Consider the following 55,910-nt stretch of genomic DNA (forward strand, 5'->3'; position numbering starts at 1 on the left):
CCACGGTGGGCGACAACTTGAAGCCATGGCCCGAAAACCCGAAGCCCACGATCAAGCCCGCCACGCCGGGCACGCGGCCCAAGACGGGATTCCAGTCCGGCGTCACGTCGTACACGCCGGTCCAGGATGACGCCAGGCCGGCGGTCTCGTAGGCCGGGAAGCGCGCGGCCACCTGCTCGCCGACTTCCGCCACGTAGTCCAGCGGGATGTCGCCCTGTTCGGCGTCGCTCTTTTGCAGCGCCTCGCCCACGATGCCCTCGCTGACCAGCATCTGGTTGCCGCCGTAACTGCGGCAATACAGCATGCCCGGGGACGCCAGGTCCTTGTAGACCGGCATCGAATAGGTGTAGGGCGCGGCTTCGCATTCCAGCGCCAGCACCGCGTGGCGTTCCGGCACCACGGGCATGGACACGCCGGTCCAGGCGGCCAGCTCCGATGTCCAGATATTTTGCGTGCTGATCACCAACGGGCTGGCGTAATCGCCTTCGGACGTGGACACCCCGACCACGCGGCCGCCCTCGACCCGCAGGCCAAGGACGTCGACGTTTTCGCGGATGGTCACGCCGCGGCGACGCGCCCCGCGCGCAAAGCTGGTGGCCACCAGATACGCGTCGGCAAAGCCGGCTTCGGGCTCGAAGCCGATCAGCGCCGCGTCGTCGAACGAGGCAATGGGCAGCAATTCACGCGCCTGGGCGGCGGTCAGCAGTTCCAGCGCAATGCCCTGCGCGCGCTGCTGCGCAAGCGCGCCGCGCAAGGGCTCCAGCTTGTCGTTGTCGGCCGCGCTGATCAGATAGCCGCACTTGACCAGGCCGCAAGAGGCCTCGTCGTCGCCCACGTAGCCGGCGAAATCGTTGAACACCTTCCAGGACCGCTGGGCCAACTCCACGTTCTCGCGCACCGAATAATGCGTGCGCAGAATGCCGGACGACTGCGAGGTCGTGCCGGCGCCGATGGTGGCCCGGTCCAGCACCAGCACATTCTTTGCGCCCAGCTCGGCCAGATGGAAGGCTACCGAGCTGCCGATCACGCCGGCACCAATCACGATCACGTCAAAACTTTTCACGGACAAGGCTCCAAGGACAAGTGGCGCGAGTGTGAACCTGCCGTTTGCCCGCCGCCGCAATATAAGCAGCGCGAATACTTAATAAAGCCGCCGATGAAATGCCGCCCGCCGCGGCGGATTGCTTAAGCACGACGAATTTTGACCATCGCCGCTCCTTATATTCACGCCGCCGCGCAGCGTCCGGGTGACAGTCTGCCCTGCCGCGCCCCAGCGTGCCGGCGACATGACATCTATCGGTCAATCTACATTTCAGTAGGGGAAAAATATGAACATGACTCGCCGCGCCATGCTGGTGCGCACCGCAGCTTTGGCGGGCGCCAGCGCCCTGGGCTTTCCCATGGTCGGCCGCGCCGCCAACGCGTCGTATACCTACGGCGGTTCGGCCTGGCTGGGCCACTATTCGGCCTACATCGCGTTGAAAACGGGCCTGTTCGCCAAGCAGGGGCTGGATATCAAGTGGCAGAGCTTTGCCACGTCGTCGGACCGCATGAGCGCCGTGATGGCCGGTAACATCGATTTGGCCGGCACCGGCGTCGTGTCGTCGTTGGCGCTGATGGCGGCAGGCGCGCGTCAGTTCCAGGTGATCGCCACGCCTAACAACTTCGGCCGCGCCGAAGGCGTGCTGGTGCGCGACGACGTGAAGTCCGTGGCCGACCTGAAGGGCAAGAAGATTGGCGTGACCTACGCGTCCAGCGCGCATGTGCTGCTGCTGGATGTGTTGCGCCAAGCCGGCCTGAACCCCGATCGCGACGTCGCCATCATCAATCTTCCCGCCACCAACCTGCTGTCCGCCTACCAGGGCAAGCAGATCGACGCGGCAGTAGCCTGGACGCCGGCGTTCGACCGTATCAAGGCCGTGCCGGGCACCCACGTGCTGTTGGACGACACTGCATTCTCGCTCTACAAGCAGTACGCCATCACGCCCGGGCCAGACGTATTGCTGACCCATGCCAAACTGGGGCGCGAGAACCCGGAAGCGGTGAAGAAATTCCTGCACGCCGTCTTTCAGGCCAACGCCATGCTGACCGGCCAACCCGAGGAGGCCGCCGGCGTGCTACTGGAACTGACGGGACTGTCCAAGGATGACCAACTGGCCGTCATCAAGCAGACGCAGTGGTATTCCGCCGCGGACCAGAAGGGACTGATGGTGGACCCGGGCAATTTCGTCGCCGGCATGCAGCAACTGGCCGAGATGCTGGTGACGCTCAAGCAGATCGACAAGGCGCCCCAGGTCAAGGACTGGGTCCAGGCCTCGTACCTGTAAGCGGGACATTCCCTATGTCCTCGCGTTCGTCTTCAAGGGAAACACGGCTGCTCTGGGTCAGCGTGCTTTCGCTTCTTGGTTTCCTGTTGCTGTGGGAAGGCTTGTGCCGCGCCGGCGCGGTCGATCCCATCTTCCTGCCCGCGCCGTCCCAGGTCCTGGCGCGGGCCTTGTCGCTATCCGACCAGGGCACGCTGTTCTACAACGTGCTGGCCTCGACCCGCCGCGTGATGGTGGGTTTTCTGGCCGCGGTCATCGTCGCCATCCCGCTGGGCATCCTGCTGGGCACGTCGAAGGTGGCGCGCGCGGTATTCGACCCCATCATCTCGTTCCTGCGGCCGTTGCCCTCCATGAGCTGGATTCCGCTGTCGCTACTGTGGTTCGGCATCACCGAAACGCAGAAATACAGCATCGTGTTCATGGGGTCGTTCGTGCCGGCGCTGCTGTATGTGATGGAGGCGTCGCGCAGCATCGACCCGGTGCTGGTGCGGGCGGCGCGCAACCTGGGCGCCAACCGCTGGCAAGTCATGCGCGAAGTGCTGTTCCCCGGTTGCCTGCCGCAGATTCTGTCGGGCATGAAGATCATCCTGGGCCTGTCCTGGACCTGTGTGATTTCGGCGGAACTGGTGGCGTCCAAGGAAGGCCTGGGGTTCATGATCATGAACGGCAAGGAATTCTTCCAGACCGACACCGTGGTGCTGGGCATGGTGCTGATCAGCTTCACCGTGCTGGTGACCGATCTGTGTTTGCGGCTTCTTGAACGGTGGGTGCTGGCATGGCAACGATGAACGACACGATGATCCAGCTGAAAGGCGTCTCGAAGTCCTATGGCGACGTGGCCGTGCTGGACCACGTGGACCTGGAGGTCAAGCGCGGCGAATTCCTGGTACTGCTGGGCGCGTCCGGCTGCGGCAAGTCCACCTTGCTGAACCTGATGGCGGGCTTCATCACGCCCAACACCGGCACCGTCGCCATCAACGGCCGCATCGTCACCGACGTGACCGCCGCCTGCGGCATGGTGTTCCAGCAGTACGCGTTGTTTCCGTGGCGCACCGTGCAGGAAAACGTGGAATTCGGCTTGAAGATGCGCGGGATGTCCAGGCAGGAACGCGCGCCCATTGCCCGCAAATACATCGAGATGGTGGGGTTGAAAGCGGCGGCCGACAAGTATCCGCACGCGCTATCCGGCGGCATGAAGCAACGCGTATCGATTGCGCGGGTGCTGGCCAACGATCCGGACGTGATGCTGTTCGACGAGCCGTTCGCGGCGCTGGACGCGATGACGCGGCAGGTGTTGCAGGACCAGCTGCTGTCCATCTATGAGCAAAGCGGCAAGACGATTGTCTTCATCACGCATTCGATCGACGAGGCGCTGACGCTGTCCACCCGCATGGCGGTGATGGGCTCAAAACCTGGCCGGATCGTGCAAGACATCCATAACGACCTGCCGCACCCGCGCAGCGCGGACGTGCAGTTGTCGCCGCGTTTCGTGGAACTGAAGCGTTCGATCTGGGAACGCGTGCAGGAAGAAGTTACGCGCAGCATGGAACTGGCGACGTAGGATGGGTGAAGCGCGGGAGGCCCTGCGCAAGAAACCCGACGTCCAGCGCGCGTAACCCATCAAGCAGCGGCGGGTTCTTGGCGGCTGCAGCCACAGCGCTACGGCTGCTCGATGGGTTACGCGCGCTGGGAGGCCGAGTTCTTGCGCAGGGCCTCCCGCGCTTCACCCATCCTACGGCCCGTTACGGCAGCTCGCGATAGACGGCGACGGTGATATTGAAGTACGGGATCTTCTGCCACTGCTCCCGAAGATAGCTAGGCGTCTCTACGCCCATGCCGACCGAGACGGTCGGCCCGTCCGACGGGTAGCGGGTGGAATAAGGCCGTGAGCCCCAACCGCAACAGACGAACTCCAGCCGCGGCATACCGAAGACCTTGTGCAGATGATCTTCCACGCGTACCGCCGCCGCGCCACTTACGCGGTAGCTGGCGGTCAAGGGTTTCATCTGCATGTCGTCCCCGCGTTCGCAACCCAGGTACTCGACGTAATCCGGCTTTTGACCCATCGCCAGCAGGAAATCCTGGCATCGCGTGTCGGGCCGCGCCAGCCCTTCGGCTCGGCCGTGGGCTTCCCAGTCCGCCAAGGCCGCAGCGGAAATCGGCGCCGACGCGTCTTCCGCCCGGGCCGTGCTTCCCGCCACGACGGCCACTCCCCAGCACAGCATGGCCGCAAGCCGGATCGGGACAACGGTATTTCTGAGTCGGTTCATCGCACCTGTTCCTGCCACACGCCCATGCTGCGCCCTTCTTCGGCCAGGAATTCCACCAGCGCCGGCAGCGAGGCGTCCATCGGCCGGTTGGCTTGCAAGCGCATCACGTAGCCCCACGAGCCAGGCATGCGCAGTTGGGGCATCAACGCCACCAAGCGTCCGCTGGCCAGATCTTCGTCAATCAGCGGCGCGCGGCCCAGCGCGATGCCGACGCCGGCGGCGGCCGCTGCGACGATGGTGCTCAGCCCGCTCAGCACCATCGGGGCCTGCCGGTCGGAATCGGCCAGGCCCAGCCGGTGGCTCCAAGTTCGCCAATCGGTTTCGGGGCTGTCGATGTGCTTTTCTTCCAGCCATCGATGGCGCAGGAAGACGCGGGGATCGTTGCGGTCGGCTTCGGCGATCAGCGCGGGGCTGCATACCGGCACGACGGTTTCGGTCATGAGCGGGATGTCGCCCGGTTCGGCCAGATGCGGCCCCTGGGCCCGCACGTGCAGGAACGCCAGATCGATGTCTTGGCTCTTCCAGGCCGGGTCCTGGCTGGCGTGCAAGTAAACCTGCACCCCGATGTCGGGGTGCAGCGCGATGAAGCGGCCGATGCGCGGCGCCAGCCATAATGCGGCCAGCGACGGATTGGCCGACACGTTCAGCGTATAGCGCCGGCGGTCGCGCGCCGTGGCCCGCGCATTGCGGCACGCGGTATCCAGAAGGGTCAAGGCCTGTTGTACGGAAGCCAGCAAATCGGCGCCGGCTTCGGTGGTTTCGGCGCGACGCACAGTGCCCCCGCGCCGCAGCAGCGGCACGCCCAGGTCGGTTTCCAATGCGCGCAGCTGATGGCTGACGGCGCTCTTGGTGACGTGCAATTCCGCAGCGGCGCGGCTCAGGCTGCCCAGCCGGGCAACGGCTTCAAAGGCGCGCAGGGCGGCCAGCGGCGGCGTGTGGGTGGGAAGGTCGGCCATGGGTTGAGTTTATCTCAACCCATGATTGAAAAACTATCGCTTTCGCGCGCCCATCGGATCAGTGACCATGCAAGCTCTGGATGGAGCATTGATATGTATTTCGACTCTCGATTGTGGCAATTGACCGCGGGCCTGCGCGCCAGCATGGCCGGCGGGATCTTCCTGGGCCTGCTGGCGTTGGCGGCGGGTATTGCCCGCTACGTGTTCCTGGGCCAATTGCTGGCGCGCGTGTTCGACGGCGCGCCCTGGCAGGACTGGGTCACGCCCGCCTTGTGCGTGGGCGCGATGGTGCTGCTGCGCGCCGGCTTCGACCATTTGCGCACGGTGCAGGCCAACCGCACATCCGCCGCGATCCAACAGACGCTGCGTGGCAAACTTTATGACCGCATCGTCGCGCTGGGGCCGGCCTGGTTCGCCAACCAGCGCACGGGCGGCGTCATGCTGACGGTGGTGGACGGCGTCGAACAGTTGCAGACGTTCTTTGGCCAGTACCTGCCGCAAGTCGCCATCGCGGCGGCCGCGCCCTTTGCCATCTTTGCCGTGATCGCGTTCTGGGACGTGCCCACCGCGCTGGTCTTCCTGGCCGCGGCGCTGTTCGCCCTGTTCGGCCCGATGGCGGTCCATATGCTGGACCGCCGCGCCAGCCAGGCGCGCACCCGTGCCCTGAATGCCTTCGGCGAAGACTTCCTGGACGCGGTGCAGGGTTTGCCTACCCTGAAATCGTATGGCCAAGGCAAGGCATGGGGCCAGCGGCTGGCCACCCGCGCGCGCAGCCTGTCGGACAACACCTTCTGGGTATTGTCGGTCAGCCTGCTGACACGCGGCATCAGCGACCTGGGCGTGGCGTTGGGCGCGGCGCTGGCCCTGACGCTGGGCGCCTGGCGCGTCGCCGCCGGCGACATGAGCGTCGAAGCCCTGCTGATCGTGCTGATGGCGGGTACCGAGATCTTCCGCCCCTTGCGCGACCTGCGATCGGTCTTGCACCGCGGCATGCTGGGCCAATCCGCCGCCGTCAGCATCCACGCGCTGATGGATGCGAAGCCGTTGACGCCGGTGCCGGACACCCGCGCCGCAAGCGCCGCGCCCGCCCGGCTGACGCCCACCATCGAATTCGATAATGTGGCGTTCTCGTACACGCCCGAACGCCCCGCCCACCAAGGGCTGGCGTTTCGCATCGCGGCCGGTGAACGCGTGGGCATCGTCGGACCCAGCGGCGCCGGCAAGTCCACCATCGTGCGCCTGCTGCTGCGCGAATGCGTACCCCAGTCGGGCTGCATCCGCGTGGGCGGCCATGACGTGAACACGCTGGACACGCAGACGCTCCTGTCGCACATCGCGCTGGTCAGCCAGGACATCACGCTGTTCCACGGCACCATCGATGACAACCTGCGGCTGGGGCGTCCCGACGCCACCCATGAACAGGTGCGCGCGGCAGCCCGCGCCGCCAATATCGACGACTTCATCATGGCGCTGCCAGACGGCTACGCCACCCGCATCGGCGAGCGCGGCCTGCAACTGTCGGGCGGCCAGCGCCAGCGCGTGGCGATCGCCCGCGCGCTGCTGCGCGACGCGCCCATCCTGATCCTGGACGAAGCGCTGTCGTCGGTGGACACCGAAAACGAAGCCCTGATCCAGCAGGCGCTGGACCGCTTGATGGCGGGCCGCACCACGCTGATCCTGGCCCACCGCCTGGCCAGCGTGATCGGCGCCGACCGCAGTCTGGTGCTGGACCAGGGCCGCGTCGTGGAAGCCGGCCCGCATGCGGAACTCATGGCTCGGCGCGGGCTGTACTACCGCCTGATGCACGAGCAGGCGGCCGCGCACCAGAACCCGTCGGCCGGCTTGCCGTCCGCCAGCGGCAACCCGATTTCCGACGCGCAACCGGCGGCCGCGCCCGACGCCGACCTGGACGACAAGCAAGGCCCCGCCCTGCGCTCGCTGGACGAGGACGCGGAACACGTTGGCTGGCGCGCCACGCTGGGCACGCTGCTGTCGGTGGTGCGCCCCTGGCGCGGCACGCTCATCGCCACCATCCTGCTGGGCGTGGCGCGCGTGGCGGCGTTCATTGGCGTGGGCGTGTTCAGCGCGTTGATCGTGGCCGCCATCCGTGACGGCCGAGAAACTGCCGGGCTGATCGTCGGACTATTGATCGCCGCGCCGCTGGCCGCGTTGTTCCACTGGCTGGAATCGTGGCTGGCACACGCCATGGCGTATCAACTGCTGGCCGACATGCGGGTCAAGCTTTACGACAAGCTGGAACGCCTGGCGCCTGCCTACCTGCTGCAACGCCGCTCCGGCGATCTGGTGGCGCTGGCGACGCAAGACGTCGAAATGGTCGAGTACTTCTACGCGCACACCATTGCGCCCGCCATCGTATCGGTGTTGGTGCCGCTGTCGGTGCTGGGCTTTCTGGGCGTATACAGCTGGCCGGTGGCGTTGGCGCTGCTGCCCTTCCTGGCCTATGCCCTGGTATCACCGGTGCGCGGCCGCCGCCACATCGATGCGTTGGGCGACAAAGCCCGCCATGCCCTGGGCGAAATGAGCGCCCACACTACCGACACCATCCAGGGCCTGGCCGACCTGACCGCCTTCCAGGCCACGGGCCGCCGGCGCGACCAGTTCCTGAAAGTCGCCGACCACTACCGCATCCGCCGCCTGGACATCCTGCGCGACCTGTCGCGTCAGACCGCGTGGTTTGAAGTGGCGATGGGCCTGGGCGGCCTGGCGGTGGCCGTCGTCGGCGCCTTGCAGGTATCGGCCGGGGCGCTGTCGGCCAGCATGCTGCCCCTGTTGGTGCTGATCGCGCTGGCGACCTTCCTGCCCGTGTCGGAAATCTCGCAGGTCAGCCGGCAACTGGCCGACACCATCGCCGCCACGCGCCGCCTGCACGTGGTCGCCAACGAAGCGGAACCCGTCACCGACGGTCCGCTTGCGCCGCCGGTGGCGACGCACGGCCTGTCGCTGACGTTCGAACATGTCAGCTTCGCCTATCCCGGCAAGCAGGAAGACACGCTGAAAGACTTGAGCTTCAAAGCGCCCGCCGGCGCCACGGTCGCGGTGGTGGGCGCATCCGGCGCGGGCAAAAGCACGGTTGCCAGCCTGCTGCTGCGCTTCTGGGACCCGCGCCAGGGCGTCGTGAAGCTGGACGGCGTGGACGTGCGCCACCTGCAACTGGACGGCCTGCGCGAACGCGTGGCGCTGGTCACCCAGGACACCTATCTGTTCAACGACACGCTAGAGGGCAATATCCGGCTGGCCCGACCCGAAGCGACGCCCGAGGACCTGGCCCGCGCGCTGGACCAGGCGGCGCTGACGGACTTCGTGCGGGCGTTGCCCGACGGCCTGGCCACCCCCGTGGGAGAACGCGGCGTGCAGTTGTCGGGCGGCCAACGCCAGCGCATCTCGATCGCCCGGGCCTTCCTGAAGAACGCGCCGGTCCTGATCCTGGACGAGGCCACTTCGCATCTGGACACCTTGTCCGAGATGCAGGTGCGCGGCGCGCTGGACACCCTCATGCGCCATCGCACGACATTGGTGATCGCGCACCGGCTGTCCACGATCCGCGACGCCGACCTGATTCTGGTGCTGGATCGCGGCACCCTGGCGGAAGCCGGCACGCACGACCAATTGCTGCGAAAGCAAGGGGCCTATGCGCGCCTGGCCAGCCACCAGGGCGGCTACGCGGTCAATAACGCAGCGTCTCTACCGACTTAGCGTTGGCGCGTACCTCTGCGTCGGTGAACCAGACGCGCTTGTGGCCAAAGCGGTTGTACAGGTCGAACTGGTCCCCGGCGTGGACGGACGGCGTGCCGTCCGGGGCGACGAAACCGCTTTGTCCCGGCGCGACGACGTCCACGGCGCGCACGCCCCGGCCGTCGAACACCGTCATGTTGTTTTCGGTGCCGCGGTTCTGGGTGGCCGGATAACTCAGCACCGCCTTGCTGTCCGCCTGCGGCACGCCCAGGAAGTTCTTGGGCGCGAACACCATCGGCGGCGCGGGAATGCGCCACGCGGCGGGGTCCTGGCCGTAAGCCTTTTGCAAGACGGCCACGGCCTCGTCCAAGGCGGCCAGACTGACGGCTTCCGGCCGGCGGCCGTTGAAAAAGTCGTATTGCTGCGGCACTCCGGCGCTTGGGCCCGCCAGCGCGTTGAACAGCACCTTGACGCCGACGGTCAGGTTGACCGAGCCGGTCGCGGGCGCGGCCGGTGTCGGGTAGCCCGTGGCGCTATACCACTTGAAGAAGTCGGCCGGCATCTCGTCGGCCAGCGTCGCCTTCAACATGGCGCGCAGCCACGCGTCCATCACCGCCGGGCCGGCATTGTCATAAAACCCCGGCTGCTTGTCGCTGGTGCCCATCCCGTCCCAGGATTGCAGGCCCGCGACCAGCTTCGCCCGAGCGTCATCCGCGGGCAGCCCCGCTACCGCCTGCTGCAGGAATGGCAGGAAATGGCGCCGATTGACGTCGGCATAGCTGGTCGTGCGGATCAGGTCCCACATCTGCTGCGGGCTGACTTTTCCGCCGTTGGCGGTCATGGCTTTCAGGCGCGTCTCGATCTCGGCGTAGCGGTCGGCCTGGCCCCAGACGATTGCGAACAGGTCGGTGGAGGGATAGCCGCGCATGGGCTGGTTGTTCCAGTTGGCGATAAAGCCCTGGCGCGGGTTGTAGACCTGCGGGTTGGTCCCGAACGGCAGCATGCCGTCCCAGTCCATTTCCCCCGTGCCGGGCACGGGCAGGCGCGGATCATGCCCGGGCTTGCGCTTGGGATAGAAGCCCGTGTGTGCGTAGCCAATGTTGCCGCGGTCGTCCGCGTAATACCAGTTGATGGTCAGCGCATGGCGCGCGGCCTGCTGCTTCCATTGGTCCCAGTTGCGCGATTGCGCCTTGTGCGTCCAGGCCATCAGCGATTGCAGTTCGTAGCCCTCCCAGGCGCGCGCCTTGGCATAGGCCACATGCTGCGTGTCGTCGAACTTGGTGACAATGCCGTGCACGGTGCGGTAGACGTCCATCAGGACCGGCTCACCGCCCTTCACCGCAATCAGCTCGGTACGCTTTTCCATCGCCTTCCACTGGCCATTGTGAAAGTACCGCGTGCGGTCGTCCGGATCGAGCTTTTCCGCATAGATGTCCACGTCGTCGCCAAAGCCCGCCGTCGACCCCCAAGTGACGTGCGCGTTGTGGCCGAACAAGATACTGGGATAGGCGAACGGCGTATTGCCCACCACATCGAAACCCGCGCCATGCAGGCCGATACCATAGGTGTAGGCGGGATTCCACCAGCCGAACTGCGGGCCGTTCAAGAGGATCGAACGCGCGTCCTTGGCGTGGTCGCGGCCCACGATCCACATGTTGCTGGTGGTGGGAAAGCCGGCGATACCGGGCTGGCCCGATTCCGCGAACTGCGCCAGCACGCGCGCTTGGGCATCGGCGGGCGCCTCGTCCAGCACGCCACGCGTTTGCGGGTCGCGCGCCACGCGTTCCAGCATCGGCGGCGTGCCGTCATAGCGCGGCAACGCGTAGGACAGTTTTGCGGGACCGCGCGCAGCAGCGTCCGTGCCGGGCTGGTACACGCCCTCTTCCTCGGGCACCGTCGTCGGTGCCCGGCTGTCGGTCATCCAGCGCAGCTGGTTGAATATCTGCATGGCGCGCGCGTCCCCATGCTTGTCCTTCAGCGCGGTCAGCAGCGCCAGGTTATCGACCTCGCTGTTGGCGTCCGAAAACCGGTTGGCCATGGTGCCCACGAAGACCATCGCCACATCGTAAGGCGTCCAGTCGGACGGCTGGAATTGCAAGTCGTTGAATTCCTTAGGCATCAGGCTGCCGGGCCTGTCGCGTATTTGCGCGATCCAGGCATTCATACCCGCTGCGTAGCCGTCCAGGATCTGGCGTTCGGAGGCCGGCAGCGCGGCCAACTGGCGCTGGATGCGTTCAGGCGAGAAATTGCCTCGGATCGACTTGTCGAATGCCACCATCTTTTCGCCCAGCACTTCGGCCACTTGGCCCTGCGTACTGCGGCGTGCCATCTCCATCTGGAACAGGCGGTCCTGCGCGACGGCGTAGCCATAACCGTAAAAGAGGCCGTACACGGTGCCGGCATAAACGTGGGGCATGCCGTATTCGTCGCGCCGGATCGTGACCTGTCCGCTGGCCGCGCGCGGTGCGCGGACCTCTTCGCGGGCCGGTACGGCGGGTGCGGCGGAGTTGGGTTGGGGTTGGGCCTGGGCGGCGCCCGCGCCGGCGCAGGCCGCCAGGATGGCGGCCGACAACAAGTGCTGCTTCATGTGAATCTGTCTCCGTTTCTATAGGCCGCGCCGCGTTGCGAGTCCCGGGCGCGGGGCGCGGCGCCTCTTGCGGGCACCGTCTACGGACCATGATACGAAGCGCCAAACTATAATTCCAATGCATTTATTTCATAGCTTTCATGCGCTTTAAACATGGACCTTCAGAAACTCAAGCACCTGCTGGCCGTCGTCGAGCACGGCACGTTTTCGCGCGCGGCGGAAAAAGTGAACCTGTCGCAGCCAGCGCTCAGCCGCAGCATCCAGGCGCTGGAGGCCGAACTTGGCCTGCCATTGCTGGACCGCGGCACGCGTCAGGTTCGCCTGACACCCTATGGCGCCTGCGTGGCCGAACGCGCCCGGCGCATGCGCTTCGAAGAAGCCGAGCTGCAACGGGAATTGAAAACGCTGCACAGCGGCGAATCAGGCACGCTGACGATCGGCCTGAGCCCCACGCCAGCATCCCTGCTGCTGTCGCCTTTCCTGACCCACATGGCGGCCAATCATCCCCAAGTGCGCGTGGGGATCGAACTGGGCGCCACGGCGGCGCTATTGGAGATGCTGCGCGGCGAACACATCGACGCGATGGTCTGCGACGCACGCATGCTGTACGACGCGGCCGATATCGACACGCGTCCGCTCGCGCCGTTGCGCGCCGGCATGGTGTGCCGCAAGGGGCATCCCATCCTGGCGCACAAGCGGATCGGCATCGAACAGATCCGCCAGTATCCGGTGGCGTCCAGCACCCTCAGCCCCGAGGTGTCGTTGCGGTTGGCGGAAACGTTGGGGCCGGGCGGCGCGCCGGAATCGATGGTGACGACGCGCTGCGAAAACCTGGACCCGCTGGTGGACCTGGCGTTGCATACCGACACGCTGCTGCTGGGCGTGATCTGCGTCACCCGCCATGAACAGGCCGCCGGCAAACTGGTGGAGGTGCCGATTCCGCCCGACCGGCAACGACAGGGCCATTACGTGCTGGCGCGCCTGGCCGGGCGGACACCCCTGACGGCGCAAGACGCGCTGTACGCCTTCACGCAGCAATGCTGGGCGGGATTTGCGGCGGTTAATCCGGCACGGCGACCGTATAGTTCAGCGCCAGCCGCCCCCCGTCGACGTACACCGTCTGCCCGGTGACGTAGCTGGCGTCGTCGCCCGCCAGGAACACGGCCACCTTCGCCACTTCGTCCGTCTGCCCCAGGCGCTGCATCGGAATCCGGGACAAGACGGTGCGCCGGGCGACGGGATCGCTGGTGATCGTTGCCAGGATCTCGGTGTCGATGCTGCCCGGCCCAATGGCGTTCACCCGTATCCCATGCGGCGCCAGCGACAAGGCCATCGATTTCGTCATCTGCCGGACAGCGCCCTTGCTGGCGCCATAGGCCAATTGGTCCGGCATGGCCAATTCCGCAGTCATCGACGACAGCGTCACGATCGCGCCGTTGCGCCGGCCGCCCGCGACCATCGCGCGCGCCGCGGCCTGCGCCACCAGAAAGGTGCCGCGCACATTGACGTTCATGACGGCATCCAGGTCTTCAAGCGTCAGGTCCAGGAAGTCCGCCGCCCGGATCACGCCGGCATTGCAAACGCAGATGTCCAGGCCGCCCCAGCGCGCCACGCAGTCGTCCGCCAGTGCCTGCGCCGCGGCCGGGTCGGTCACGTCGGCCACGCGTGCCGCCGCGCGTTCGCCCAGCGCGCGCGCGGCCGCCGCCAGCTCGGCCTCCTTGCGGTCGGCCAGCAGCACATAGGCGCCCTCGTCCACGAACCGCCTTGCAATCGCCAACCCGATACCGCCCGCCGCGCCGGTCACCAGCGCCACCCTGTCCTGCAATTTCATTTCAAACTCCCACGTAAGCGGCCACCAGGTCGGGCCGCGCGGACAATTCCGCCGAACTGCCGCGCCACGCCGTCGCGCCCTTGTCCAGGATGACGTTCCGGTCAGACAAACGCAGCAGCGCCGTGGTGTTCTTGTCCACCACGATCATCGACAGCCCCTCGGCTTTCAGTTGCGCCAGCACGCGCCAGATCTCGGCCCGCACCACGGGCGCCAGACCTTCAGTGGCTTCGTCCAGCACCAACAGGCTGGGGTTGGTCATCAGCGCGCGTCCCAGCGCCAGCATCTGCTGTTCGCCGCCCGACAGCTGGGTGCCCAGATTGGCGCGGCGTTCCTGCAACCGGGGAAACAGCGCGTAGACGCGGGACAGCGTCCAGGCCGGCGCGCGGCCGCGGTCGCTGGCGGTGGCCACCAGATTCTCTTCGACGGTCAGCGTGGGGAAGATCTGGCGCCCTTCCGGCACCAGCGATAAGCCCAGCCGTCCGATCCGGTATGGCGCCATGCCGCGCAACGAGCGGTCGCCGTACTGGATGCTGCCCTGGCTGGCGGGCAGCAAGCCAAACAGGCATTTGATGACCGTGCTGCGGCCCATGCCATTGCGGCCGATCAGGCCCACCACTTCGCCTTGCCCGACGTCCAGGTCCACGCCGAACAGCGCCTGGCAGTGGCCGTAGCCCGCCGTCAATCCGCGTATCGTCAACATCGCGGCTCTCCTTCAAGCGTCGGCGTCGTCGCCCAGATAGGCGCGGCGCACGTCTGGGTGGTTGCGGATCGCGTCGGCGGTGCCGGTCGCGATGACCTTGCCGTAGACCAGCACGCTGATGCGGTCGGCCAGCGCGAAGACGGCGTTCATGTCGTGTTCCACCAGCACGATCGTGTAGCGGCCCTTCAGGCTTTGCAACAGGGCGATGACATCCGCACTTTCGGCCGCGCTCATGCCTGCCATCGGTTCGTCCAGCAGCAAGACGGACGGCTGGCCCGCCAACGCCATGGCGATTTCCAACTGGCGGCGCTGTCCGTAGCCCAGGCTTTCCACCGGCGACTCGGCCACCGCGTCCAGGCGGCAGGCGTGCAATGCCTCGCGCGCGGCCTGGACCACGTCGGCGCAATCGCGCAGCGCCGTCCAGGCCGACAATCCGCGCCGGCGCTTGCGCAACGCCGCCAGGCAGGCGTTTTCCAACACGGTGTAGCTATCGAATACCGAGGTCACCTGATACGAGCGCAGCATGCCCAACGCGACCCGTTCCTGGACGGTCGCCCGCGAGACATCCGCCGCCCCCAGGCAGACCGACCCGCCATCGGGCCGCAGTTCGCCGGACAGCAGATTGATCAGCGTGGTCTTGCCCGCGCCGTTGGGGCCGATCAACGCGTGTAGTTCGCCCGGCGCCACATCCAGCGACACGCCATCCGTGGCGGCCAGCCCGCCAAAGCGGCGGACCAGATCGCGGGTGGCCAGCGCGGCCGGCGCGCTCATTGCGGCGGCCGTCATACCGAGGCCTCGTTGATCCGGGCCTTGTTGGCTTGCGCCCTATTGGCTTGCGCCTCGGCGGCCAAGGCGGGCGTCATCGTTTGCGCATCGGCAGGCGCCGGCCGCGGCCCGTGCAGCCATGCCAGCGACCTGCCGTAGCCGCCCCGTGCCAGCATCGCGATCACCACCACCACCGGCCCCATCAACAACATCCAATGCTGGGTGACGCTCTTGAAAAGTTCTTCCAGCAGCAGGTACGCCACCGCGCCGAAGATCGGCCCCAGCACATTGCCCAGGCCGCCGATCACCACCATGACGATCAGTTCGCCCGACACCGGCCAAGACATGTAGCTGGGCGACGCGAACGCGGTCAGGTTGGCCAGCAGCAGGCCCGCAATGCCCGTCAGCACGCCCGAAGCCACATAGGCCGCCAGCCGCACGCCGAACACCGAATAGCCCAGCGCGTCCACGCGTCGCGGATTGGCGTGCGTGGCCCGCAGGATCATGCCGAAAGGGGATCGCCGCAACCGCAGCATCGCCAGGCTGGCCGCCAGCAGCAGCGCCCACGCCGCCCAATACACCGGCTGGCTGCCGCCCAGGTCGAACAGACCGAACGCGCTGGCCTCGTAGATGTTCAGGCCGTCGTCACCCCCGTACTCGCGCAAGCTGACCGCCAGGAAATAGAACATCTGCGCAAAGGCGAGCGTGATCATGATGAAACCGATGCCCGAGGTGCGCAGGCACACCGTCCCGACCACCAGGGCGACCAACGCGCAGACCGCGATGCAAACGGCCAACTGCGCCCAGCCATTGCCGATGCCGTAGAAGCTCAGGATGCCCACGGCATAGCAGCCCAGGCCCAGGAACATGGCGTGGCCGAAGCTCACCAGCCCGGCAAAGCCCAGCACCAGGTTCAGCGCCAATGCCGCCAGCGCGTAGATCAGGATGCGCGCGCCCAGCGTCACATAAAAGGGTTCGCCCAGCCATTGCGCCACGAACGGCACGGCGGCCAAGCCCAGGAACAGCAGCGGCAGCGCCCAGCGCCGGCGGTTAGGTTCTTGCATGATCGATTGCCCCTGTGCATTGGCGCGGCTTAGCGGCGCGCCGAAAAGACCAGGCCTTGCGGGCGGACCGCCAGCACCACGGCCATCAGTACGTAGATCAGCATGGACGCCAGTGCCGGCCCGACCGCATTGGCGACGGGCGCGTCGAACACCGCGCGCAGCAGGTCCGGCAGAAAGGCGCGTCCCAGTGTGTCGATCATCGCGATCAGCAGCGCGGCGATCAGCGTGCCGCGCACCGAACCGATGCCGCCCACCACGATCACCACCAACGCCAGGATCAACACCGGTTCGCCCATGCCCGACTGCACCGACAGGATCGGCCCCGCCAGCGCGCCCGCCACGCCGGCCAGCACCGACCCCAGCAGAAACAGCAGCGTCTTCAGCAAATCCACATTCGCACCCAACACGCTGGCAATGGGCGCGTTGCTGGCCCCGGCGCGGATCAGCATGCCGAAGCGCGTGCGCTGAATCAGAAACCACGCCCCCACGGCGACCAGCGCGCCGATCCCGATGATCATCAGCCGGTACACGGGGTAATCGCTGCCGAACAGGCTGACGGCGCCCTCCAGCCCCTGCGGGATCGCGGCGTAGTAGGGCCGGCTGCCCCAGATGACCGAAGCCAGCTCGTTGAAGAACATCATCAGCCCGAAGGTGGCCAGCACCTGGTACAGATGGTCGTGCCGGTACAGCGGGCGCGCGATCAGCCGTTCCAGCACCACGCCGACGAACGCGCTTCCCGCCACGGCGGCCAGGATCGAAAACGCGAACGAGCCGCTGGCGTTATAGGCGGTGGCTCCCAGGAAGGCGCCGATCATGTAGAGCGAACCGTGCGCCAGGTTGATGAAATTCATGATGCCGAAGATCAGGGTCAGCCCGGACGACATCAGGAACAGCAACGCGCCCAGTTGCAGGCCATTCAGCAATTGCGACAACAGCAGCGATCCATTCATCGGATGTCTCCCGGGGGCCGCCGGCCCATCACTTCAGCGGGCAGTCCGCCACGTAGGCGTCCTGATGATCCGTCAGCACCGTGGCAAGCTGTTTCAGGCCAATGCCGTCGCCCTCTTTCACCACTTGGTACGCATACAGATTCTGCACCGGCATATTGTTGGTGTTGAAGCGGAACTTGCCGCGCACGGACGGGAACGTGGCGCCCGCCGCCTTTACGGCAGCCGCCAGCGACTTGCTGTCCCCCACCTTGCCGCCCTGCGCGCGCACGGCCGCATCCAGCAGGTAGGCCGCGTCGTAACCGCCCACGGCATATTCCGACGGCAGGCGGCCGTACTTGGCCTTGAAGGACTCGACGAATTTTCGGTTCTGCGGGTTGTCCAGCGTGGTCGCCCAGGGCGTGCCGTAGATGGCGCCAACGGCCTGTTCCTTCAGTGCGGTCAGCGTGTTGGAATCGATCAGGCTTTCCGAAAAGAACGGCAGCTTCTCCATCAGCCCGGCCTGGCGCAGCTGGCGCACGAAGTTCACGCCCACGCCGCCGGTATAGAAGGCGAACAGCGCATCGGGGCCGGCCGACTGCATGCGCGAGATCTCGGCCGAATAGTCCAGTTGCCCCAGCTGCGTATAGACCTCGTCGGCCGGCGCCGCGCCATAGAAGCGCTTGAAGCCAGCCAGTTTGTCCTTGCCCGCCTGGTAGTTGGCCGACATCAGATACGCGCGCTGGTAGCCCTGGTCTTTCACGTACTTGCCCATGGCCTCCGACATGCTGTCGTTCTGCCAACCCAGCACGAACAGATTCGGCAGGCACATGCGGCCGGCGATCGGCGCCGGCCCCGCATTGGTGGACAGCGCCACCACGCCGGACTCCTTGATGCGCCGCAGCTCGGCCATCAGCACATTCGAAAAGCCCAGCCCGACCATCACGTCGACCTTGTCCTTTTCAATGAACTTCTGCACGATCTGCGCGCCTACGTCCGGCTTGAGCTGATCATCGTCGCGGATCACCACCGCCTTCTGCCCGCCCAGGCTGCCGCCCAACTGCTCGATGCCCAGCATCAGCCCGTCGTACTGGTCCTGGCCCAGCGCCGCCTGCGGTCCGGACAGCACGCCCGTGAAGCCGATGCGGATGTCGGCGCGCGCCGACTGCGGCGCCGCCACGGTCAGGGCCGCCGCCGCAGCCAGCGCGGCCAGGCCGCTTGGGATTGCTTGCATGAGATGTCTCCTTGGGGGTTGGGCGGCGGCGCCGTTCTGCGCGGCGCCTGCCTTGACGCATCAGAGCTTCACGCAGACATTGCGCAGCTCGGTGTAGAACTCCAGCGAATGCACGCCGCCTTCGCGGCCGATGCCCGATTGCTTGGCGCCGCCGAACGCCGTGCGCAGGTCGCGCAGGAACCACGAGTTGATCCAGCAGATGCCCACATCCAGCGCCGCGCCCAGGCGGTGGGCCGTGCCGACATTGCTTGTCCACACCGTCGCGGCCAGGCCATAGGGCGTGGCGTTGGCCAGGGCGATGGCTTCTTCTTCCGTATCGAACGGCGCGATGTGGCAGCACGGCCCGAAGATCTCTTGCTGGATGACCGCCGACGATTCCGGCAGGCCGGTCCAGATGGTGGGCTGGACCCACGCACCGGCAGCCAGGCCGTCGGGCATGTCCGGCACGCCGCCGCCCGCCACCACGGTCGCGCCCTCTTCCTTGGCGCGCGCGTAGAAGCCCAGCACCTTGTCGCGATGGCGCTGCGAGATCAGCGGCCCCAGGTTCACGCCCGGGTCCTTGGGCCGCCCCAGCTTGAAGCCGCGCGCCCGCGCGCCCAGCGCCTCGACGAAACGCTCGAAGATGGCCCGCTGCACATAAACGCGTTCGGTGCCCAGGCAGACCTGCCCCGTGTTGTCGAACGCCGCCCGGGCAATGCCCGCCACGGCGCGGTCGAAATCGGCATCCGCGAACACGATGCCCGCATTCTTGCCGCCCAGCTCGAACGACACCGGCCGCACGCCTACCGCCGCGGCCTGCATGATGGCTTCGCCAGTGCGGGTCTCGCCCGTGAACGTGATGCCGTCCACCAGGGGATGGCGGCTGAGTTTTTCGCCCGCCGAGCCCGGCCCGAAGCCGTGGACCACGTTGTAGACGCCGGCCGGCACGCCGACGTCGTTCATGACTTCACCCAGCAACGTGGCAGTGCCCGGCGTGTCTTCGGACGGCTTGACCACGACCGTATTGCCGCAAGCCAGGGCCGGCCCGACCTTCCAGGTCATCAGCAGCAGCGGCAGGTTCCACGGACAGATCACGCCGATGACCCCGCGTGGCACGCGCACGCCGTAGTTCAGCGCATGGCCGCCGTCAGGCGTTTCCAGGTCAAAGGTCTCGTTGGGGACGTTACGGATCAGGTCCGCGAATATCTTGAAATTGGCCGCGCCGCGCGGAATGTCCAAGTGGCTGGCCAGGTCGTAGGGCTTGCCGGTGTCGGCGATCTCGGCATCGACGAAATCATCGAAACGCCGAGTGATGCCGTCGGCCACCGCGTGCAACAGATCCACCCGTTGCTGCGTTTTCAATTGGCCCCACGGGCCACGTAGCGCCGCCTTGGCCGCTCGCGCCGCGGCGTCGACTTCGGCGTCGCCCGCCTCGTGCACCCGCCCGATCAGCCGGTTGTCGACCGGATCGCGGTTGTCAAAGGTCTTTCCCGTTTCGACCCAACGGCCATCGATGAAGTTGCGGAAATCGGTCATTGCGCCCTCGGTTGTGACAGGTCCGCCAGCGCACCCTCGGGGTCGTCGGCGGTCAGGAATTCCCACATGCGTTCATAGATGCGGCCAGTGCCCACCGCGCGGACGGCGGCCTCTTCAGGCGACAGCACGGGCGCGCCATCGGCCAGTCCGGCCGCGCGCAGCTGCCATTCGATGCGGGCGGCGTCTTCCAGATACCAGGTCAGCACCGTGGCATGCATCAGCGATTCGGCCGCCACCACCGCGCCGTTACCGCGCATCGCGATCGCGCTGGCGGCGCCCAGGGTCTGGGCCACGCCGCGCGCCTGCGCATCGGTGCGCACCAGTTGCGGGTCGTCCCACAGCGGCACGGCGGGCGAGAAATAAGAACCCATGCCGTGGCGCGGCGCGGGCGTGACGCGCGCCGATGACAGGGTCATCACGGTCGGCGGCATGGACCGCACCACGCCCCCGACATCGGGACGCAAACGATAGATGTGCTGATGGATGCGCACTTCGCCCAGCACGCCGTCTGGCAAGTCTCCGTGCACCGGCACCACCGTGCCTGTTTCGCCGGACGCGATCAGCCCCATGGGCCGCGCCGCGCACACCAGGAAATGGCCGGCGTCCAGCCGGCTGCTGCAATGCCCGTAGGCGTGGACCAGGTTGGCCCGGGCCAGCGCGCGCGCGGCGACGCGCACCAGCGCCTCTTGCCCGCCGCTGGCGGCCTTGCGCGCTGCGCTCATGTCTTGAACTCCGGGATATCGGGCTTGGCGCCCCACATGCAGAACGACGACGGCACCGCCGGAAAGCTGCGCGGCCGGTGGGTCTTTTCTTCTTCGGCGCTGATCAGCCGCACGCCGGTGGAGTATTCGTAGATCATCCCGTCCGGCCCATCGAAGTACAGGAACATCGCGCCCGAGGTCGGATGGCGGCCGGGGCCAAAGCGGATCGGCACGTTCCATTCGCGCAACTGATACCAGGCGCGCATGATGTCGTCGATGCTGTCGACCTGATGGTTGATGTGCTGCACGCCCGGATACGACGACGGGAACAGCGCGATCTTGTGATGGACTTCATCGATGCGCAGTAGCGGCGCTTCGCCGATGCGGTCACTGACGCGCGCGGACAGCAAGCCCGTCCAGAAGGCTTCGTCGCGCCGCGGGTCCAGCGTGCGCAGGCCGATGTGCGAGAACCCGGTGATGCCGGCGTCGCGGCCGGGAAAATACCGCCGGCCGCTGTGGTGCGGCGCCAGTACCAGTTCAATGCGGTTGCCGGACGGGTCGGTGAATTGCAGGAAATCGCGCACATAGCGCTGCTCTGCGTCTTCACGCCGCCCGGCGGCGACCGCGTACCCGCTGCGTTCCAGCACCGCGCCGGCGCGCTCCAGCTCTTCCGGCGAATCCACCTCGAACGCGGCCGTATGGTCGCGCGGATCACCGTCGAAATAGCACAGGGTGTGGTCGCGCGAGTCGGACTTGAAATACGCCGCCCCGTGTTCCTTGCGGGCAAGCTCCAGTCCCAGCACCGTGGTCGCGTAGCGGACCGCGGCGTCCAGATCACGGGTGCCCAGCCGGACGTACCGGATGTCATGTAGCCGTATCACTGCTTGTCTCCTGGCGCGCCTGCCGCCGGCCGGTGCCGGGGGAATTTTTCCGCTTCAAGGGCGGCGCTTTTTTCTACGATAGGCAGCACAAATCTCGAAGTCAACAATTTTTATCGAGATTTTTTTAGCGCAGTGCTACATTGCTATTCATGTCAGATGGAACCTCCCTCCCCTCGCTTGCCCATACCGCCTCGGCCAACACGCTGGTGGGCACGGCCTATGTCAACTTGCGACGCGACATCATCCAGGGCAAGCATCCGCCCGGCTCGCGCCTGCGCGTCGAACACCTGAAAGACGACTACGGCGTGGGTGCGGGCACGCTGCGTGAAGCACTGGCGCTGCTGGTGTCCGATGCGCTGGTCATCGCGCAGGGGCAGCGCGGCTTTCACGTCACCCCCATTTCGCTGGACGACTTCCGCGACATCACCGAAAACCGGGTGTTGCTGGAAACCGAAGCGTTGCGCCAGTCGATCGCCGTGGGGGACGACACCTGGGAAAGCGCGGTGCTGGGCGCCTTCCATCGCCTGAGCAAAGCGGAACAGCGCCTGGCCGCCGACCCCGAGGCCCGCTTCGAAGAATGGGAACAGCGCAACCGCGAGTTCCACCGCGAATTGATCAGCGCCTGTCCGTCACGCTGGATGCACCACTTCCTGGGCATCCTGTATCAGCAGGCCGAGCGCTACCGCCGCCTGACGGTCACGCGCAAGCCCATCGCCCGTGATCTGCACGATGAACACCAGGGCATTCTTGACGCCACGCTGGCACGCGATGCCGACCAGGCCTGCACGCTGCTGGCGGCCCACATCCGCCTGACTTACGAGGCCGTCGCGCAACTGCCCGCAGACCTGTTCACGTCGGCATGACACGTGCGCCCGAGAGTTGAAAAAAACCCACACTCGGCATGGCGCGGGCGCGTCCCCCGTTGATTCGCCTACATCACTTCTATAGAATCAGCAATACGGGCCTTTGCTCATTTCCTTTTTTTCGTCCACTCAAATCACCGACAGGGAGGCTGCATGATGACTCACCCCATGCTCAACGCCGTCCCGCGCGTGTCCCCGCGACGCCATTAAGTCGTCGCCCGCGCGGAACCATCGCTAGACCGTTACCTGGCGACTGGTCCTCCGTGCCCGCTCCAAACTCCTGAACGCAGTCGCCGGTGCCATGGGCATCCGGCTTGTTATCCCCTCTTTCCTCACAAGGACATCCTGGCGTGTCTTGTGCCGCCGGGCCATTGTTATGGCTAGAAAAAAAATAGACTTTCGAGGACAGGCCTTTAAGGATGTCCTGGGCTTTACCTTTCGCCACTGGGGCCTGCAACCCTGGCGCACGCTTGTCATTGTGCTGTTGGCGTTGTTGTCGGCCGTGGCCGATATCCTGACCCCGATGTACGCGGGCCGGCTGGTCGACGCCGTGGCCTCGGGTTCGACCGGCGACGACCTGGCCTGGAGCGCCGCCATCACGGCCTTCTGGCTGCTGGTGGCGCTGGGCGTGGGCGGCACCCTGCTGCGCCAGGCCGTGTTCCAGAACATCATCACCTTCACGTTGAAGATGATGAACGGCATCGTGTCCAACGCCTTCTACCGCGTGCAGCGTTTTTCCACTGATTGGCATGCCAACAGCTTCGCCGGCTCGACGGTGCGCAAGATCACGCGCGGCATGTGGGCCGTCGACATCCTGAACGACACACTGCTGATCGCGCTGCTGCCGTCCATCGTGATGCTGGTGGGCGCCACGGCGTTGCTGGGCGCGCACTGGCCGCTGATGGGGCTGGTGGTGGGCCTGGGGTCGGTGCTGTACATCGCCGTCACCGCCGCGCTGTCGCTCGGCTTCGTGGCGCCGGCCGCGCGCCTGGGCAACGCCTGGGATACCCGCATGGGCGGCGCGCTGGCCGACGCCGTCAGCTGCAACGCGGTCGTCAAGGCCTTCGGCGCGGAAACGCGCGAGGAAGTCCGGCTGGACCGCGTGGTCAACAAATGGCGTAACCGCACGCGCCGCACCTGGGTGCGCGCCACGTTGAACGGCGGCATTCAGGGTGCGATGCTGGTGGCCATGCAAGCGGCCATTCTGGGCGCGTCGCTGCTGCTGTGGTCACGCAACCAGGCGACCGTAGGCGACATCACCTTCACATTGACGATGTTCTTCGTACTGCAAGGCTATCTGCGCGACGTGGGCATGCACATCCGCAATCTGCAGCGTTCGGTCAACGACATGGAAGAACTGGTGGCGATGGAACGCCAGCCGCTAGGCGTGGCCGACCGGCCGGGCGCGGGCACGATCCGGATCACCGCCGGTGAAATCCGATTCGAAGACGTGACGTTCCGTTATGGTTCGCACAACACCGCGCTGTACGACAAATTTTCCGCGCGCATCGCGCCGGGAGAACGCGTCGGGCTGGTGGGTCATTCGGGTTCGGGCAAGACCACGTTCATCAAGCTGATCCAGCGCCTGTACGACGTGAACGACGGCCGCATCACCATCGACGGGCAAGACATTGCCCAGGTGAAGCAGGCGTCGCTGCGCAGCCAGATCGCCATCGTGCAGCAGGATCCAGTGCTGTTCCACCGCACGCTGGCCGAGAACATCGCCTACGCGCGGCCCGGCGCCACGCAGGCCGAAATCGAGCAAGCGGCCCGGTTGGCCAGCGCGCACGACTTCATCATGTCGCTGCCCAAAGGCTATGACACGCTGGTGGGCGAACGCGGCGTGAAGCTGTCGGGCGGCGAACGCCAGCGCGTGGCGATCGCGCGGGCGTTCCTGGCGGACTCGCCCATCCTGATCCTGGACGAGGCAACCTCCAGCCTGGACAGCGAAAGCGAAGTGCTGATCCAGCAAGCCATGGACCGGCTGATGGAAGGCCGCACCACGCTGGTGGTGGCGCACCGCCTGTCGACCGTGCGCGCGCTGGACCGCCTGCTGGTGATGGATCGCGGCCGCATCATCGAAGAAGGCAGCCACGATGCGCTGATCCGTTTGAAGGGCGGCCTGTACCGGCGCCTGTTCGAGCGCCAGGCCCTGGAACTGACCAAGGGCCTGACGCCCGCGGAAATGTTGCAGGATGGCGCCGCGCCGCCTTCGGTCAAGGAAGAAGACCTGGACGAAGACGCCTACGCGTTCGGCAAGTAAGCGGCTTGGCCGCTTAACGGAAAGGCGGAAAAGCGGAAAAGGGCCTGGCGCGGCAACGCGGTCAGGCCCTTTTTTTGTGCTGGCAAACACAGCCGCAGTTCGCTTCAGGCCGGGCGTTGCGCGAACGTCAGCCGCAGGCCGAAGCCAATCAGCGCGGTGCCAAAGACCAGGCTCTGCACCTTCTGCGCGCGCGGGCTGGACGACATCCAGCGCCCCACCGCCCCGCCCGCTAATGCGCACACGACGTCGAACGCCAGCCCGAGACCGACCAGGATGACCCCCAGCAATGCGAATTGCGGGCCGATCGGCCCAAGGGCCGGCGACACGAACTGCGGCAACAACACCGAACAGAACAGCAAGGCTTTGGGATTGAGCACATTGGTCAGCACGCCGGCAAGCAGCGCGCCGCCCAGGCCCGACCCGCGCACGGGCGTCTGGCCGGAAGCATCCAGCGCGATGGGTCCGGCGCGCAGCAGCCGCACGCCCAACCACATCAGGTAGACGCCGCCCACCGTGCGCGCGGCGTCGAACGCCCACGGGTGGGTTTTGAATAAGGCAGCCAGCCCCAGCGCCGCCAACGTCACATGCGCGGCGCGCGCGATGGCCAGCCCAACGGCCACCGCCAACGCCTGTCCGCGCCCGCGCAACACCCCCGTTTCCAGCAACAGGATCATGTCAGGCCCAGGCACCACGTAGACAATCAGCAACGCCCCCAGAAACACCGCCATATCCGTCATCACGCGCTCCTACACACGCTCGTCAAGGCGATCATTCTAGGAAAATAGGGCTGGCATGTGCTTGCGATTCATGCCAATACCGCTACCATGTTTGGCACATCCAACTTCTGTACCCATCGATTTTTTCAATCTATGCCAAAACATGACCTAGATGCCTATGACCGGCGCATTCTCGAGGCATTGCAGCAAAACGGCCGCCTGACCAATGTGGAACTTGCCGAACAGATCGGCCTGTCGCCGTCGCCGTGCCTGCGTCGCGTGCGCATGCTGGAAGAAGCCGGCGTGATCCTGGGCTACGAGGCCCGGCTGGCGCCGGACGAAGTCGGCCTGGGCCTGACCGTCTTCGTGGGCGTCAAGGTGGAACGGCACCACGAGCGCGACGCCGACCAATTTCGCAAGGAGGTCAGCGCGCTGCCGGAAGTGATTGCGGCGCATCTGGTGTCCGGCGAGTCCGACTTCCTGCTGCAAGTCGTGGTGCCGGATCTGCGCGGCTACGAGCGCTTTCTACTGGGCACGCTGCTGAAGCTGCCTGGCGTGAAGGACATCCGCAGCAACTTCGCCATTCAGACCGTCAAGCCCCAAAGCCCGCTGCCGCTGGATCACCTGGGCAAGTAGCGCGGCGAGGGTTACGGCATGGCCGCCGCGGCCCGCTCCACCGCGGCCCGCCGCCGCTCGAAGCGCGCCTGCGACCGCTCCAGGTAGCGCTCGACCACGGCCGGCTCCGACGTTTTGGGCGTGCCGCCGGGAAATGGCGGCTTGGGGTCGTATTCGATCTGCAACTGGATCAGCTTGGCCACGTCGTCGCCGCATAGCGCCGCCACCACTTTCAGCCCCATGTCGATACCGGAGGTCACGCCGCCCGCGGTATAGACGTTACCGTCCACGCACAGGCGTTCTTCGCTGGGCGTGGCGCCGAAGTGCGACAGCAGCTCGCGCGCCCGCCAATGGCTGGACGCCCGCTTGCCGCGCAAAAGGCCCGCCGCCCCCAGCAGCAGCGACCCCGTGCAAATCCCGAACAGATATTGCGCGCCCAGCCCCTGACGCCGCGTGAACGCCACCCAGTCAGGGTCGACAATGGCATCATCCGTGCCCGGCCCGCCCGGCACGACCAGCAGATCGCATGGCGGCGCCGAGGCCAGCGTCTGGGTAGGCACGAATTGCAATCCGCGGTCGCACCGCACCGGATCGCGCGTTTTTGCGACAAAATCCACGGTGAAGCCCGGCGCATTCGCCAGGACCTCATAGGGACCGGTCATATCCAACTGGGTCAGCCCTTCGAACAAGAGAAAATTCACATGCATGACGATGCTCCCTCAAGAACGCCAACGCCCAGCATAGGCGGACGCGCCCGATCCGTTGCGCCACAAATGCCGGAAAACGCGCCACGCCGCGTGCTGTTCATGCTGTTCGACGGCTTCCAGCCGCTGGATCTTGCCGGCCCCTGGCAGGCCTTCAGTTCGGCCAACGAAGAGGCGGGAAAACCCCTTTACCAGTTGAACACCATCGCCGCCGCGCCCGTGGTCAACACCTGGGAACAAGGCTTGCGCATGCAGGTGGACGGCACCTTCGCCGACGATGGCGACGCCCCGATCGACATGCTGCTGGTGCCGGGCGGCCCGGGTGTCGACCGCGCCAGCGCCCACGGGGAAACGTGCGCCTGGTTGCGCCGCCGCGACGCCGGGGCGGCGCGCACCTGCAGCGTCTGCACCGGTGCGTTCATACTGGCCGCGGCTGACTTGATCCATGGCCTGGCCGTCACCACGCATTGGCGCTCGGCGGACCGGTTGCGCCAGATGTATCCCACCCTGCGCGTGCAGGACGACCGCATTTTCATCGAAAGCGGCAAGTACTGGACCTCCGCGGGCGTCACCGCGGGCATCGACCTGGCCTTGGCGCTGATCGAGCGCGACCATGGCGCGGCGCTGGCGCAGCAAGTGGCGCGTCGGCTGGTGGTGTTCATGCGCCGCGACGGCGACCAGCGCCAATACAGCCAGACGCTGCGCCTGCAAGACCGCCTGGCCGCGCCGTTCCGCGATCTGGTCGAAAAGATCGAAGCCCGTTTGTCGGCGCGCTGGTCGGTGGACGACATGGCGGATGCCTGCCATATGTCGCGGCGCACGTTCCAGCGCAAATTCGCGGCGCACTTCGGCGTGGCTCCCACCGAAGTGCTGCGGCGCCTGCGTGAAGAAAGGGCCGGCGCGTTGCAAAGCGCCGGAAAAATGCCACGCAAGGCGGTCGAACGGCATGTGGGGCCATTCCAAGACCGCCCGGACACGCAAGCCTGACATGCCGACCACCGACACCCCCTGCCCGGAATGCGGTCATCCCCAAACCTCCCGCACGCAGGGCCTGAGCCTGATCGCGGAATGCGGGCATTGCGGCTGGATGGTGGCCACGACCAACCCATTCCACCCGTTCCATGACCGCACGCCCTACACCGTGCGCGCGCGGCCCTTCGGGATCACGCGGGCCACGGCCATCGCCCGCTTGTCGGCGACGTTGGGCACCGGCGTCCTCGCCGCGCGCGCCCTGCTCGACCACGACTCGCCCGTGGCGGAAAACGTTTACGCCTGCGAGGTGATCCGGCTGCACAAGCTGCTATGGCCGCAAGGCCTGTCGCTGCAGGTCACGCCGGAATTCACCTGGGAACTGGACGACAGCCTTTAGCCGGCCAGGCCGACCGACACGCCGCCGCATACGTACAGCAACTGCCCCGTGATGAAGGCCGCGCGCGGGTCCAGGAACATGGCGACGCTGTGCGCCACCTCTTCCGGCCGTCCCACGCGCCCCACGGGGATGGACGCTTCCAGCGCCAGCGTCTTGGGCTGGCCTGGCGGGTTCGACTGATTGAACAGTTCGGTCGCGATCGGCCCCGGCGACACGGTGTTCACGGTGATGCCGTCGGCCGCAAGCTCCAGCGCCCAGGTGCGCGTCATGCCGGCCAGCCCCGCCTTGGACGCCCCGTAGGCCGTCCGCCCGCCTTTCCCCAGCGCGGCGCGGCTGCCGATGTTGACCACCCGGCCATAGCCCGCCTGACGCATGCCCGGCAACAGCGCCTGCAACAGCAGCACGGGCGCCGTGAGGTTCAAGGCCATGGTGCGCAGCAGGTCTTCTTCCGAGACGTCGTCGATGTTGGCGACCTGGATCATCCCCGCGTTGTTGACCAAATGCAGCACTTGCCGCTCGGCCGCCAGTTCGCGGGCCGCCTGGCGGGTCGCGGCCGCATCGCCCAGGTCGACCGAACGGAAGGTTTCGCCGGGCAGCGCCTCGTCGGGCGGCCGGCGGCTGAAATTGACGACTTGGTAGCCGTCCTGGAGCAGCCGCGCCACGATGGCGCGGCCGATGCCCCGGCTGCCGCCGGTGACCAGTGCGATGGGGGTGTTCATTGCGCGGTGATTCCTTTTTCCTTGATGAGACCGCCCCATTTCTTGCGCTCGTCGCGCTCGAAGGCGGCCAGGTCGTCACCGAAAAGCGTACCGGGTTTGGCGCCCATGGTGGCGAATTGGGTGGCGACGGCCGGGCTTTGCAGGCCGCTACGGGCCGCTTCGATCAATTGCTTGACCACCGGCGCAGGCGTATCGCGCGGCGCGTACAGGGCGAACCAGGCCGTGACGTCGAAACCCGGCAGGCCGGATTCGGCGACGGTGGGCAGATTCGGCACCGAAGGGTCGCGCTGGCCGGAAGTGACCGCCACGCCGCGCACCAGACTGCCGTCCTTGATCTGCGCCAGCGCGCCCGGCAGGTTATCGAACAGCAGGTCCACCTGGCCGCCGGCCACGGCCGGCAAGGACGCCGACGTGCCCTTGAACGGCACATGCAGCATGGTCACTCCCGCCATGGATTCGAAATACGCGCCCGTCAGATGAACCGACGAGCCGATGCCCGGCGACGCGTAAGTCAACTTCTTGTCCGGCGACTGCTTGGCCGCCTTGATGACGTCGGCCACCGTCTTGTACGGCGACTTGGCGCTGACGGCGATCACGTTGGGCGTCGTGGACACCAACGCGATCGGCACCAGGTCGCGTTCGGGATCGAACGGCATGTTGCTGTAGAGGAACGGGTTGATGGTCTGCGTGCCGATCGTGCCCAGGCCCAGCGTATAGCCGTCCGCCTTGGCGCGCGCCACATAGGCCATGCCGATATTGCCGCCCGCGCCCGGCTTGTTTTCCACCAGCACGGTCTGCTTCAGGCCGGGCTGCAAGGCATTGGCGATGGCGCGGCCGAACATGTCCGCGCCGCCTCCCGGCGGATACGGCACGACGACGGTGACGGGATGGTCGGGATAGCCGGCGGCATGGGCCGCGGGCAGCGCCGCGGCGGCCAGGGCGGCAGCGGCCAGCCAGCGCCGCGCGGCGCGCGGATGCACGGATTGCGTCATGGATTTGTCTCCTATCGAACCCGCTGATTGCGGATTTCTTCTTAAGGCTTTCGAGGATACTCAAAGTACGTAAATACGTACTATAGTTATAAAAACACAGAAAACAGATAGGAGACAAGCAAATGAAACGCTGGACGCAACGCCCTGAAGGATCCACCTGGGGCGACTTCGGCCCGGATGACGAACTGGGCCGGCTGAACCTGCTGACGGAAGAAAAGGTGCTGCAGGCGGTGCGCGAAGTGCGGGCGGGCAAAGTGTTCTGCCTGTCGTTGCCGCTGGACCTGCCGGGCGGCAATGTGCTGAATCCGCGCCGGCATGCGCCCACGCTCAAGCCGACTTTCCGCGAAGGCACGCCTTATCTGAATTTTGCGATGTCCCAAGTGCAGCCCGACGCCGTCGACGTGCTGTCCGACGATCAGGTGACCCTGTCCATGCAGTACTCCACGCAGTGGGACGGCCTGTGCCACGTGGGCGCTTTGTTCGACATCCAGGGCGACGGCGAGCCCCGCCGCGTCTACTACAACGGCTACGCCGCTGGCGTGGACGTATTCGGCGGCGCCGACCCGGACACCGCCGTCGACGCCTGCTGCCCCCCGGGCGGCTCGTATGCCCGCAAGCTTAGCGTCAGCCGCTATGCCGAAAAAGGCATGCAGGGCCGCGGCGTGCTGGTGGACCTGGCGCGCGCGTTCGGCCCCGGCCGCACGCTGGTGGGCCACGAGCAATTGCAGGCTGCGATGCGCGACCAGAACGTGGAAGTAGAGCCGGGCGACATGCTGGTGCTGCGCACCGGTTTCGCCGAACGTCTCGTCGCCATGAACGGCCAGCCGGACCCGCACGCGCTGGAACAGACCGGCGCCGTGCTGGATGGCGCCGATCCCGCGCTGCTGGCGTGGATCACGGCCAGCGGCGTGGCCGCTTTGTGCGCGGACAATTACGCCGTGGAATCCTACCCGGCGCGCACGTCCGGCCCCGGGCATTCTATTCTGCCGCTGCATCATCATTGCCTGTTCAAGCTGGGCGTGCCGCTGGCGGAACTCTGGTATTTGAAGGATCTGGCTGATTGGCTGCATGCGCAGGGACGCAACCGCTTCCTGTTGACCGCGCCGCCCTTGCGCATGCCCGGCGCCGTGGGGTCCCCCGTGACGCCGATCGCCACGGTGTAGGCCATGACCATGCCGTATTCGACATTCTCCGGCCATCTGGACGCGCTGGCCGCAAGCCGCCCCGACGCAACCCTGTTGATCGACCAGGACCAGCGGATCAGCGCCGCGCAACTGCGCGCGCGTAGCCGGGCGCTGGCAGCCGGGCTGGCCCGTATCGGCGTGCGGCCCGGCCACCGCGTGGCGGTGTGGCTGCCCAACGGCGCGGCCTGGGTGGAATCCTTCCTGGCCTGCGCGCACCTGGGCGCCCTGGTGCTGGCCGTCAACACACGCTTCCGGGCATTGGAAGTGGCCGACATCCTGGGCCGCGGCCAAGCGGACTGGCTGGTGTTCTGGCCCGGCTTCAAGGGCATCGATTTTCAGGGCGTTCTTGATGGCGTCGACGCTGGCCATTTGACACGCCTGCAAGGCGTGGTGGCGCTGACCGACGCGGATCAATCCGCCCCCGCCACTCTCGCGGGCAAACCGGCGCACCGCTACGCGGACCTGCTGGCCACGGCCGCCCCGGCGCCTGCCGCGCACGGCAACGCGGGCGTGCTGTGCTTCACCACTTCCGGCACCACCTCTAAACCAAAGTTCGTCCTGCATGACCAGCAAACCCTGCTGCGACATGGCGCGGCGGTGGCGCGGGCGTTCGGCTACGGCGACGACAGCTGCGTGCTGGCCAGCGCACCGTTTTGCGGCGCATTCGGCTTTGCCACACTGGCGGGCGGCCTGGTGCAAGGGGTGCCCGTCGTTTGCGCGCCGGTATTCAACGCCGCGCAATCGGCCGAGGCCGTCGCCCGCTATGCCGTCACCCATACCTACGCCAACAACGAGGCGCTGGTGGGCATGATGCAGGCCGCGCCGCCGGGCGCCTTCGCCTCGGCGCGTTTGTTCGGCTTCGCCAGCTTCACGCCCGCGCTGGACAACATGCTGGATCTGGCCCGCGAGGCCGGCGTGCCGCTGACAGGCCTGTACGGGTCCAGCGAGCTGATCGCCCTGGTGGCAGGCCAGCCGCGCGACCCGGCCGACGGCGACGTGTCGGCGCGGCACCAGCCCGGCGGCACGCTGGTCTACCCCGACGCCCGCGTGCGCGCCCGCGACCCCGAATCGGGACAGCTGCTGCCCCACGGTCAGTCCGGCGAAATCGAAATCCTGTCGCCCAGCCTGATGCAAGGCTATCTGGACAACCCCGAGGCCACCCGCAACGCTGTCACGGACGACGGCTATTTCAAGACTGGCGACCTGGGCTATACGCTGACGCCACGCCAGTTCGTGTTCCAGACGCGCATGGGCGATTCCCTGCGGCTGTCCGGCTTCCTGGTGAACCCGGTTGAAATCGAACAGGTGGTCGAGACCCTGCCCGGCGTGCGCGCCTGCCAGGTAGTGGGCGCCATGCGCCACGGCAAGACCGTGCCCTACGCATTCGTGCTGCTGCAGGAAGGCGCCACGGCCGACCCCGAGGGCTGGACGGCCGCCTGCAAAGCCGCCATGGCCGGTTTCAAGGCGCCGGCGGGCTTCACCGTCCTGGACGCTTTCCCGTCGGTCGAAAGCGCCAATTCGGTAAAGATCCAGAAGCACCGCCTGCGCGACATGGCCGAGGCTATGCTCTCGGATTCTTCATCGCCGCCCGCCCCCTGACCATGTCCGCCCGCAAGCTTTTCTCGCACAGCCCCCAGCCGCTTTACCTGCAAGCGGCGGCGCTGTTCCGCAGCCATATCCAGAACCGCACGTGGCGGCCGGGCCAGCAGATCCCGCCGCTGGAATCGCTGATGGAAACCTATGGCATCTCGCGGGCGACCATCCGCCAGGCGTTCGGCCTGCTGGAACAAGACGGGCTGATCCGGCGGTCGCGCGGATCGGGCACGTTCGTCAATGCCGAACTGCCCGAAACTCCAACGCTGTTGATCCCCAAGACCTGGGCGGAAACGGTGGAACTGAGCAACCAGCTGGGCACCGTGTCGCTGGTGGAATCCAGCGCCGATTCCCCACTGCCGGACACGCTGGGCATGCCTTGCGGCGCGGACCGCGGCGGCAGCTTCCAGTACCTGCGGCGCGTGCACACCACCGACGCGGGCCCCTTTTGCTATAGCGAGGTATTCCTGGAAAGCGGCCTGTTCCGCAAGCACCGCGCCCGCATCCAGAAAAGCACCGTCGCGCCCGTGCTGGACCAGTTCTACGGCGCCCGCATCACGGAAGCGCGGCAGGTGCTGAACGTGATCGAAGCCGGCCAGGAATCCGCGGAATCGCTGCGGATCCCGGTATCGTCACCGGTGGCCGAGCTGCGGCGCTATGCCTGTATCGACGGCCGCGTGGTGTATTTCGCGCGGCTGGAGTTCCCCTTCCGCAAGGTTCGGATGGAATTCGATCTGCTGACCCAGCGTTAACCCCTCGCCCCAATCCCGACCACCCAAGGAGCCCATCCCACCACCACGCCCCCGTTTCGCGGCCAGACCCAAATAGAGCGCGGCATCACGCCATCAAGCGCCAGCAGGTTCCAGACAGATCCGGCACAAGAGGAGACACACCATGGCTTACGCCAACACGCCCCGGATTTCATTGCATTGCCGCAGCACGCTTACCCGCTTGTTCACCACCACCGCCCTGGCGGCGGGCATTGCCGCGGCCTTGACGGCCCCGGCAGCCGCCCAACCTGCCGCCATCTCTGACGACATCGTCCGGCTGGGCCTGATCCTGGACATGAGCGGCGTCTACGCCGACGTGACCGGCAAGGGCAGCGCCACCGCCGCCGAAATGGCGATCGCCGACTTCGGCGGCACGGTGCTGGGCAAGAAAATCGACCTGATGGTGGTAGACCACCAGAACAAGGCCGACATCGCCGCCGCCAAGGCGCGCGAATGGTACGACACCCAAAAGGTGGATGCCGTCATGGACGTGGCAGGGTCGGCGCCCGCGCTGGCCGTGCTGGAAGTGGCCCGCGAGAAGAAGAAAATCGTCGTCTTCAGCGGCCCCGGCACCGAACGCATCACCAATGACCTGTGTTCGCCCTATTCCGTCCACTACACCTACGACACCTGGTCGCTGGCCAACACCACCGCGCGCGCCACCGTCGAAAAAGGCGGCAAGACCTGGTACTTCCTGACGGCGGACTACGCCTTCGGCCACACCCTGCAGGCGTCCGCCACCGAAGTCGTCAAGGCCAACGGCGGCACGGTGCTGGGCGCCTCGCGCCATCCGCTGGGGTCCAGCGATTTCGCGTCCTATCTGTTGCAGGCCCAATCCAGCAAGGCCCAGGTCATCGGGCTGGCGAACGCGGGCGGCGACACGGTGAACGCCATCAAGGCGGCCAGTGAATTCGGCCTGACCAAGGGCGGCCAGAAAATGGCCGGATTGCTCTTGTACATCAACGATATCCATGCCATCGGCCTGGAAGCCGCCGCCGGCCTGACCCTGACTGAAGCCTTCTACTGGGACATGAACGACCAGACCCGCGCCTGGTCGCAGCGCTACTACGACAAGCTGAAGAAGATGCCCAACATGAGCCAGGCGGGCACGTATTCGTCGGTGATGCACTACCTGAAAGCGGTGCAGGCGGCCGGCACCGACGAACCCACCGCCGTGATGAAGCAGATGAAGTCCCTGCCCATCAACGACTTCTTCGCCACCAACGGCCGCATTCGGGAAGATGGCCGCATGGTGCACGACATGTACCTGTTTGAAGTCAAACAGCCGTCGGAATCCAAACGGCCGTGGGACTACTACAAGCTGGTGGCCACGCTGCCGGGCGATCAGGCGTTCATGCCTTTGTCGAAGTCGACCTGCCCGCTGGTGAAGAAGTAGCGGGCAGTTCCCCGCTCAGCCGCGCAGCACCCGGTCCAGTTCCAGCACCGACTGGTACAGGACCCGGGTGCCGTCCAGCAACTGCGCGGGTTCGATCCACTCTTCCGGGCAGTGGCTGCGGCCGTTCAGGCACGGGATGAAGATCATGCCGATGGGGCCGGTGGGCGCCATGTACACGGCGTCGTGGCCCGCGCCGCTGGGTAGCCGCATCGATGCGTAGCCCAACTGGTCGGCCGCGGCCTTGACGGCGTCCATCACCAGAGGCGAACAGTCGGTGGGTTGCGCGCGGCTCAGTTGCGTGAAGCCTGCCGTCAGGCGCAGCGCCTTCAGGTCGTCGGCCACGCCCGCCATCAACGTTTCCGGGAACGCGTCCAGCACGGCGTTGCTGTCGCTGCGCATTTCCAGCGTCAACTCCACCCGGCCGGGCACGGCGTTGGCGGCGTTCGGGGTCATCGACAACCGGCCCACGGTGGCCACCACGTAATGCGGGTTGCCGCTGGCGGCGCTGGCCTGGCGGCTGGCCGCGTCGATGATGCGCGCGGCGCCCACCAGCGCGTCGCGGCGGATGTCCATCGGCGTGGTGCCTGCGTGGTCGGGCTGGCCTTCCACCACGATCAGCACGCGGCGGATGCCCACGATGTTGGTGACCACGCCGATCGGCAGGCCGCGGGCCTCCAGCACGGGGCCCTGTTCGATATGCAGTTCGACGAACGCGGCGGTGTCGCCCGCGCCGCGCAGCGGCGCATGCAGCGCGGCCGGATCACCGCCGATGCGGGCGATGCCCTGGGCCAGCGTTTCGCCGTCCGGGTTGCGGGCGGCCAGCATGTCGGCCGTCAACTGGCCCGAGAGCGCGCGGCTGCCCACGCACGAGATGCCGTAGTCGCTGGGCTCTTCGGACAGGAAGTCGATGACCTCGAACGGATGGGCCAGTTCGATGCCGTGCTCTTGCATCGTGTGCGCGACTTCGATGCCGGCCAGGACGCCGATGATGCCGTCGAAGCGGCCGCCGGCCATGACGGTGTCGCAATGCGAGCCGGTGGCGATCGGCTTGCGGGCGGGGTCGCGGCCGGCGCGGGCGCCGATCAGGTTGCCGCCGGCGTCCAGGCGGCTGGCCAGCCCGGCACCTTCGAACTCGCCGCGCAGCCAGGCGCGGGCTTCGTCGAACAGCGGCGAGAAGGCGCGGCGCGTCCACGGGACGTCGGGCAGCGTGAAGCGCGACAACGCTTCAACGCGGGCCCACAGGCGTTCGGCATTGAGCGGGGGAAATGGCAAGGGGGACGATCCGGCGGAGTTCATCATCGACCTCATGCCTGGCGCGGACGCAGGAAGCGGCCGTCGCCTTTCTGGTTGACGATGCGCCGGCCGTCGTAGACCTGCTGGCCGCGGCACCAGGTGCCCGCGACGCGCACGGTGAACTCGCGCCCTTCGAACGAACTCCATTGCACCGCCGACAAGCTGCCGGCCGGGTCGAAGGCGTAGCGCTCGGGCTTCAAGATCACGATGTCCGCGTCCTTGCCGACCTCAAGCGTGCCCTTGCGGTCGTCCAGCAGGAAATGCCGGGCCGGATTGCGGCTGAGCTGCCGCACCACCATCGACGGCGAAATGCCATGCTCTTCGCAGCCGGTCCAGAACGCCGGCAGCAGCGTCTCCAGGCCGGGGCCGCCCGACGAATTCTTGAAGACGTTCGGGTTCTGCTTGCGCTCCAAGCCCCAGCTGACGTGATCCGACGACACGAACGTGCAGTCGTCGTTGGCGATGTGCGTCCACAGCAGGTCCACTTCGGCCTTGGGCCGGATCGGCGGATAGTGCTTGGTCTTGGCGCCGAAGCGGCGGGTGTGCTCTTCGTGGTTCAGCATCAGGTACTGCACGCAGGTCTCGATGCTGGCGCGATGGCCGCTCTGCCGGTACATGTTGCAAATTTCGAAGCCGCGCGAGGTCGACACGTGCACCGCATGGGCGCGCGCGCCGGTTTCGGCGCCGATCTCGTAGATCAGCGCGGTGGCCAGGTTTTCGATCAGCGGCGTATGGGCGCGCATGAACGCGTCCCAGCCCGTATCGCCGGCCTCCACCAGGCGGGCGATGTTCTTGCGCGTCATCTCCTGCATCTGGTTGTGCACGCCGCAGGCCAGCCCGGACGGCGCGATCAGTCGGAAGGCGTCGTACAGGTCGTCTTCCTCGATGCGGGGAAAGCGGCCCGGCGTGGCTTCGAAGGTCGAGAACTTGAAGGCGCAGACGCCGCCTTCGATCAACCCGGCCGCGGCCTGCAACCCGTGTTGCGTATTCAGCGTGCCGAACAGCGCCACATCCACATGGCAGTCGCGCTCGACTTCGGCGATCTTGGCGTCCAGCTGCGGCCGCGAAGCGACCGGTTCCGGATCGTCATAGGGCATGTCGACCATGACGGTGACGCCGCCGGCCGCCGCCGCGCGCGACGCCCAGCCCAGGCCTTCCTGGTTCAACTGGCTGCCCGAATGCACCTGGCCGTCGACCACGCCGGGCATGATCCACATGCCGCGCGCATCCACGCTGTCGCGGCCAGCCGGCGCCGCGCCCGTGCCGCGCTGCGCGACGCGGCCATCCCGCACCGCCAGCCAACCGTCCATCGCCACCCCGTCCGGGTCCACGATATTGCCGCGCACCACCAAATCGAATTCGCTCATGACCGCTTCCATCCTGTGTTGAGTGCTGGAAGTGTAGTAACGGCCCAGGCAAAACGTCTTATGCTTATATGTGCGTAGGAATTAACATCAGGTTAAGCATATGAAACTCAATCTGCGGCAGATCGAGGTCTTCCGGGCCATCATGCTCAGCGGTTCCATCAGCGGCGCGTCCAAGCTGCTGTTCGTCTCCCAACCCGCGGTCAGCCGACTGATCGCCTATACCGAACAACGCCTGGGGCTGATGCTGTTCCAGCGCATCAAGGGCCGGCTGTACCCCACCCCGGAAGCCCACCGCCTGTTCGTCGAGGTGACGGCGCTGTACCAGAACGTACAGCGCGTCAACGAGGTGGCGGACAACCTGGCTGAGAACCGCGAAGGCCAGTTGCGCCTGTCGTGCAGCCCCAGCCTGGGCCAATCCCTCTTGCCCCGCGCCATCGCGCAGTTCCGCCGGCAGTTCCCTGAAGTGCGCATCGTGCTGCAGACGCTGATCCCGTCGGTGATGCTGCAATCGCTGTTGACGCAGCAGGTGGAGCTGGGCGTGGCGTACATGCCGGTGGACCATCCCAGCCTGGCCTGGCAGCCCCTGTATGAAAACAGCATCGTGGCGGTGCTGCCCAAAGGCCACCCGCTGGCGGGGCGCAAGCAGGTGACGGTGAAGGACCTGGCGGGTGAACCTTTGATCGGCTACAGCGCCGACATTCCGTTCGGCATGCTGATCAACAAGCTGTTCGGCAGCGGCGACGCGCAGCCCGAACCGCGCATTGAAGTGCAGCAGGCCCACGTGGCCTGTGCGCTGGTGCAGGCCGGCGCCGGCGTGGCGCTGGTGGACGAGATCACCGTGGCGGGGCCGATCTGGTCGGACGTGGTCACAGTCCCCATCGTCGGGACCGTCAACGCGCCCGTCAATGTGTTCCATCTTCAGTTGCAGCCGCTGTCGCGGCTGGCGCAGGCGTTCATCGATGTGCTCCACACGATGGACCAGCGGGCCTAAAGCGCAGCGATTCCCTGGGGATATCCCTTAGGACGTCATTACGTGGCGGCGCGCCGCCCTATGAGCCGCCGGCAACCATTAACACGATGTTATGCAGCAGGCATAAAAGGTAATACGACATTAACAAAATTGGTTCCTATGATGCCCCCGTCTGTCCCGCAAAAGCTTGCGGGGAGCTATTGAAACGGCAACCGGGGAGAAGGCCATCATGGGTAGGATCTTGACAATGCGCGACGTCGAAGCAGCCGTGCGGGGCGGCTCGGTGTTCGCCTGTGGCGGCGGCGGCTGGGCCGAGCATGGACGCGAACTGGGGTCGCTGGCCGTCACCATCGGCCGGCCCGAACTGGTGTCGATGGACGAAGTGCCCGATGACGCCTGGATCGCCACCGCCGCCGCCATCGGCGCGCCGGGCGGGCTGACCGATTGGCAGATGCTCGGCATCGACTACGTCCGCGCGGCAGAGCGCCTGCAGGACGCTCTGGGCGAGCGGGTCTATGGCCTGATCATCGGCCAGAACGGCATGTCCAGCACGCTCAACGGCTGGCTGCCCTCCGCCGTGCTGGGCACCAAGGTCGTGGACGCCGTGGGCGATATCCGCGCCCATCCCACCGGCGACATGGGGTCGCTGGGCCTGGCCGGCAGCCCCGAACCCATGATCCAGTGCGCCGTCGGCGGCAACCGCGCCAACAACGCCTATATGGAACTGACCATCCACGGCGCCACCGGCCGGGTATCGCCCGTGCTGCGCAAGGCGGCCGACATGGCGGGCGGTTTCATCGCCAGCTGCCGCAACCCGATACGCGCCTCGTATGTGCGCCGCCACGCGGCGCTCGGCGGCATCAGCCGCGCGCTGGCGCTGGGCGAGGCCATCCTGGCCGCGCAATCGCGCGGCGGCAGCGCGGTGATCGACGCGATCTGCAAGGCCACCCAAGGCGAGATCATCGGCGCCGGCAAGGTCGTGCACAACACGCTCAAGTACACGGAAGAGGCCTTCGATATCGGTACGGTCGAAATCGGCGAAGGCGCGGGCAAGCGCGTGATCCACGTCATGAACGAACACATGGCGGTAACCGACGCGCACGGCGAACGCATCGCCTGCTATCCGGACGTGATCACCACGCTGGACGCCGACGGCAACCCCGTCAGCGCCGGCGCGTTGCGCGACGGCCTGGAAGTCAGCATCCTGCATGTCCGCAAGCAGCACATCCCGCTGTCCTCCAGCGTGACGGACCCGTCCGTCTACCCGATCGTGGAGAAGGCGCTGGGCATGACCTTCACCGACTACGCGTTGGCTTCCTGAGGACATGGGCGTGAAACGAGAATTCAACATCCCCGGCGGCAACGTGCTGCGGTGCAAAGGCTGGCGCCAGGAAGCGCTGCTGCGCCTGCTGGAAAACGTGCTGGCCGTGGGCGAAGACCCCGACAACCTGGTGGTCTACGCGGCGCTGGGCCGCGCCGCGCGCGATTGGCCGTCGCACGACGCGATCGTCCGCGCGCTCATGGAACTGGAAGAGGACCAGACGCTGATCGTGCAGTCCGGCAAGCCGATCGGCGTGCTGCGCACGCATCCGATGGCGCCCATCGTCATCATGGCCAACTGCAACATGGTCGGCCAGTGGGCCCGCGCCGAGAATTTCTACCAGCTTGAACGCGACAACCTGATCTGCTGGGGCGGGCTGACGGCGGGCGACTGGCAGTACATCGGTTCACAGGGCGTGATCCAGGGCACCTACGAGATTTTTTCGCGCATTGCCGAACGCCACTTCGCCCGCGATCTGCGCGGCCGGTTCATCCTGACGGCGGGCATGGGCGGCATGGGCGGCGCGCAGCCGCTGGCCGGCCGCATGGCGGGCGCGGCCATCCTGACGGTTGAAATCAACCCCGAACGCATCGACAAGCGCATCAAGGCCGGCTACCTGGAACGCCGCGCCGAGACGCTGGACGAAGCCCTGGCCCTGATCCGGCAAGCCCAGGACCGCCGGGAACCCCTGTCGGTGGGCCTGCTGGGCAATGCCGCCGACATCTACCCGGAAATCCTGGCGCGCGGCATCGTGCCCGACATCGTCACCGACCAGACGTCGGCGCACGATCTGGTCTACGGCTACATTCCCGCCGGCCATACGCTTGAACAGGTGGCGCAACTGCGCCGCACCGACATCCCCGGCCTGATGGACGCCAGCCGCGCGTCGATCGTGCGCCACGTCACCGCCATGCTGGGTTTCATGGACCAGGGCGCGGTGGTCTTCGACAACGGCAACCTGATCCGCACCCACGCGAAGCAGGGCGGCGTGGAACGCGCGTTCGAGATCCCGGTCTTCACCGAAGCGTTCCTGCGGCCCTTGTTCGCGCGCGCCATCGGGCCGTTCCGCTGGATCGCGCTGTCCAACGACCCCGACGACATCCGCAAGATCGACGACTTCCTGCTGGCGCGCTTTGCCGACAACGCCATCGTGTCCAACTGGATCCGGCTGGCGCGCAAGGAAGTGCCGTTCGAAGGGCTGCCCGCGCGCATCGCCTGGCTGGGCCACGGCGAACGCACCGAGCTGGCGCTGGAAGTCAACCGCATGGTGCGCGCGGGCGTCCTCAGCGCGCCGGTCGCCTTCACGCGCGACCACCTGGACGCCGGCGCGATGGCGCATCCGAACATCATGACCGAGAACATGCGCGACGGCTCGGACGCTATCGCGGACTGGCCGCTGCTGAACGCGATGATCAATTGCTCGTCCAGCGCGGACCTGGTCGCGATCCACTCGGGCGGCGGCGGGTACAGCGGCTACATGACCAGCGCGGGCGTGACCGTGGTGGCGGACGGCACCGATGCGGCCGAGCAGCGCCTGCGCCTGTCCATGACCAACGACACCGCCAGCGGCGTGCTGCGCTATGCGGACGCCGGCTACGAGGAAGCGCTGGACGAGGTGCGGGAAAAGGGCATCGCCCGCATCGACACCGCCGCCGGCCGCGCGGACGGTCAATGACGCCGCGAACGAAGCGGTTCAGCCAATGGAAAGTCCGACAGCGGTAATAGATAGCGCGGACCAAGCGCAAACGATCTCAATGGGGAATGCAATGAAAGACGTCATCATCAATCCGGGAATGGGGGCCTTGCCGGGCCACCCCGCTTCCCAGGCCTCCGCGCAAGAGCGCAGCGGCCGCAAAGCCGTCATCGCGGCATCGGCAGGCAACGCGCTGGAGTGGTACGACTTCACGGTCTATGCGCTCTTCGCCGTGTACATCGGGCAGAACTTCTTCCAGAACGAAGACCCGACCGTGCAGTTGATGGCGTCGTTCCTGGCCTTCGGGCTGGGCTTCGTGGTGCGGCCGCTGGGCGCGCTGGTGCTGGGATCCTATGGCGACCGCGCGGGCCGCAAGGCCGCATTGACGCTGACGATCATGCTGATGGCCGTGGGCACGCTGCTGATCGCCGCCGCCCCGCCCTACGCCGCCATCGGCGTGGGCGCCCCGCTCTTGATCGTCTGCGGCCGCGTGCTGCAGGGCTTTTCGGCCGGCGGCGAAGTCGGCGGCGCCACCGCCTTCCTGGTCGAACACGCGCCGGAGGGCAAGCGCGGCCAGTACGCGTCATGGCTGCAGGCCAGCATGGGCATATCCAACCTGCTGGGCGCGCTGGTGGCCACGCTGGTCACCACCTTCCTCACCGAGCAGCAGATCGGGCAATGGGGATGGCGTGTTCCGTTCATCATCGGCCTGGCGATAGCGCCGGTGGGGCTGTGGATGCGCCGCGCGCTGGACGAAACGCCGCACTTCCGCGAAGAACAGGCGCGCCAGGCACGCCAGAACGACCGCGTGAAGACGCCGCTGCTTGCCGTGGTGCGTGACTACCCGAAGGAATTGCTGACTGGCCTGTGCATGTCGGTGCTGTGGGCGGTCGGCCCGTACGCGCTGATCATCTTCATGCCGATCTACGTGCAGAGATCCCTGGGTTTTTCCAGCTCGCAGGCTTTCGTGGCAGCCTTGGTGGGCAACCTGTTCCTGATCGGCGGCTGCGTGTTCTCGGGCACGCTGTCCGACCGCTACGGCCGCCGCACCGTGCTGCGCGCCGCCGCGCTGCTGCTGCTGATCGCCGTGTACCCGCTGATGATGTGGCTGAAGGTGTCGCACACCCAGACCACGCTGATCGTGGTGCAGTCGCTGTTCTGCCTGATGGTGGCCATGTATGTGGGCGTGGCGCCGGCGGCGCTGTCCGAGGTTTTCCCCACGGCGGTGCGGTCCTCGGGCATGTCCCTGTCGTACAACACGGCAGTGACGATACTAGGCGGATTCGCGCCCGCCATCCTGACCTGGATCACCTACACCACCGGCGTGGCCTTCGCCCCGGCGCTGTACGTCATGGGCGCGTGCGTCGTTGCGCTGGTGGCCTTGACCGTCTTGCCGCAGGGCCGCCATGGATAAGGCCCGCACGGCACAGGACGGCCGCTGGAGGCTTTGGCCGCATCGGGGCCGGCTGGGCGCCGCCGCGATCGCGCTGGCGGTGGCGGGGTTCGGGCCGGCAGCGCCCCAGGCGGCGGCGGCCGCCGAACCGCCGCCCGCCGCCGAACTGGTGCTGCTGGGCGTGGCGGGCGGCCCCACCTGGTACGGTAAGGACTCCCCCCACGGGATTTCGTCGGCGCTGGTGGTCGACGGGCGGGCGTATATCGTCGACGTGGGGTCCGGCGCCTACCGCCAGCTGCGCCGCGCGGGCATCAAGCCCGGCGCGGAGCAAGCGGTGTTCCTCACGCACCTGCATACCGACCACATCATCGACCTGGCCAACCTGCTGGCCTACGACCCCAGCGCCCGGCGCCGCGCCAAGGCCTCCCTGCAAGTCTTCGGGCCAGGCCCGCGCGGCGCGCTGCCCCCGCTGGCGCCGGGCATGAAGGACGATGTCGTCATCCACGCCGAGAACCCGTCGCCCGGCACGCAAGACCTGGTGGCGTCGATCGTCGCGGGCATGGCGGCGGACCTGAACATCCGCGTGCGCAGCGAAGGCGTGCCGGACATCCGGCAGTTCTTCCAGGCGCACGACATCGCGGTGCCGGCCGGCGTCGTCAAGGATCCGAACACCGATCCCGCGCCGCCCATGGAGCCGTTCACCGTGTGGCAGGACGCGCGCGTGAAGGTCAGCGCCATCCTCGTGCCGCACGGGCTGGTGTATCCCAACTTCGCCTACCGCTTCGACACGGCGGCCGGTTCGGTCGTGTTTTCGGGCGACACGGCCGCCAGCGACAACCTGGTCAAGCTGGCGCGCGGCGCGGACATCCTGGTGCACGAAGCGATCGACCCGGACTGGGTCGACCACATCGTCGGCGCCAAGCCTTGGGACGCGCGGCAGCAGGCGCTGGCCAAGCAACTGCTGGAGGCGCACACCACGCCGCGCGAGGTCGGCGACGTGGCCACCCGCGCGGGCGTGAAGACCCTGGTGCTGTCGCACCTGGTGCCCGGCGACGCGCCTGCCGAACACTGGCTCGACGCGCGCCAGACGTTCAACGGGCCGGTCGTGCTGGGCCAGGACCTGATGCGCCTGCCGCTGGGCGCGCCCGTGCCGCGCTAGGCGGCCAGCCCGCCTCTCCCCTTCCCGCCCTCGTCCTTCAGGAGCCTCAATGCCCATGCATCATGCGCCGCACGCGCTTGCCCGTCCGCTTCGCAACCACCTTCTCGCCCGCCTGCGCGGACACCTCCCCGCCCTGCGGCGGACCGGCATCATGGCCCCCCTGCTGCTGGCGCTATGGCATCCGTCGGGCGCATCCGCCGCCTGCACCCCGGTCACGCTGAACGGCAGGTCGCTAACCCTGGAACAGGTCGGCGCGGTCGCCCGGCAAGGCTGCCAGGTGGTGCTGGCCGATGACGCCGCCGCGCGCGCGCAGCGTTCCTTCGAACTGCTGCTTGCCTACGCCAGACTGGACCGCCCCGTGTACGGCCTGAACCGCGGCGTCGGCTTGAACAAGGACCAGACGCTCTTCAAAGGCGGCGACATCTCGCCCGAGGTGCGCAAGGTGTCGGAACAGTTCAACCGGACCCTGCTGCGTTCGCATAGCGCCGCCTATGGCGCCGAAGCCCCGCAGGACGTGACCCGGGCGGCCATGCTGATCCGGCTGAATTCGGCGCTGTTCGGCGGGTCCGGTCTGCAAGTGGAGGTGCTGCGCCAGTATGCCGAGTTCCTGAACCGCGGCATTACGCCCGTGATGCTCGGCGAAGGCTCAGTCGGGCAGGCCGACATCACCATCCTGGCGCAGATCGGGCTGGCGATGATGGGTGAAGGGGAATCCTATTACGGCGGCCGCCGCATGCCTTCCGCGGAGGCGCTGCAACGGGCCGGCCTGACACCCGTGCGCCCGTTCGGCAAGGACGCCCTGGCCATCGTCAGCGCAAACGCCTACGGCGCTGCCGTCGCCTCGCTGGCGGCGCTGGACGCGGCGCGCCTGCTGGACCAGGCCGACGCGGTGGCCGCCTTGTCGCTGGAAGGCCTGGACGGGAATCTGTCGCCCTTGCTGGCCGCGACCCAAGCGCAACGGCCCTATGACGGGCAGCGCCATACCGCGGCGCACATGCTGGCCTTGCTGCGCGGAAGCAGCCTGTGGCAGCCAGCCCCCAAGCGCGCGCTGCAAGACCCCTTGAGCTTTCGCACCGTCAGCCAGGCTCACGGCGCGGCGCGGGACATGTTGGGGCTGCTGAGGCGCCAGCTCCAGATCCAGATCAACAGTTCCGACGACAACCCCACCGTGGCGCTGGATGCCCAGCCTGCGGCCGACGCCCAGGCCTACGAGGCCCAGTTCTACGTCACGGACGGGCCGGTGCGGGGCGCCGTCCTGCCCTCCGCCGGATTCGATCCCAGCGCCTGGGTGCTGCCGCTGCAAAGCCTGGGAGTCGCCCTGTCCCAAACGGCGCAGTTGTCTGCGCAGCGCACGCTGCGGCTGACCGATCCCGCTTTCACCGCGCTGCCCCGCTTCCTGAGCCCCGGCAACGGCGCGATCGGTTATGGCCCGATCCAGAAAACGGTGTCGTCACTGGCGACCGATGTGCGGACATTGTCGTTGCCCATCGTGACGGACGTGCAGGCGCAGGCCGGCAACATCGAAGACGTGGGCACCAATGCGCCCGCCACCGGCCGCCGGGTTGCCGCCCAGGTCGACCGGCTGACGATGCTGCTGGCGGTGGAACTGATGCATGCCGCGCAGGCCGTGGACCTGCGGCGCGCCCAACGGCCCGGCCTTAAACTGGGCGCCGGGACCGCCACGCTATGGCGCGATTTCCGCAAGCAGGTGCCCTACATGGATGAAGACCGCCGCAACGACGTGGACATCGTCCGCGCCACGGGTTTCCTGGCGCGCAACCCGCCGTCCGCGACCGCCCGCTAGGTTTCCTCCCGGGCCGCCGCGATGGCGTCCTCCAGCATGTCCAGCCGGTCCTGGCCCCAGAACACTTCGCCCCGGAACACATAGGACGGCGACCCGAAGACGCCGGCCTTGACCGCCTGGTCCGTGTTGCGGCGATACGCAGCATGGGTGCCGGGGGCCTCTGCCGCCGCCAGCAGGCGGTCGGCCGGCAGGCCCAGCCGTTCCAGCACGCCGCGCAAGACGGCGGGGTCGGAGATGTCCTGATCGTCCACCCACTCCGCTTTCAGGATCGCCTTGTACAGCGCCAGCACCGGCGTACCGGCAAGGTCCGCCGCGATGACGATGCGCGAGGCCAGCCCCGCGTCGGGGCACATGTGCGCCGGGCGGGGGTTCACGTGGATGCCTAGCTTCGCGCACCAGCGCGCCAGCTCCGCCACGCGGTACGCCTGCCGTTCCGGCGAGCGCTGCCCCAGCAGCACGCCGCCCGTGCGGGAATAAACGTCAGGCAAATCCACGGGCAAGTGTCGGATCACCGCCTGCTGCCGGGCGGCCAGCGCTTCAAGCCGGTCGGCGCCCAGATAGGCCCAGTCGGAGTTCATCCAGAAGTAATAGTCGATCGTCTTCATGGTGTGCTCAGGTCCTTGCCGCCGACGGTACCCGCAGCGCCGGACGCGCCGCGGCCTCGCCCTGCATGCGCCAGGCGCTGACAAATGCGACTACGCCCAACGCGCTCAAGTACCAGACCACGTACTTGGGATCGCCTCCGCCCTTGGCCAGCAGCCACGTCGCCACGATGGGCGCCAGGCCGCCCCCGATGGCGCCGGACACCTGCACCGCCAGCGAAATGCCGGTGTACCGCACATGCGCTGGAAACTGGCTGGAAAACAACGTGCCCTCGGGCCCGTACAGGCAAGCGTATACCAGCCCCACCGCCAGGCAAACCGCCACGATGATCCAGCCCTTGTCGCCCGATCCCAGCAAGTTGAAAAACACCGGCGCGCAGATCAAGATGCCCACCGTGCCCGCCATGAACACCCACTTGTGGCCGATCTTGTCGCCCAGCACGCCGAACAGCGGCATCGTGAACAGCGCAAGCGCCGCCCCCCAGATCGTGGCGTCCAGCATGACTGAACGCGGGATGCCCAGCGTACCGGTGGCGTAGGCCAGCGAAAACGTCACGACCGTGTAGAACCACGTGACCTCGGCCAACCGCGCGCCCACCACCACCAGCAGCGCGCGGCGGTGGTGCTTCAGCACTTCGGCCACTGGCACCTCGACCTTGGCGCCCTTTTCACGCATCTGCTCGAAATCGGGCGACTCGGCCACTTTCACGCGGATGAACCATCCCACCAGCAGCAGCACCACACTGGCCAGGAACGGCAGGCGCCACCCCCAGGCCAGCATGTCCTCTTCCGGCAGCGCGGCCACCGCGCCCATCGCCAGCGACGACAAAATCAGGCCGGGCGCCACGCCGGCTTGCGGCAGGCTTCCGAAAAATCCCTTCTTGCCCTCGGGCGCATGCTCCACCGCCATCAGTACCGCGCCGCCCCATTCGCCGCCCACCGCGATGCCTTGCAGGAAACGCATCAGCACCAGCAGCACGGCGGCCCAATAGCCGATCTGCTCATACGAAGGAATCAGCCCGATCAGGATGGTGGGCACGCCCATCAGCAGCAAAGTAATCAGCAGCATGGACTTGCGGCCGATCTTGTCGCCGTAGTGGCCAAAGATCACGCCGCCCAGCGGCCGCGCGAAGAACCCAACCGAATACGTGGCAAACGCCGCCAGCGTGCCCGTCAACGGGTCGAACGCGGGGAAGAAGATCTTGTTGAAAATCAATGCGGCAGCCGTGCCGTACAGAAAGAAGTCATACCACTCGATCGTGGTGCCCATCATGCTGGCAAGGCCAGCCGTCACATAATCGCGGCGCGAGCGCGCAGCCGCAGGCTTGGTCGTCATCATCGTGACTCCCCTTGAAAAGTCGTGATCGGATCGTCGGCGGAATCAGGCTTGGGGCTGAGGCAGCGGCGCAATGCCGTGCGTCTGCCTTGCCCAGTAGTTGAACGTGGCGTTCACGATCGACGGCTTGAGCAGGTAGTCGTGCGCCTCGCGGGCCAGGGCGTCGTCCACCGGCGTCAGCGGTCCGAACGCCTGGGCGCGGATCTGCATGCGCGCCGCGCGCTCCAGATACACCGACAGATACGTGGCTTCCTCGCACGAGCCGCCCGCCGTCAGATAGCCGTGGTGCGCCAGGATGATGGCGCGCTTGCGGCCCAGCGCCTCCGAGATGATCACCCCTTCCTGATCCGCGATCGGCACCCCGGGCCATTCGCCCAGGAACGCGCAATCATCGTGCAGCGGCGTCATGTCCATCTGCGAGATCACCAGCGGCTGGCGCGCCGCGGCCAGCGCGGACGCCCAGGGCGAATGCGTGTGGATGATGGATTGCACGTCGGGCCGCGCTTCGTAGACCCACAGGTGGAAACGCGTGGCCGGGTTGGGCATGCCGTCGCCGGTCAGGGTGTGCAGGTCGCGGTCGACTTCGATGAAGTCGGCGGGCGTCGCCTCATCGAATCCCAGGCCGAAGCGCAGGGTCCAATATGCGCCCGGGCGCGCCGAGCGCACGCTGATCTGCCCGGCCAGGCCCGCTTCCTGCTCGGTCATCGCCAGGATGCGGCAGGCGTAGGCCATGGTTTCCTGCGTGCTGCGGGGCACGGCCTGCAGATGGCGCGCCATTTCCTGCGTGGCACGGGTGTCGAAATACGATTTCTCTCGCAATGCGGTATTCATGGGTTCCCCTTGATGTCCTTTGCTTTCGGCGTCGATGGACGCCGCGCAAGGTCAGGACAGTATGGAAACCACCGCGCCATATAGCCATGCAGCCAGGCTCATAGCTGCTATTCGGCCAGCTGCGCTGACGCCGGCCGCTAGGCCGCGGCGATGCGATGCGCGCAGGCCAGCAGCTCGGCTACCAGCGGGAGCGGCTGGCGTTGACCCGGCGTGATCGCCACCACCCGCCGGCGCAGCACCGGGCTGCGGATGCCCACCTTACGCAGGCCGTAGTCGGCCAACAACTTATCGGGGATGCGCGACGGCAGGATACAGGCGCCCACGCCCGAGGACACCAGCTTGAGCATGGCGTCGATGGTCTCGGCCTCGGCCATGAATTCCGGCTGCAAACCCGCGCTGTGGAGCATCTTGCGCAGCGCGTAATGGGGCGGAAAGCCGACCAGCCGCAACGGCATGCCGCCGAGGTCCACCGCGTCTGCCAGCGGCACGTCCTGGCGCACGATCAGGCACATCTCGTCGTCGAACAACGGCGTGGACGTCACCGTATCCGAGGCCACCGCCGCGTCATAGACGAAGCCCACATCGGCCTTGCCGCTTTCTACCAGCGCCACCACGTCCGGCGAACTGCGCCCCATCACGGACAGGTTCACGTGTTCATGGCTGCTGACGAAACGGGCGACGACCTCGGCCATGAAGTAGTAGCTGAGCGTGTGCACGGTAGCAAGGCGCACCGTGCCGTGGGTCACGCCTTCGCGCTGGCGCACCGTGTCGACGACCCGGTCGATGCTCTGGTAGGCGGGCTGGATACCGTCGAGCAGGCGGCTGCCCGCCTCGGTGAGCTCCACGCCGCGGCCCGTCCGCGTGAACAGGGGCTTGCCGACATGCGCTTCCAGCGCAGCCAGTTGCCGGCTGAGGCCGGATTGCGTCTGGTCCAGGTCCTCGGCGGCGCGCGACAGGGATTTCAGTTCCGCGATCCGCACGAAGTAACGTAACTGCCTGTCCGGCGTATCCATGGCGCTGCCCCTTGATTCTGATCCGACGCGCTCGTGTCAAGCGCGGCTACAGTGTGCCCAAGGATGCCGCCCGGCACTACGGGGATTTGCGCTAAGTGACAGGAAGCGTACCCTTCCAAGCTATCCCCACGCCGGAACGCCGCATGCCCGCTCCCATTACCCCACCCATCGCCCGCCCCATTCCCGCCACCATCGCCGCCGTCGTCCGCGACGGCCACGTGCTGCTGGTGCGCCGCGCCAACCCGCCCGACGAGAACTGCTGGGCTTTTCCCGGCGGCAAGATCGATGCCGGCGAACCCATCAACGCGGCGACCGTGCGCGAACTGTTGGAAGAAACCGGCGTAGTCGCCGAACCGCTGCATGTGTTCGACGCGGTGGACGTCTTCGATCGCGACGAAACCGGCGCCTTGCGCCGCCACTTCATCCTGATCGCGGTGCTGTGCCGCTGGCAGTCCGGCGAACCGGTCGCGGGCGACGACGCGCGCGACGCCCGCTGGGTACCGCTGGCGGAACTGGAAGGGCATGAGCTGGCCATGAGCTTCGGCGTGGCCAGACTGGCGCGCAAGGCGGCGGCGCTGATGGCCGCGATGTGACGCGGCGGCCCACGCCCCCGTGAACCCTCAACCACCAACCGGCAGGGGCCTGGCCTTGATCCACAAGAACATCGGCAGCCGGGTCCATTGCCGCCACTGCGCCGTTGGCGCCTGGTCCGGCTGCGGTTCGCGTAGCGATACGATCGCCAGCCCCGCCGCTTCCAGCGCCGCCATGTAGTCCTGCAACGGCAGCGACCAGCCCGCGAAATGCATGCTCAGGCCGTCGCGCGTTTCCTTGCCGTCGAAGTGTTCGCGGCCGTAATACGTGCCATCCACCACGAAGGGCGCGTCGGCTTCCGGCCCGGCAAAGCGGCCACGGTCGCGGAAGGGATGCACGATGGAGATAAACAGCGTGCCGCCCGGCTTGAGCACCCGGCGCGCTTCGCGCAATGCAGCCGGCACGTCGTCCACGTCCATCAGCACGTTGTAGGCGATCACCAGATCGAATTCGCCGTCCGCATAAGGCAGCGACTGCGCGGGCGCGACATCGTAATGGTCGGCGGAATCCGCGGCGCGCGCCGCGTCGACCATCGCGGCCACCGCATCGCTGGCGGTGACGCGATAGCCCAGCGCCCGGGCCTCGCGGCTGACGCGGCCTTCGCCGCAGCCGATTTCCAGCGCCCGGCCCTGTCCCGCCCCCAGATAGGCCGCAAAGCCCTCGCGGTATGCCCAGAAGGCGTCATGCCCCGGGGTGCCTGCCCAGGTGATCCATTGATCGGCCACGGCGGTCCAATGCGCCTGGTCCGGTTGCGACTCGGTCATTCTTGATTCTCCTTGATGTCGCCGCCGGCCCGGCCTGGGCTACGGGCCCGATCAAATGGCCCGGCGGCAGGCCCTACTATATACAGCCCGGCAACCTTCCCCCCAAGCCCATGTTCGACGCCTACCTGACCCGTTGGAACCTCCTGCCCGACGGCGGGCCCATCGTGACCCCCGCCGCGCGTTTGTTGCCCGTCACGCAAGACGGCGCGCCGGCCATGCTGAAGATATCGATCGAAGAAGATGAGCGGCAAGGCGGCGTGCTGATGACGTGGTGGGACGGTCAGGGCGCGGCGCGCGTGCTGGCGCACGATGACCACGCCATCCTGTTGGAACGCGCCACCGGCACGCGCTCGCTGGCCGCTTACGCCCGCACCGGCCGCGACGACGAGGCCACGCGCATTCTGTGCGGCGTGCTGAAGGCGCTGCACGCCCCGCGCGCCAAACCACTGCCCCCGCTGCGCGGCCTGGAAGACTGGTTCGTGGAACTGTGGCCCATGGCCCAATCGCACGGCGGCATCCTGGCGCACAGCGCCCGCCACGCCCGCGCGCTGCTGGATGACCCCCGCGACCTTGTCGTGCTGCATGGCGATGTTCACCACGACAACGTGCTGGACTTCGGCGAACGCGGCTGGCTGGTCATCGACCCCAAGCGCCTTTACGGCGAACGCGCGTTCGACTACGCCAACATCTTCTGCAACCCCGACCTTGCCGACCCCGTGCCGCCCGTGGCCATCGTGCCCGGCTGCTTCGAGCGCCGGCTGGACCTGATCGTGGCCGAATCGGGCCTGGACCGCCGCCGCCTGCTGCGATGGATCGTGGCTTGGTGCGGGCTGTCCGCCGCCTGGTTCATGGGCGACGGCGACGACGCCGCCATCGACCTGAACATCGCCCGCCAGGCGCAGGGGCTACTGGACGCCTGAGCCGCCACGCGTCACGAAGGCGCCGGGTCGATGAGGTAAGGTGTAGCCCCTTCACCCCTTATCTCTTCATTCCTGGAGTATCGAATGACCGGATTGTTCATCGTGGTGGCGGCGCTGGCGTTTCTGATGCTGGCGGCGTATCGGGGCTACAGCGTGATCCTGTGCGCGCCCATCGCGGCCATGGGCGCGGTGCTGCTGACGGATCCCTCCGCGCTGGCCCCCGTGTTTTCAGGCATCTTCATGGAGCGCATGGCAGGTTTCGCCAAGCTCTACTTTCCCGTGTTCCTGCTGGGCGCCGTATTCGGCAAGCTGATTGAACTATCGGGATTTTCCCGCGCGATCGTGCAAGCGGTGCTGCGCATGATCGGCGCCGAACGCGCCATCGTCGCCATCGTGCTGGTGTGCGCGGTGCTGACCTACGGCGGCGTGTCGCTCTTCGTGGTGGTGTTCGCGGTGTATCCGTTCGCCGCCGAGATGTTCCGCCAGGGCGGCATCCCGAAACGGCTGATGCCGGGGGCCATCGCGCTGGGCGCATTCACGTTCACGATGACGGCGCTGCCCGGCACGCCGCAGATCCAGAACATCATCCCCACCACCTTCTTCGAAACCACGACCTGGGCCGCGCCCTGGCTGGGCCTGATCGGCGCGGCGTTCACGCTGACGACGGGCGTTGCCTACCTGGAATGGCGGCGCAAGCGCGCGGCCGCCGCAGGCGAGACCTATGGCACCGACCTGCGCAACGAACCCACCACGCCGCCCACCGAACGCGATCACCATCCACTGATCGCGCTGCTGCCGCTGGTGGTCGTGGGCGTGGTCAACTTCCTGCTGACGCGCTGGATTCCCGGCTGGTATCCGGCCGGCGCCGAAGTCACCCTGCCCGGCCTGCCCAAGCCCATGCCCGTCAACGCCGCCGACCAGGTCGCGCTGTGGGCAGTGATGGGCGCGCTGATCGCCGGCATCTTCACCATCCTGCTGTTCTCGTTCCGCGGCATCAAGGCACACTTTGCCGAAGGCAGCAAAAGCGCCGTGTCGGGCGCGCTGCTGGCGTCCATGAACACGGCGGCCGAATACGGCTTTGGCGGCGTCATCGCCGCGTTGCCGGGCTTCTTGCTGGTGGCCGAGGCGCTGAAAACGATTCCTGACCCGCTGGTGGGCGAAGCCATCGCCGTGACCTCGCTGGCGGGCATCACCGGATCGGCCTCCGGCGGCATGAGCATCGCGCTGGCCGCGATGGCGCAAACCTTTATCGACGGCGCGGTCGCGGCGGGCATCCCCATGGACGTGCTGCATCGCATCGCCGCCATGGCCAGCGGCGGCATGGACACGCTGCCGCACAACGGCGCGGTGATCACGCTGCTGGCGGTCACCGGCCTGACCCACCGGCAGTCGTATGGCGACATCTTCGCCATCACGCTGATATCCACGATGTCGGTATTCGTGGTGATCGCCGTTTACTACCTGACCGGCATCGTCTGATCGAAAGCGGTGGCGAACACGTCGGCCAGCCATTGCGTGAACACGCGCACCCGGGCCGACACCTGCCGGTTCTGCGGATACAGCACCGACACCGGCATGGGCGCGGGCGGGGTCTTGGGCAGCACGATCCGCAGATGCCCCGCCGCCAGCTCGCGCTCGACCCGATAGCGCGGCACCTGCGCCAACCCCAGGCCGGCCAGCGCGGCGCCGGTGTAGAGCTCGGCGCCCGTCACGCTGACCACCGACGCGGGACGCGCCAGCACGCGGCGTCCGTCCACCATGAAATCCAACGGCATGCTGCGCCCCGTCGCGCTGGACAGGTAATCCACCGCGCGGTGGCCCTGCAGCGCTTCCACGCTATCGGGTATGCCGAATCGCGCCAGGTAGGCGGGGCTGGCCACCGTCACCTGCGGCATCAGCGCGATCTGCCGTCCCACCAGCGACGAATCCTGCAAGGCGCCCGCGCGCAACACGCAATCGACCCCCTCGCGCACCATATCGACCAGGCGGTCGTCTTCGCCCAGATGCAGCACGATGTCGGGATAGCGCTCCAGAAAGCCCGGCAGCCCTGGCATCACGAAGTACTTGGCCAGCGTGCCCTGGGCGTTGACCCGCAGCAGCCCCTTGGGCGCCGTGTTCAGGAACGCGCCGTCGGCCTCTTCCAGATCGGCCAGCAGCCGCACGCAGCGCTGGTAATAGGCCTCGCCGTCGTGGGTCAGGCGCACCTGGCGCGTGGTGCGCTCCAACAGCCGCGCGCCCAGGCGCTTTTCCATGCGCTTGATCAGGTTGGTGACCGTGGCGCGGGGAATCTGCAGGTCTTCCGCCGCCAGGGAAAAGCTGCGCCGTTCGGCAATGCGCACAAACACCTGCATTTCTTGGAAACGATCCATGCCGACCCGCCAATTATTAATGCAATTGGAATTATGTTAGCGAATATAGGGTAATTATCTTCAGTTTGGAATAGTTCATGATGCGTCTCACCCCTTCCTTTCACGGAGATCCAACATGACATCCCAAGCCTCTCAATCGACCCCGCAACGCGTCGCCCTGGTTACCGGCGGATCGCGCGGCATCGGCGCCGCCATCGTGCGCCGCCTGGCCCGCGACGGCTACGCGGTCGGCATCAACTACGCTTCCCGCGCGGACGAGGCCGATGCGTTGGCCAACGAGATCCGCCAGGCCGGCGGCCGCGCCGTGGCCGTGCAAGCCGACGTGTCCAAAGCCGCCGACGTGCGCGCCCTGTTCGACAAGGTGGAATCCGAGCTGGGCCGGATCAGCGCACTGATCAACAGCGCGGGCATCTTGAAAGTGCAGCCGCTGGCCGACACCTCCGACGAGGACTATGCCCAGGCCTTCGACATCAATACGCGCGGCACCTTCAACACGCTGCGCGAAGCGGCCACGCGGCTGGCCGATGGCGGCAGCATCGTCAACGTGTCCAGCACCACCATCGCGCTGAACTTGCCGGGCTATGCGATCTACATCGCCAGCAAGGCCGCGGTCGAAAGCTTCACGCATGTGTTTTCCAAGGAACTGCGCGGCCGCCGGATCACCGTGAACGCCGTGGCCCCTGGCCCGGTCGCCACCGAGCTGTTCCTGAAAGGAAAAAGCCCCGAACTGATCGAGCACTTTGCCAAGATGCCGCCTTTGGAACGCCTGGGCCAGCCCGACGACATCGCGGGCGTGGTGTCGTTTTTGACGGGGCCGGACAGCGGCTGGATCAACGGCCAGATCCTGCGCGCCAACGGCGGGGTCGCCTGAAATCGGTGTGAAGCGGCGGCGCGCGCCGGCCTTGCCAGGCGCGCTCCCGTCATCCGAACGCATGAGTTCCGCCGTCCCAACGGCGTTTTGCGCACCGCCCGGATCCGCGCGAATTTGCGAGGGTCCTCATCCGTTGCACCGATGCGCGCCTCGGCCGAGCGGCCGACCCAGCGCCTCAATTCGCAACAACCCTGCATTGTTCACTCGCGCTTTCGACTTACGGACAAGTCTGGCCAAGCGGACGAGGTTTGCATGAGACGGTAGCCGGAAGGTCTGTATTAGGCTGACCCGGCAGTACACCGACTCACCTTGACCGATTGGACGAAAGCAAATGAATCAACTCATTCATCCAGACTGCCACCCCTTTACCGCAGCGGGCAACATGAAGCAGATTTCAGCGTTTTACGAGGAGGGACGCCGTGTCATGTGGATGATGCTCCGCGCGCAGCCGCGGCCTTGCTTTAATCACGAACTCATCGATGAAATCATGACGCTGGCGCGCGCCGCCAAGGACTCGGGCCTGCCCATCGACTTCTGGGTCACGGGCTCGCTGGTGCCGCAGATCTATAACGTGGGCGGCGACCTGAACTTCTTCGCCGAGGCGATTCGGACCGGCAAGCGCGAGGCCCTGCGCGCCTATGCGCGGGCGTGCGTGGACTGCGTGCACGCCGCCTCGCGCGGGTTCGACACCGGCGCGATCTCGCTGGCCATGATCGAGGGCACGGCGCTGGGCGGCGGCTTCGAGGCCGCCCTGGCCCATCACTTCGTGCTGGCGCAGAACAATGCCCGCATGGGCTTCCCGGAAATGGCGTTCAACCTGTTTCCCGGTATGGGCGGCTACTCGCTTGTGGCGCGCCGGTCGGGCATGAAGCTGGCCGAAGAGCTGATCAGCACGGGCGAATCGCATACGGCTGAATGGTTCCACGGCAAAGGGCTGGTGGACACGCTGTTCGAGCCGGGCGACGCGTACCGCGCCACGCGC

At 67.0% G+C, this 55,910-nt stretch carries 50 protein-coding genes (2 of these 50 cut by a window edge); 25 read left to right on the forward strand and 25 right to left on the reverse strand.

Features of this window, described 5'->3' with window-relative positions:
• On the reverse strand, positions 1 to 1,063 hold the 5' portion of the coding sequence (locus ACI0FO_RS07645; protein ID WP_416025468.1) for an NAD(P)/FAD-dependent oxidoreductase. 125 nt of this gene lie to the left of the window's left edge; the window shows 1,063 of its 1,188 coding nt (coding positions 1-1,063); the start codon lies at positions 1,061 to 1,063; its stop codon lies off the left edge, out of view.
• A 265-nt stretch (positions 1,064 to 1,328) separates the two neighbouring features.
• Between ACI0FO_RS07645 and ACI0FO_RS07650 the strand changes: the two genes are divergently transcribed.
• From ACI0FO_RS07650 to ACI0FO_RS07660, 3 genes are read left to right on the forward strand one after another with little or no spacing between them, the layout of a single operon-like run.
• Positions 1,329 to 2,327 (forward strand): aliphatic sulfonate ABC transporter substrate-binding protein, encoded by a 999-nt coding sequence (locus ACI0FO_RS07650; protein ID WP_416025470.1) that lies wholly within the window; start codon positions 1,329 to 1,331, stop codon positions 2,325 to 2,327.
• Positions 2,328 to 2,341: 14 nt separating this feature from the next.
• Positions 2,342 to 3,112 carry an ABC transporter permease gene (locus tag ACI0FO_RS07655; RefSeq protein WP_416025472.1) on the forward strand — a complete coding sequence of 257 codons (771 nt, stop codon included), beginning with the start codon at positions 2,342 to 2,344 and terminating at the stop codon, positions 3,110 to 3,112.
• The gene (locus tag ACI0FO_RS07660) at positions 3,100 to 3,885 is read left to right on the forward strand and encodes an ABC transporter ATP-binding protein (protein ID WP_416025474.1); all 786 of its coding nucleotides are present in this window, start codon (positions 3,100 to 3,102) and stop codon (positions 3,883 to 3,885) included. Before ACI0FO_RS07655 ends, ACI0FO_RS07660 begins: the two co-directional genes overlap by 13 nt.
• Positions 3,886 to 4,066: 181 nt before the next feature.
• On the opposite strand, the gene ACI0FO_RS07665 is transcribed toward ACI0FO_RS07660, so the two are convergent.
• Together ACI0FO_RS07665 and ACI0FO_RS07670 are read right to left on the reverse strand one after the other, a co-directional pair.
• The gene (locus ACI0FO_RS07665; protein WP_416025476.1) at positions 4,067 to 4,594 is read right to left on the reverse strand and encodes a DUF4952 domain-containing protein; all 528 of its coding nucleotides are present in this window, start codon (positions 4,592 to 4,594) and stop codon (positions 4,067 to 4,069) included.
• A complete protein-coding gene (locus ACI0FO_RS07670; RefSeq protein WP_416025478.1) occupies positions 4,591 to 5,550 on the reverse strand; it encodes a LysR substrate-binding domain-containing protein in 960 nt (319 codons plus the stop codon). The genes ACI0FO_RS07665 and ACI0FO_RS07670 overlap by 4 nt, the downstream gene beginning before the upstream one ends.
• A gap of 93 nt (positions 5,551 to 5,643) precedes the next feature.
• Here ACI0FO_RS07670 and ACI0FO_RS07675 point away from each other — a divergent pair, with 93 nt between their 5' ends.
• Positions 5,644 to 9,264 (forward strand): ATP-binding cassette domain-containing protein, encoded by a 3,621-nt coding sequence (locus tag ACI0FO_RS07675; protein WP_416025479.1) that lies wholly within the window; start codon positions 5,644 to 5,646, stop codon positions 9,262 to 9,264.
• Here ACI0FO_RS07675 and ACI0FO_RS07680 read toward each other — a convergent pair.
• Positions 9,236 to 11,830 carry a penicillin G acylase gene (locus tag ACI0FO_RS07680; protein ID WP_416025481.1) on the reverse strand — a complete coding sequence of 865 codons (2,595 nt, stop codon included), beginning with the start codon at positions 11,828 to 11,830 and terminating at the stop codon, positions 9,236 to 9,238. The two genes, ACI0FO_RS07675 and ACI0FO_RS07680, sit on opposite strands and share 29 nt — an antisense overlap.
• 153 nt (positions 11,831 to 11,983) lie before the next feature.
• On the opposite strand from ACI0FO_RS07680, the gene ACI0FO_RS07685 reads away from it, so the two are divergent.
• Positions 11,984 to 12,961 carry a LysR family transcriptional regulator gene (locus tag ACI0FO_RS07685; RefSeq protein ID WP_416025483.1) on the forward strand — a complete coding sequence of 326 codons (978 nt, stop codon included), beginning with the start codon at positions 11,984 to 11,986 and terminating at the stop codon, positions 12,959 to 12,961.
• Here the strand turns inward: ACI0FO_RS07685 and ACI0FO_RS07690 are convergent.
• Genes ACI0FO_RS07690 through ACI0FO_RS07730 form a run of 9 tightly spaced genes read right to left on the reverse strand, consistent with a single transcriptional unit; the run spans position 12,891 to position 21,447 of the window.
• Positions 12,891 to 13,661: an SDR family NAD(P)-dependent oxidoreductase gene (locus ACI0FO_RS07690; RefSeq protein WP_416025484.1), complete on the reverse strand. Its 771-nt coding sequence runs from the start codon at positions 13,659 to 13,661 to the stop codon at positions 12,891 to 12,893. The genes ACI0FO_RS07685 and ACI0FO_RS07690 overlap by 71 nt on opposite strands.
• A 1-nt stretch (position 13,662) precedes the next feature.
• On the reverse strand, positions 13,663 to 14,361 hold the full coding sequence (locus ACI0FO_RS07695; RefSeq protein ID WP_416025486.1) for an ABC transporter ATP-binding protein: 699 nt from the start codon (positions 14,359 to 14,361) through the stop codon (positions 13,663 to 13,665).
• Positions 14,362 to 14,373: 12 nt separating this feature from the next.
• Positions 14,374 to 15,147 (reverse strand): ABC transporter ATP-binding protein, encoded by a 774-nt coding sequence (locus tag ACI0FO_RS07700; RefSeq protein WP_416025488.1) that lies wholly within the window; start codon positions 15,145 to 15,147, stop codon positions 14,374 to 14,376.
• Positions 15,144 to 16,190: a branched-chain amino acid ABC transporter permease gene (locus tag ACI0FO_RS07705; protein WP_416025490.1), complete on the reverse strand. Its 1,047-nt coding sequence runs from the start codon at positions 16,188 to 16,190 to the stop codon at positions 15,144 to 15,146. The genes ACI0FO_RS07700 and ACI0FO_RS07705 overlap by 4 nt, the downstream gene beginning before the upstream one ends.
• Before the next feature lie 29 nt (positions 16,191 to 16,219).
• Positions 16,220 to 17,140, reverse strand: a complete 921-nt coding sequence (locus ACI0FO_RS07710) for a branched-chain amino acid ABC transporter permease (RefSeq protein WP_105559941.1) — start codon at positions 17,138 to 17,140, stop codon at positions 16,220 to 16,222.
• Positions 17,141 to 17,168: 28 nt separating this feature from the next.
• Entirely contained in the window at positions 17,169 to 18,350 is a 1,182-nt protein-coding gene (locus ACI0FO_RS07715) for an ABC transporter substrate-binding protein (protein WP_416025493.1), read from the reverse strand.
• Between the two features lie 60 nt (positions 18,351 to 18,410).
• On the reverse strand, positions 18,411 to 19,865 hold the full coding sequence (locus ACI0FO_RS07720) for a 2-hydroxymuconic semialdehyde dehydrogenase (RefSeq protein WP_416025494.1): 1,455 nt from the start codon (positions 19,863 to 19,865) through the stop codon (positions 18,411 to 18,413).
• On the reverse strand, positions 19,862 to 20,587 hold the full coding sequence (locus ACI0FO_RS07725; RefSeq protein WP_416025496.1) for a class II aldolase/adducin family protein: 726 nt from the start codon (positions 20,585 to 20,587) through the stop codon (positions 19,862 to 19,864). Before ACI0FO_RS07725 ends, ACI0FO_RS07720 begins: the two co-directional genes overlap by 4 nt.
• The gene (locus ACI0FO_RS07730) at positions 20,584 to 21,447 is read right to left on the reverse strand and encodes a VOC family protein (RefSeq protein WP_416025498.1); all 864 of its coding nucleotides are present in this window, start codon (positions 21,445 to 21,447) and stop codon (positions 20,584 to 20,586) included. The genes ACI0FO_RS07725 and ACI0FO_RS07730 overlap by 4 nt, the downstream gene beginning before the upstream one ends.
• A gap of 149 nt (positions 21,448 to 21,596) precedes the next feature.
• Here ACI0FO_RS07730 and ACI0FO_RS07735 point away from each other — a divergent pair, with 149 nt between their 5' ends.
• Positions 21,597 to 22,310 (forward strand): GntR family transcriptional regulator, encoded by a 714-nt coding sequence (locus tag ACI0FO_RS07735; protein WP_416025500.1) that lies wholly within the window; start codon positions 21,597 to 21,599, stop codon positions 22,308 to 22,310.
• 376 nt (positions 22,311 to 22,686) lie between these two features.
• Positions 22,687 to 24,573: an ABC transporter ATP-binding protein gene (locus tag ACI0FO_RS07740; RefSeq protein WP_416025502.1), complete on the forward strand. Its 1,887-nt coding sequence runs from the start codon at positions 22,687 to 22,689 to the stop codon at positions 24,571 to 24,573.
• A gap of 104 nt (positions 24,574 to 24,677) precedes the next feature.
• Here the strand turns inward: ACI0FO_RS07740 and ACI0FO_RS07745 are convergent, their stop codons facing one another.
• The gene (locus tag ACI0FO_RS07745; RefSeq protein WP_416025504.1) at positions 24,678 to 25,310 is read right to left on the reverse strand and encodes a LysE family translocator; all 633 of its coding nucleotides are present in this window, start codon (positions 25,308 to 25,310) and stop codon (positions 24,678 to 24,680) included.
• Between the two features lie 132 nt (positions 25,311 to 25,442).
• On the opposite strand from ACI0FO_RS07745, the gene ACI0FO_RS07750 reads away from it, so the two are divergent.
• Positions 25,443 to 25,925, forward strand: coding sequence for an Lrp/AsnC family transcriptional regulator (locus ACI0FO_RS07750; RefSeq protein WP_416025505.1), 483 nt, complete (start codon positions 25,443 to 25,445; stop codon positions 25,923 to 25,925).
• 11 nt (positions 25,926 to 25,936) lie between these two features.
• Here ACI0FO_RS07750 and ACI0FO_RS07755 read toward each other — a convergent pair whose 3' ends face one another.
• On the reverse strand, positions 25,937 to 26,611 hold the full coding sequence (locus tag ACI0FO_RS07755; protein WP_416025506.1) for a DJ-1/PfpI family protein: 675 nt from the start codon (positions 26,609 to 26,611) through the stop codon (positions 25,937 to 25,939).
• Positions 26,612 to 26,677: 66 nt separating this feature from the next.
• Between ACI0FO_RS07755 and ACI0FO_RS07760 the strand changes: the two genes are divergently transcribed.
• Together ACI0FO_RS07760 and ACI0FO_RS07765 are read left to right on the forward strand one after the other, a co-directional pair.
• A complete protein-coding gene (locus tag ACI0FO_RS07760; RefSeq protein WP_416025508.1) occupies positions 26,678 to 27,595 on the forward strand; it encodes a GlxA family transcriptional regulator in 918 nt (305 codons plus the stop codon).
• A 1-nt stretch (position 27,596) separates the two neighbouring features.
• Positions 27,597 to 27,977 carry a hypothetical protein gene (locus tag ACI0FO_RS07765; protein WP_416025510.1) on the forward strand — a complete coding sequence of 127 codons (381 nt, stop codon included), beginning with the start codon at positions 27,597 to 27,599 and terminating at the stop codon, positions 27,975 to 27,977.
• On the opposite strand, the gene ACI0FO_RS07770 is transcribed toward ACI0FO_RS07765, so the two are convergent.
• A complete protein-coding gene (locus ACI0FO_RS07770; RefSeq protein WP_416025512.1) occupies positions 27,974 to 28,696 on the reverse strand; it encodes an SDR family NAD(P)-dependent oxidoreductase in 723 nt (240 codons plus the stop codon). The genes ACI0FO_RS07765 and ACI0FO_RS07770 overlap by 4 nt on opposite strands.
• Positions 28,693 to 29,688, reverse strand: a complete 996-nt coding sequence (locus tag ACI0FO_RS07775) for a Bug family tripartite tricarboxylate transporter substrate binding protein (RefSeq protein ID WP_416025513.1) — start codon at positions 29,686 to 29,688, stop codon at positions 28,693 to 28,695. The genes ACI0FO_RS07770 and ACI0FO_RS07775 overlap by 4 nt, the downstream gene beginning before the upstream one ends.
• Positions 29,689 to 29,810: 122 nt before the next feature.
• Here ACI0FO_RS07775 and ACI0FO_RS07780 point away from each other — a divergent pair, with 122 nt between their 5' ends.
• The 4 genes from ACI0FO_RS07780 to ACI0FO_RS07795 all read left to right on the forward strand — a co-directional run bounded on the left by ACI0FO_RS07780 (position 29,811) and on the right by ACI0FO_RS07795 (position 34,631).
• Positions 29,811 to 30,851 carry a cyclase family protein gene (locus tag ACI0FO_RS07780; RefSeq protein WP_416025515.1) on the forward strand — a complete coding sequence of 347 codons (1,041 nt, stop codon included), beginning with the start codon at positions 29,811 to 29,813 and terminating at the stop codon, positions 30,849 to 30,851.
• Positions 30,852 to 30,854: 3 nt separating this feature from the next.
• Complete coding sequence (locus ACI0FO_RS07785; RefSeq protein ID WP_416025517.1) at positions 30,855 to 32,471, forward strand: AMP-binding protein; 1,617 nt, start codon at positions 30,855 to 30,857, stop codon at positions 32,469 to 32,471.
• Positions 32,472 to 32,473: 2 nt separating this feature from the next.
• A complete protein-coding gene (locus ACI0FO_RS07790; RefSeq protein WP_310033583.1) occupies positions 32,474 to 33,217 on the forward strand; it encodes a GntR family transcriptional regulator in 744 nt (247 codons plus the stop codon).
• A 142-nt stretch (positions 33,218 to 33,359) separates the two neighbouring features.
• On the forward strand, positions 33,360 to 34,631 hold the full coding sequence (locus ACI0FO_RS07795) for an ABC transporter substrate-binding protein (RefSeq protein ID WP_416025519.1): 1,272 nt from the start codon (positions 33,360 to 33,362) through the stop codon (positions 34,629 to 34,631).
• Between the two features lie 15 nt (positions 34,632 to 34,646).
• Here ACI0FO_RS07795 and ACI0FO_RS07800 read toward each other — a convergent pair whose 3' ends face one another.
• Together ACI0FO_RS07800 and ACI0FO_RS07805 are read right to left on the reverse strand one after the other, a co-directional pair.
• Positions 34,647 to 35,930 carry a Zn-dependent hydrolase gene (locus ACI0FO_RS07800; protein WP_416025521.1) on the reverse strand — a complete coding sequence of 428 codons (1,284 nt, stop codon included), beginning with the start codon at positions 35,928 to 35,930 and terminating at the stop codon, positions 34,647 to 34,649.
• 5 nt (positions 35,931 to 35,935) lie between these two features.
• Entirely contained in the window at positions 35,936 to 37,291 is a 1,356-nt protein-coding gene (locus ACI0FO_RS07805; protein ID WP_416025522.1) for a dihydroorotase, read from the reverse strand.
• 100 nt (positions 37,292 to 37,391) lie between these two features.
• Between ACI0FO_RS07805 and ACI0FO_RS07810 the strand changes: the two genes are divergently transcribed.
• From ACI0FO_RS07810 to ACI0FO_RS07835, 6 genes are all read left to right on the forward strand, one after another.
• Positions 37,392 to 38,282, forward strand: coding sequence for a LysR family transcriptional regulator (locus tag ACI0FO_RS07810; protein ID WP_416025524.1), 891 nt, complete (start codon positions 37,392 to 37,394; stop codon positions 38,280 to 38,282).
• A 208-nt stretch (positions 38,283 to 38,490) separates the two neighbouring features.
• The gene (locus ACI0FO_RS07815) at positions 38,491 to 39,582 is read left to right on the forward strand and encodes a DUF917 domain-containing protein (RefSeq protein WP_416025526.1); all 1,092 of its coding nucleotides are present in this window, start codon (positions 38,491 to 38,493) and stop codon (positions 39,580 to 39,582) included.
• A gap of 4 nt (positions 39,583 to 39,586) precedes the next feature.
• Positions 39,587 to 41,257 (forward strand): urocanate hydratase, encoded by a 1,671-nt coding sequence (locus ACI0FO_RS07820; RefSeq protein ID WP_416025528.1) that lies wholly within the window; start codon positions 39,587 to 39,589, stop codon positions 41,255 to 41,257.
• Between the two features lie 91 nt (positions 41,258 to 41,348).
• Positions 41,349 to 42,689: an MFS transporter gene (locus tag ACI0FO_RS07825; protein WP_416025530.1), complete on the forward strand. Its 1,341-nt coding sequence runs from the start codon at positions 41,349 to 41,351 to the stop codon at positions 42,687 to 42,689.
• Complete coding sequence (locus ACI0FO_RS07830; protein ID WP_416025531.1) at positions 42,682 to 43,827, forward strand: MBL fold metallo-hydrolase; 1,146 nt, start codon at positions 42,682 to 42,684, stop codon at positions 43,825 to 43,827. The genes ACI0FO_RS07825 and ACI0FO_RS07830 overlap by 8 nt, the downstream gene beginning before the upstream one ends.
• 151 nt (positions 43,828 to 43,978) lie before the next feature.
• Positions 43,979 to 45,631, forward strand: a complete 1,653-nt coding sequence (locus ACI0FO_RS07835; protein WP_416025533.1) for an HAL/PAL/TAL family ammonia-lyase — start codon at positions 43,979 to 43,981, stop codon at positions 45,629 to 45,631.
• Here the strand turns inward: ACI0FO_RS07835 and ACI0FO_RS07840 are convergent.
• From ACI0FO_RS07840 to ACI0FO_RS07855, 4 genes are all read right to left on the reverse strand, one after another.
• Positions 45,628 to 46,236, reverse strand: coding sequence for a 2-hydroxychromene-2-carboxylate isomerase (locus ACI0FO_RS07840; RefSeq protein ID WP_416025535.1), 609 nt, complete (start codon positions 46,234 to 46,236; stop codon positions 45,628 to 45,630). The two genes, ACI0FO_RS07835 and ACI0FO_RS07840, sit on opposite strands and share 4 nt — an antisense overlap.
• Before the next feature lie 7 nt (positions 46,237 to 46,243).
• Complete coding sequence (locus tag ACI0FO_RS07845; RefSeq protein ID WP_416025536.1) at positions 46,244 to 47,572, reverse strand: MFS transporter; 1,329 nt, start codon at positions 47,570 to 47,572, stop codon at positions 46,244 to 46,246.
• Positions 47,573 to 47,614: 42 nt separating this feature from the next.
• A complete protein-coding gene (locus ACI0FO_RS07850) occupies positions 47,615 to 48,400 on the reverse strand; it encodes an aldolase (RefSeq protein ID WP_416025538.1) in 786 nt (261 codons plus the stop codon).
• 137 nt (positions 48,401 to 48,537) lie between these two features.
• Positions 48,538 to 49,413 (reverse strand): LysR family transcriptional regulator, encoded by an 876-nt coding sequence (locus tag ACI0FO_RS07855; RefSeq protein WP_416025540.1) that lies wholly within the window; start codon positions 49,411 to 49,413, stop codon positions 48,538 to 48,540.
• 143 nt (positions 49,414 to 49,556) lie between these two features.
• On the opposite strand from ACI0FO_RS07855, the gene ACI0FO_RS07860 reads away from it, so the two are divergent.
• Positions 49,557 to 50,006, forward strand: coding sequence for an NUDIX hydrolase (locus ACI0FO_RS07860; protein ID WP_416025542.1), 450 nt, complete (start codon positions 49,557 to 49,559; stop codon positions 50,004 to 50,006).
• A 27-nt stretch (positions 50,007 to 50,033) separates the two neighbouring features.
• On the opposite strand, the gene ACI0FO_RS07865 is transcribed toward ACI0FO_RS07860, so the two are convergent.
• Complete coding sequence (locus tag ACI0FO_RS07865; protein ID WP_416025544.1) at positions 50,034 to 50,768, reverse strand: class I SAM-dependent methyltransferase; 735 nt, start codon at positions 50,766 to 50,768, stop codon at positions 50,034 to 50,036.
• Between the two features lie 110 nt (positions 50,769 to 50,878).
• On the opposite strand from ACI0FO_RS07865, the gene ACI0FO_RS07870 reads away from it, so the two are divergent.
• A complete protein-coding gene (locus ACI0FO_RS07870; RefSeq protein ID WP_416025546.1) occupies positions 50,879 to 51,688 on the forward strand; it encodes an aminoglycoside phosphotransferase family protein in 810 nt (269 codons plus the stop codon).
• An 84-nt stretch (positions 51,689 to 51,772) separates the two neighbouring features.
• Positions 51,773 to 53,167 carry a GntP family permease gene (locus ACI0FO_RS07875; protein WP_416025548.1) on the forward strand — a complete coding sequence of 465 codons (1,395 nt, stop codon included), beginning with the start codon at positions 51,773 to 51,775 and terminating at the stop codon, positions 53,165 to 53,167.
• On the opposite strand, the gene ACI0FO_RS07880 is transcribed toward ACI0FO_RS07875, so the two are convergent.
• Entirely contained in the window at positions 53,146 to 54,057 is a 912-nt protein-coding gene (locus ACI0FO_RS07880; protein ID WP_416025550.1) for a LysR family transcriptional regulator, read from the reverse strand. The two genes, ACI0FO_RS07875 and ACI0FO_RS07880, sit on opposite strands and share 22 nt — an antisense overlap.
• 115 nt (positions 54,058 to 54,172) lie before the next feature.
• Between ACI0FO_RS07880 and ACI0FO_RS07885 the strand changes: the two genes are divergently transcribed.
• Positions 54,173 to 54,928, forward strand: a complete 756-nt coding sequence (locus ACI0FO_RS07885) for an SDR family oxidoreductase (protein WP_416025551.1) — start codon at positions 54,173 to 54,175, stop codon at positions 54,926 to 54,928.
• Positions 54,929 to 55,259: 331 nt separating this feature from the next.
• Positions 55,260 to 55,910: the 5' portion of a crotonase/enoyl-CoA hydratase family protein gene (locus tag ACI0FO_RS07890; protein WP_416025553.1), read on the forward strand. Its footprint extends 234 nt past the window's final position; only the first 651 of its 885 coding nucleotides appear in the window; its start codon is at positions 55,260 to 55,262; its stop codon lies off the right edge, out of view.

This window comes from Achromobacter marplatensis (assembly GCF_049060505.1).
In the GTDB taxonomy this organism is placed as follows: Bacteria; Pseudomonadota; Gammaproteobacteria; order Burkholderiales; family Burkholderiaceae_B; genus Achromobacter; species Achromobacter marplatensis_A.

Excerpts from the sequence above, each read along its gene's own strand:
- ACI0FO_RS07650 (WP_416025470.1), top strand. The coding sequence starts at position 1,329 with ATGAACATGACTCGCCGCGCCATGCTGGTGCGCACCGCAGCTTTGGCG.
- ACI0FO_RS07655 (WP_416025472.1), top strand. The coding sequence starts at position 2,342 with ATGTCCTCGCGTTCGTCTTCAAGGGAAACACGGCTGCTCTGGGTCAGC.
- ACI0FO_RS07660 (WP_416025474.1), top strand. The coding sequence starts at position 3,100 with ATGGCAACGATGAACGACACGATGATCCAGCTGAAAGGCGTCTCGAAG.
- ACI0FO_RS07665 (WP_416025476.1), bottom strand. The coding sequence starts at position 4,594 with ATGAACCGACTCAGAAATACCGTTGTCCCGATCCGGCTTGCGGCCATG.
- ACI0FO_RS07670 (WP_416025478.1), bottom strand. The coding sequence starts at position 5,550 with ATGGCCGACCTTCCCACCCACACGCCGCCGCTGGCCGCCCTGCGCGCC.
- ACI0FO_RS07675 (WP_416025479.1), top strand. The coding sequence starts at position 5,644 with ATGTATTTCGACTCTCGATTGTGGCAATTGACCGCGGGCCTGCGCGCC.
- ACI0FO_RS07680 (WP_416025481.1), bottom strand. The coding sequence starts at position 11,830 with ATGAAGCAGCACTTGTTGTCGGCCGCCATCCTGGCGGCCTGCGCCGGC.
- ACI0FO_RS07685 (WP_416025483.1), top strand. The coding sequence starts at position 11,984 with ATGGACCTTCAGAAACTCAAGCACCTGCTGGCCGTCGTCGAGCACGGC.
- ACI0FO_RS07690 (WP_416025484.1), bottom strand. The coding sequence starts at position 13,661 with ATGAAATTGCAGGACAGGGTGGCGCTGGTGACCGGCGCGGCGGGCGGT.
- ACI0FO_RS07695 (WP_416025486.1), bottom strand. The coding sequence starts at position 14,361 with ATGTTGACGATACGCGGATTGACGGCGGGCTACGGCCACTGCCAGGCG.
- ACI0FO_RS07700 (WP_416025488.1), bottom strand. The coding sequence starts at position 15,147 with ATGACGGCCGCCGCAATGAGCGCGCCGGCCGCGCTGGCCACCCGCGAT.
- ACI0FO_RS07705 (WP_416025490.1), bottom strand. The coding sequence starts at position 16,190 with ATGCAAGAACCTAACCGCCGGCGCTGGGCGCTGCCGCTGCTGTTCCTG.
- ACI0FO_RS07710 (WP_105559941.1), bottom strand. The coding sequence starts at position 17,140 with ATGAATGGATCGCTGCTGTTGTCGCAATTGCTGAATGGCCTGCAACTG.
- ACI0FO_RS07715 (WP_416025493.1), bottom strand. The coding sequence starts at position 18,350 with ATGCAAGCAATCCCAAGCGGCCTGGCCGCGCTGGCTGCGGCGGCGGCC.
- ACI0FO_RS07720 (WP_416025494.1), bottom strand. The coding sequence starts at position 19,865 with ATGACCGATTTCCGCAACTTCATCGATGGCCGTTGGGTCGAAACGGGA.
- ACI0FO_RS07725 (WP_416025496.1), bottom strand. The coding sequence starts at position 20,587 with ATGAGCGCAGCGCGCAAGGCCGCCAGCGGCGGGCAAGAGGCGCTGGTG.
- ACI0FO_RS07735 (WP_416025500.1), top strand. The coding sequence starts at position 21,597 with ATGTCAGATGGAACCTCCCTCCCCTCGCTTGCCCATACCGCCTCGGCC.
- ACI0FO_RS07740 (WP_416025502.1), top strand. The coding sequence starts at position 22,687 with ATGGCTAGAAAAAAAATAGACTTTCGAGGACAGGCCTTTAAGGATGTC.
- ACI0FO_RS07745 (WP_416025504.1), bottom strand. The coding sequence starts at position 25,310 with ATGACGGATATGGCGGTGTTTCTGGGGGCGTTGCTGATTGTCTACGTG.
- ACI0FO_RS07750 (WP_416025505.1), top strand. The coding sequence starts at position 25,443 with ATGCCAAAACATGACCTAGATGCCTATGACCGGCGCATTCTCGAGGCA.
- ACI0FO_RS07755 (WP_416025506.1), bottom strand. The coding sequence starts at position 26,611 with ATGCATGTGAATTTTCTCTTGTTCGAAGGGCTGACCCAGTTGGATATG.
- ACI0FO_RS07760 (WP_416025508.1), top strand. The coding sequence starts at position 26,678 with ATGCCGGAAAACGCGCCACGCCGCGTGCTGTTCATGCTGTTCGACGGC.
- ACI0FO_RS07765 (WP_416025510.1), top strand. The coding sequence starts at position 27,597 with ATGCCGACCACCGACACCCCCTGCCCGGAATGCGGTCATCCCCAAACC.
- ACI0FO_RS07770 (WP_416025512.1), bottom strand. The coding sequence starts at position 28,696 with ATGAACACCCCCATCGCACTGGTCACCGGCGGCAGCCGGGGCATCGGC.
- ACI0FO_RS07775 (WP_416025513.1), bottom strand. The coding sequence starts at position 29,688 with ATGACGCAATCCGTGCATCCGCGCGCCGCGCGGCGCTGGCTGGCCGCT.
- ACI0FO_RS07780 (WP_416025515.1), top strand. The coding sequence starts at position 29,811 with ATGAAACGCTGGACGCAACGCCCTGAAGGATCCACCTGGGGCGACTTC.
- ACI0FO_RS07785 (WP_416025517.1), top strand. The coding sequence starts at position 30,855 with ATGACCATGCCGTATTCGACATTCTCCGGCCATCTGGACGCGCTGGCC.
- ACI0FO_RS07790 (WP_310033583.1), top strand. The coding sequence starts at position 32,474 with ATGTCCGCCCGCAAGCTTTTCTCGCACAGCCCCCAGCCGCTTTACCTG.
- ACI0FO_RS07795 (WP_416025519.1), top strand. The coding sequence starts at position 33,360 with ATGGCTTACGCCAACACGCCCCGGATTTCATTGCATTGCCGCAGCACG.
- ACI0FO_RS07800 (WP_416025521.1), bottom strand. The coding sequence starts at position 35,930 with ATGATGAACTCCGCCGGATCGTCCCCCTTGCCATTTCCCCCGCTCAAT.
- ACI0FO_RS07805 (WP_416025522.1), bottom strand. The coding sequence starts at position 37,291 with ATGAGCGAATTCGATTTGGTGGTGCGCGGCAATATCGTGGACCCGGAC.
- ACI0FO_RS07810 (WP_416025524.1), top strand. The coding sequence starts at position 37,392 with ATGAAACTCAATCTGCGGCAGATCGAGGTCTTCCGGGCCATCATGCTC.
- ACI0FO_RS07815 (WP_416025526.1), top strand. The coding sequence starts at position 38,491 with ATGGGTAGGATCTTGACAATGCGCGACGTCGAAGCAGCCGTGCGGGGC.
- ACI0FO_RS07820 (WP_416025528.1), top strand. The coding sequence starts at position 39,587 with ATGGGCGTGAAACGAGAATTCAACATCCCCGGCGGCAACGTGCTGCGG.
- ACI0FO_RS07825 (WP_416025530.1), top strand. The coding sequence starts at position 41,349 with ATGAAAGACGTCATCATCAATCCGGGAATGGGGGCCTTGCCGGGCCAC.
- ACI0FO_RS07830 (WP_416025531.1), top strand. The coding sequence starts at position 42,682 with ATGGATAAGGCCCGCACGGCACAGGACGGCCGCTGGAGGCTTTGGCCG.
- ACI0FO_RS07835 (WP_416025533.1), top strand. The coding sequence starts at position 43,979 with ATGGCCCCCCTGCTGCTGGCGCTATGGCATCCGTCGGGCGCATCCGCC.
- ACI0FO_RS07840 (WP_416025535.1), bottom strand. The coding sequence starts at position 46,236 with ATGAAGACGATCGACTATTACTTCTGGATGAACTCCGACTGGGCCTAT.
- ACI0FO_RS07845 (WP_416025536.1), bottom strand. The coding sequence starts at position 47,572 with ATGATGACGACCAAGCCTGCGGCTGCGCGCTCGCGCCGCGATTATGTG.
- ACI0FO_RS07850 (WP_416025538.1), bottom strand. The coding sequence starts at position 48,400 with ATGAATACCGCATTGCGAGAGAAATCGTATTTCGACACCCGTGCCACG.
- ACI0FO_RS07855 (WP_416025540.1), bottom strand. The coding sequence starts at position 49,413 with ATGGATACGCCGGACAGGCAGTTACGTTACTTCGTGCGGATCGCGGAA.
- ACI0FO_RS07860 (WP_416025542.1), top strand. The coding sequence starts at position 49,557 with ATGCCCGCTCCCATTACCCCACCCATCGCCCGCCCCATTCCCGCCACC.
- ACI0FO_RS07865 (WP_416025544.1), bottom strand. The coding sequence starts at position 50,768 with ATGACCGAGTCGCAACCGGACCAGGCGCATTGGACCGCCGTGGCCGAT.
- ACI0FO_RS07870 (WP_416025546.1), top strand. The coding sequence starts at position 50,879 with ATGTTCGACGCCTACCTGACCCGTTGGAACCTCCTGCCCGACGGCGGG.
- ACI0FO_RS07875 (WP_416025548.1), top strand. The coding sequence starts at position 51,773 with ATGACCGGATTGTTCATCGTGGTGGCGGCGCTGGCGTTTCTGATGCTG.
- ACI0FO_RS07880 (WP_416025550.1), bottom strand. The coding sequence starts at position 54,057 with ATGGATCGTTTCCAAGAAATGCAGGTGTTTGTGCGCATTGCCGAACGG.
- ACI0FO_RS07885 (WP_416025551.1), top strand. The coding sequence starts at position 54,173 with ATGACATCCCAAGCCTCTCAATCGACCCCGCAACGCGTCGCCCTGGTT.